General features: G+C 73.1%; 41 protein-coding genes. 25 read left to right on the forward strand and 16 right to left on the reverse strand.

The genetic code is table 11. The annotated features are described in order from the left end of the window. Window positions 1–289 precede the first annotated feature (289 nt). The 3 genes from ABZ564_RS27035 to ABZ564_RS27045 all read left to right on the forward strand — a co-directional run bounded on the left by ABZ564_RS27035 (window position 290) and on the right by ABZ564_RS27045 (window position 3,665). On the forward strand, window positions 290–754 hold the full coding sequence (locus ABZ564_RS27035) for a hypothetical protein (protein WP_360861395.1): 465 nt from the start codon (window positions 290–292) through the stop codon (window positions 752–754). 33 nt (window positions 755–787) lie between these two features. Then, on the forward strand, window positions 788–2,746 hold the full coding sequence (locus ABZ564_RS27040; RefSeq protein ID WP_360861397.1) for an acyl-CoA dehydrogenase: 1,959 nt from the start codon (window positions 788–790) through the stop codon (window positions 2,744–2,746). A gap of 256 nt (window positions 2,747–3,002) precedes the next feature. Next, complete coding sequence (locus ABZ564_RS27045) at window positions 3,003–3,665, forward strand: lysophospholipid acyltransferase family protein (protein WP_360861399.1); 663 nt, start codon at window positions 3,003–3,005, stop codon at window positions 3,663–3,665. A gap of 75 nt (window positions 3,666–3,740) precedes the next feature. Here ABZ564_RS27045 and dhbC read toward each other — a convergent pair whose 3' ends face one another. After that, window positions 3,741–4,937 carry an isochorismate synthase DhbC gene (gene dhbC, locus ABZ564_RS27050; protein ID WP_360861401.1) on the reverse strand — a complete coding sequence of 399 codons (1,197 nt, stop codon included), beginning with the start codon at window positions 4,935–4,937 and terminating at the stop codon, window positions 3,741–3,743. A gap of 588 nt (window positions 4,938–5,525) precedes the next feature. Here dhbC and ABZ564_RS27055 point away from each other — a divergent pair. The 8 genes from ABZ564_RS27055 to ABZ564_RS27090 all read left to right on the forward strand — a co-directional run bounded on the left by ABZ564_RS27055 (window position 5,526) and on the right by ABZ564_RS27090 (window position 21,901). After that, entirely contained in the window at window positions 5,526–5,765 is a 240-nt protein-coding gene (locus tag ABZ564_RS27055) for a phosphopantetheine-binding protein (protein WP_018102783.1), read from the forward strand. Then, the gene (locus ABZ564_RS27060) at window positions 5,762–6,637 is read left to right on the forward strand and encodes a siderophore-interacting protein (RefSeq protein WP_360861403.1); all 876 of its coding nucleotides are present in this window, start codon (window positions 5,762–5,764) and stop codon (window positions 6,635–6,637) included. Before ABZ564_RS27055 ends, ABZ564_RS27060 begins: the two co-directional genes overlap by 4 nt. 96 nt (window positions 6,638–6,733) lie before the next feature. Next, window positions 6,734–7,735, forward strand: a complete 1,002-nt coding sequence (locus ABZ564_RS27065) for an ABC transporter substrate-binding protein (RefSeq protein WP_360861405.1) — start codon at window positions 6,734–6,736, stop codon at window positions 7,733–7,735. Continuing rightward, window positions 7,732–8,754: an iron chelate uptake ABC transporter family permease subunit gene (locus ABZ564_RS27070; RefSeq protein WP_360861407.1), complete on the forward strand. Its 1,023-nt coding sequence runs from the start codon at window positions 7,732–7,734 to the stop codon at window positions 8,752–8,754. Before ABZ564_RS27065 ends, ABZ564_RS27070 begins: the two co-directional genes overlap by 4 nt. After that, window positions 8,751–9,746, forward strand: a complete 996-nt coding sequence (locus ABZ564_RS27075) for an iron chelate uptake ABC transporter family permease subunit (protein ID WP_360861409.1) — start codon at window positions 8,751–8,753, stop codon at window positions 9,744–9,746. Before ABZ564_RS27070 ends, ABZ564_RS27075 begins: the two co-directional genes overlap by 4 nt. Next, complete coding sequence (locus tag ABZ564_RS27080; protein WP_360861411.1) at window positions 9,743–10,528, forward strand: ABC transporter ATP-binding protein; 786 nt, start codon at window positions 9,743–9,745, stop codon at window positions 10,526–10,528. The genes ABZ564_RS27075 and ABZ564_RS27080 overlap by 4 nt, the downstream gene beginning before the upstream one ends. A 1-nt stretch (window position 10,529) precedes the next feature. Further along, window positions 10,530–20,504, forward strand: a complete 9,975-nt coding sequence (locus ABZ564_RS27085; protein ID WP_360861413.1) for an amino acid adenylation domain-containing protein — start codon at window positions 10,530–10,532, stop codon at window positions 20,502–20,504. Beyond that, entirely contained in the window at window positions 20,501–21,901 is a 1,401-nt protein-coding gene (locus ABZ564_RS27090) for a DHA2 family efflux MFS transporter permease subunit (RefSeq protein ID WP_360861415.1), read from the forward strand. The genes ABZ564_RS27085 and ABZ564_RS27090 overlap by 4 nt, the downstream gene beginning before the upstream one ends. A gap of 115 nt (window positions 21,902–22,016) precedes the next feature. Here ABZ564_RS27090 and ABZ564_RS27095 read toward each other — a convergent pair whose 3' ends face one another. Continuing rightward, on the reverse strand, window positions 22,017–22,964 hold the full coding sequence (locus tag ABZ564_RS27095; RefSeq protein ID WP_360861417.1) for a methionyl-tRNA formyltransferase: 948 nt from the start codon (window positions 22,962–22,964) through the stop codon (window positions 22,017–22,019). Between the two features lie 247 nt (window positions 22,965–23,211). On the opposite strand from ABZ564_RS27095, the gene ABZ564_RS27100 reads away from it, so the two are divergent. The 3 genes from ABZ564_RS27100 (at window position 23,212) to ABZ564_RS27110 (ending at window position 25,486) form a co-directional block, all read left to right on the forward strand. Continuing rightward, window positions 23,212–24,624 carry a lysine N(6)-hydroxylase/L-ornithine N(5)-oxygenase family protein gene (locus ABZ564_RS27100; protein WP_360861419.1) on the forward strand — a complete coding sequence of 471 codons (1,413 nt, stop codon included), beginning with the start codon at window positions 23,212–23,214 and terminating at the stop codon, window positions 24,622–24,624. Window positions 24,625–24,688: 64 nt separating this feature from the next. Continuing rightward, window positions 24,689–24,901: an MbtH family protein gene (locus ABZ564_RS27105; RefSeq protein ID WP_360861421.1), complete on the forward strand. Its 213-nt coding sequence runs from the start codon at window positions 24,689–24,691 to the stop codon at window positions 24,899–24,901. 75 nt (window positions 24,902–24,976) lie between these two features. Next, window positions 24,977–25,486 carry a GNAT family N-acetyltransferase gene (locus ABZ564_RS27110; protein ID WP_360861423.1) on the forward strand — a complete coding sequence of 170 codons (510 nt, stop codon included), beginning with the start codon at window positions 24,977–24,979 and terminating at the stop codon, window positions 25,484–25,486. A gap of 51 nt (window positions 25,487–25,537) precedes the next feature. Here ABZ564_RS27110 and argB read toward each other — a convergent pair whose 3' ends face one another. The 6 genes from argB to ABZ564_RS27140 all read right to left on the reverse strand — a co-directional run bounded on the left by argB (window position 25,538) and on the right by ABZ564_RS27140 (window position 32,950). Beyond that, window positions 25,538–26,386, reverse strand: a complete 849-nt coding sequence (gene argB / locus ABZ564_RS27115; protein WP_360861425.1) for an acetylglutamate kinase — start codon at window positions 26,384–26,386, stop codon at window positions 25,538–25,540. Between the two features lie 96 nt (window positions 26,387–26,482). Next, a complete protein-coding gene (locus tag ABZ564_RS27120; protein WP_360861427.1) occupies window positions 26,483–29,857 on the reverse strand; it encodes a pyruvate carboxylase in 3,375 nt (1,124 codons plus the stop codon). Between the two features lie 581 nt (window positions 29,858–30,438). Then, a complete protein-coding gene (locus tag ABZ564_RS27125; RefSeq protein ID WP_360861429.1) occupies window positions 30,439–30,696 on the reverse strand; it encodes a hypothetical protein in 258 nt (85 codons plus the stop codon). Between the two features lie 161 nt (window positions 30,697–30,857). After that, a complete protein-coding gene (locus ABZ564_RS27130; RefSeq protein ID WP_360861431.1) occupies window positions 30,858–31,490 on the reverse strand; it encodes a class I SAM-dependent methyltransferase in 633 nt (210 codons plus the stop codon). A 388-nt stretch (window positions 31,491–31,878) separates the two neighbouring features. Continuing rightward, window positions 31,879–32,613, reverse strand: coding sequence for an SDR family oxidoreductase (locus ABZ564_RS27135; RefSeq protein ID WP_360861432.1), 735 nt, complete (start codon window positions 32,611–32,613; stop codon window positions 31,879–31,881). A 154-nt stretch (window positions 32,614–32,767) separates the two neighbouring features. Beyond that, entirely contained in the window at window positions 32,768–32,950 is a 183-nt protein-coding gene (locus ABZ564_RS27140; protein ID WP_360861434.1) for a DUF6381 family protein, read from the reverse strand. 150 nt (window positions 32,951–33,100) lie between these two features. On the opposite strand from ABZ564_RS27140, the gene ABZ564_RS27145 reads away from it, so the two are divergent. Beyond that, window positions 33,101–33,805: a ribonuclease H gene (locus ABZ564_RS27145; protein ID WP_360861436.1), complete on the forward strand. Its 705-nt coding sequence runs from the start codon at window positions 33,101–33,103 to the stop codon at window positions 33,803–33,805. A 164-nt stretch (window positions 33,806–33,969) separates the two neighbouring features. After that, the gene (locus tag ABZ564_RS27150) at window positions 33,970–34,701 is read left to right on the forward strand and encodes a CDP-alcohol phosphatidyltransferase family protein (RefSeq protein WP_360861438.1); all 732 of its coding nucleotides are present in this window, start codon (window positions 33,970–33,972) and stop codon (window positions 34,699–34,701) included. Here the strand turns inward: ABZ564_RS27150 and ABZ564_RS27155 are convergent. Beyond that, window positions 34,670–35,116 carry an adenylyltransferase/cytidyltransferase family protein gene (locus ABZ564_RS27155; protein WP_360861440.1) on the reverse strand — a complete coding sequence of 149 codons (447 nt, stop codon included), beginning with the start codon at window positions 35,114–35,116 and terminating at the stop codon, window positions 34,670–34,672. The genes ABZ564_RS27150 and ABZ564_RS27155 overlap by 32 nt on opposite strands. A gap of 225 nt (window positions 35,117–35,341) precedes the next feature. Between ABZ564_RS27155 and ABZ564_RS27160 the strand changes: the two genes are divergently transcribed. From ABZ564_RS27160 to ABZ564_RS27170, 3 genes are read left to right on the forward strand one after another with little or no spacing between them, the layout of a single operon-like run. Next, a complete protein-coding gene (locus ABZ564_RS27160; RefSeq protein WP_360861442.1) occupies window positions 35,342–36,604 on the forward strand; it encodes a glycosyltransferase in 1,263 nt (420 codons plus the stop codon). Further along, window positions 36,601–38,334 carry a lipopolysaccharide biosynthesis protein gene (locus tag ABZ564_RS27165; RefSeq protein ID WP_360861444.1) on the forward strand — a complete coding sequence of 578 codons (1,734 nt, stop codon included), beginning with the start codon at window positions 36,601–36,603 and terminating at the stop codon, window positions 38,332–38,334. The genes ABZ564_RS27160 and ABZ564_RS27165 overlap by 4 nt, the downstream gene beginning before the upstream one ends. Continuing rightward, the gene (locus ABZ564_RS27170; protein ID WP_360861446.1) at window positions 38,331–39,569 is read left to right on the forward strand and encodes a hypothetical protein; all 1,239 of its coding nucleotides are present in this window, start codon (window positions 38,331–38,333) and stop codon (window positions 39,567–39,569) included. The genes ABZ564_RS27165 and ABZ564_RS27170 overlap by 4 nt, the downstream gene beginning before the upstream one ends. Here ABZ564_RS27170 and ABZ564_RS27175 read toward each other — a convergent pair. Then, window positions 39,544–40,956, reverse strand: coding sequence for a hypothetical protein (locus ABZ564_RS27175; protein WP_360861473.1), 1,413 nt, complete (start codon window positions 40,954–40,956; stop codon window positions 39,544–39,546). The two genes, ABZ564_RS27170 and ABZ564_RS27175, sit on opposite strands and share 26 nt — an antisense overlap. Before the next feature lie 191 nt (window positions 40,957–41,147). Between ABZ564_RS27175 and ABZ564_RS27180 the strand changes: the two genes are divergently transcribed. Then, complete coding sequence (locus tag ABZ564_RS27180) at window positions 41,148–42,338, forward strand: glycosyltransferase (RefSeq protein ID WP_360861448.1); 1,191 nt, start codon at window positions 41,148–41,150, stop codon at window positions 42,336–42,338. Here the strand turns inward: ABZ564_RS27180 and ABZ564_RS27185 are convergent. The 4 genes from ABZ564_RS27185 to gmd all read right to left on the reverse strand — a co-directional run bounded on the left by ABZ564_RS27185 (window position 42,310) and on the right by gmd (window position 47,334). After that, the gene (locus ABZ564_RS27185) at window positions 42,310–43,137 is read right to left on the reverse strand and encodes a glycosyltransferase family 2 protein (protein ID WP_360861450.1); all 828 of its coding nucleotides are present in this window, start codon (window positions 43,135–43,137) and stop codon (window positions 42,310–42,312) included. The two genes, ABZ564_RS27180 and ABZ564_RS27185, sit on opposite strands and share 29 nt — an antisense overlap. Next, a complete protein-coding gene (locus ABZ564_RS27190; RefSeq protein WP_360861453.1) occupies window positions 43,134–43,853 on the reverse strand; it encodes a hypothetical protein in 720 nt (239 codons plus the stop codon). The genes ABZ564_RS27185 and ABZ564_RS27190 overlap by 4 nt, the downstream gene beginning before the upstream one ends. Further along, entirely contained in the window at window positions 43,850–46,096 is a 2,247-nt protein-coding gene (locus tag ABZ564_RS27195; protein WP_360861455.1) for a LamG domain-containing protein, read from the reverse strand. The genes ABZ564_RS27190 and ABZ564_RS27195 overlap by 4 nt, the downstream gene beginning before the upstream one ends. Window positions 46,097–46,320: 224 nt before the next feature. Further along, window positions 46,321–47,334: a GDP-mannose 4,6-dehydratase gene (gene gmd / locus ABZ564_RS27200; RefSeq protein WP_360861457.1), complete on the reverse strand. Its 1,014-nt coding sequence runs from the start codon at window positions 47,332–47,334 to the stop codon at window positions 46,321–46,323. 111 nt (window positions 47,335–47,445) lie between these two features. On the opposite strand from gmd, the gene ABZ564_RS27205 reads away from it, so the two are divergent. Next, window positions 47,446–48,423, forward strand: coding sequence for a GDP-L-fucose synthase (locus tag ABZ564_RS27205; protein ID WP_360861459.1), 978 nt, complete (start codon window positions 47,446–47,448; stop codon window positions 48,421–48,423). Between the two features lie 90 nt (window positions 48,424–48,513). Here ABZ564_RS27205 and ABZ564_RS27210 read toward each other — a convergent pair whose 3' ends face one another. Next, window positions 48,514–50,010, reverse strand: a complete 1,497-nt coding sequence (locus tag ABZ564_RS27210) for a sugar transferase (RefSeq protein ID WP_360861461.1) — start codon at window positions 50,008–50,010, stop codon at window positions 48,514–48,516. 423 nt (window positions 50,011–50,433) lie between these two features. Between ABZ564_RS27210 and ABZ564_RS27215 the strand changes: the two genes are divergently transcribed. Together ABZ564_RS27215 and ABZ564_RS27220 are read left to right on the forward strand one after the other, a co-directional pair. Next, entirely contained in the window at window positions 50,434–51,693 is a 1,260-nt protein-coding gene (locus ABZ564_RS27215; protein ID WP_360861463.1) for an FAD-binding protein, read from the forward strand. Between the two features lie 113 nt (window positions 51,694–51,806). After that, on the forward strand, window positions 51,807–52,106 hold the full coding sequence (locus ABZ564_RS27220; protein WP_360861465.1) for a DUF1876 domain-containing protein: 300 nt from the start codon (window positions 51,807–51,809) through the stop codon (window positions 52,104–52,106). A 55-nt stretch (window positions 52,107–52,161) separates the two neighbouring features. On the opposite strand, the gene ABZ564_RS27225 is transcribed toward ABZ564_RS27220, so the two are convergent. After that, on the reverse strand, window positions 52,162–53,475 hold the full coding sequence (locus tag ABZ564_RS27225) for a pectate lyase (RefSeq protein WP_360861467.1): 1,314 nt from the start codon (window positions 53,473–53,475) through the stop codon (window positions 52,162–52,164). A gap of 226 nt (window positions 53,476–53,701) precedes the next feature. On the opposite strand from ABZ564_RS27225, the gene ABZ564_RS27230 reads away from it, so the two are divergent. Continuing rightward, window positions 53,702–54,337 (forward strand): DUF6629 family protein, encoded by a 636-nt coding sequence (locus ABZ564_RS27230; RefSeq protein WP_360861469.1) that lies wholly within the window; start codon window positions 53,702–53,704, stop codon window positions 54,335–54,337. Window positions 54,338–54,736: 399 nt separating this feature from the next. Continuing rightward, window positions 54,737–55,246: a lamin tail domain-containing protein gene (locus tag ABZ564_RS27235; protein WP_360861471.1), complete on the forward strand. Its 510-nt coding sequence runs from the start codon at window positions 54,737–54,739 to the stop codon at window positions 55,244–55,246. Window positions 55,247–55,316: the final 70 nt, after the last annotated feature.

The raw sequence follows: 55,316 nt of genomic DNA on the forward strand, positions 1-55,316 counted from the left end.
CCGCTGGAGACGCGCGAGGTCGCCGGCAGCACGCTGTACAACCTGTCCGGCACGCTGTTCGCTTACTTCGGCACCGACATCACGGTCGAGCGTGCCGGCCCTTCTGGGCTGTAAAGCTGTTGAGTCCTGCGGACGGGGGTGGGGTTGTACCCCTCCTCTTTGAGAAGCGGGCGAAGTTCCACAAGTGCGTTGCCGATGGTGCGAGGGCTCACCTTGAAGAGGGCGGCGATCGTCGGCCGCGGCCGTCGTCGGTCGGATCGCCGGGTGCGGAGGGCGGTAGCGTGCCGGCATGGCTGACATCTACGAGCTGTTCATAGCCCTGGACCTGCGCGAAGGCCTTCCGGCGGAGGAGGTCGCGGAGCTCCGGTGGCATCTCGGGTTGGGTGCCCGGCCGGAGGCCCTCCGCATCGTCGCCGAGTTCCCCGAGGTGACGGAGGACGACGACGGTGAACTGGTCGTCGAGGACCACCCCGAGCCACTGCTGGGCGGTCGCGGTGGGGCCTGGAAGACCGGCGGAGCGCTCGTATCGGTGCTGGAGCGGGGCCGGGGCGGGGCGTGGGCCCTGACCGTTCGGCAGGAGATCCATCCGGACGACTTCGATCTCACCGGTGAGCTGCTCCGGTGGCTGGCCGGCCGGGCCGATGACCGGCACCGGGGTGCCGGCGGGGCGGTGCGCCTGGGGTGGACCCGGTTCTGCGAAGCGGACCGGTACGAGCCCTTGGTGGTCCGGGAGGGGGAGGTGCTGTGGCCATAGCTTGATCGTCCCCGTCCGGGGTAGCGAAGGGGCATGGCCACTGAGAACACATCCGCCACCGGCGGTTACGTACAGCCCGAGGTCGACGTGCCGGCGCTGACCGAGGTGCTCGACGGCGGCTACGCGGGCATCCGCGACCTCGTCCGGACCAACCTGGTGGCATACGCCTCCGTCCTGGAGGAGGCCGAGGAGCTCGGCATCGACGCGTTCCGCGAACGGGTGCGGGAGATCGTGGTCGAGATGGCCGCGACCGGCCAGACCGGGATGGGGTTTCCGGAGGAATACGGCGGGGGCGGCGACGTCGGGGCGTCCATCGCCGCGTTCGAGACGCTGGCCTACGGTGATCTGTCGGTGCTGGTGAAGGTGGGTGTGCAGTTCGGGCTCTTCGGCGGCGCGATCCTGCAGCTGGGCACCGAGCGCCACCACGGGGCGTACCTGCCGGACCTGATCACCGGGCGCCTGATGGGCTGCTTCGCGATGACCGAGACCGGGCACGGCTCCGACGTGCAGTCGCTCGGGACGGTCGCGCGGTACGACCACGACACCCGCGAGTTCGTCCTCACCACCCCCGGCGACGAGGCGTGCAAGGACTACATCGGCAACGCGGCCCGCCACGCGGAGCTCGCGGTCGTCTTCGCCCAGCTGGAGGTGGCCGGGAAGGCCGAGGGCGTGCACGCGTTCGTCGTACGGATCCGGCAGGACGGCGAGGTGGTGCCCGGCGTCCGGATCGAGGACGACGGCCGCAAGATGGGCCTCAACGGCGTGGACAACGGCCGCATCCGCTTCGACGGCGTACGGGTGCCGCGCGAGGGGCTGCTCAACCGGTTCGCCGACGTCACCGCCGACGGCGTCTACGAGAGCCCCATCGGGAACCCCGGACGGCGTTTCTTCACGATGCTCGGCACGCTCGTGCAGGGCCGGGTCAGTGTCGCCGGTGCCGGTGTGGGCGCGGCCAAGGTGGCCCTGGCCATCGCCACCAAGTACGCCGTGCGGAGGCGGCAGTTCGCGGCGGCCCCGGGCACCGGAGAGCAGCTGCTCCTCGACTACGGACTGCACCGGCGCCGGCTGCTGCCGCTCGTCGCGCGCACGTACGCGCTGCACTTCGCGCAGGACGTCGTGCGCACGCAGCTGCACGACGTCTTCTCCGGCGCCGACGACGACGAACAGGCGCGGCGCCTGCTGGAGTCGCGGGCCGCCGGCACCAAGGCGCTCGCCACCTGGCACGCCACCCGGGTCGTCCAGGAGTGCCGAGAGGCGTGCGGCGGCGCCGGTTACCTCAGCGTCAACCGGTTCGCCGCGCTCAAGGCGGACAGCGACATCTTCACCACGTTCGAGGGGGACAACCACGTCCTGCTGCAACTCGTCGCCAAGGGGCTGCTCACCCATTACGCGAGCGAGTTCGAGGACCTCGACCAGCTCGGCACCGTTCGCCATGTCGCCGGGCTCGCCGTCGAGACGGTCATGGAGAAGACCTCGGTCCACAAGCTGCTGGAGCGGGTACGGGACCTGCTGCCCGGCGGCGACGAATGGGACCGCGAAGCCGGGCTGCTCGACTCGGAGTACCAGCTCGCCATGGTCCGCTTCCGCGAGGAGCACATGCTCGCCGGGGTGGCCCGCAGGCTCAAGCGCGGGATCGACGAGCACCGCGACCCGGGCGCCGTCTTCTCGTACGTGCAGGACCATGTCATCGCTCTCGCCCGCGCGCACGTCGAACGGCTGGTTCTCGAAGCGTTCGTCGAGAAGGTGCGCGCGCTGCCCGAGGGCGGTAACAAGGAGGCCCTGGGCCTGCTGTGCGACCTGTTCGCGCTGTCCACCATCGAGGCGGACCGCGCCTGGTTCATGGAGCACGGCCGGCTGACCGTACAGCGCTCCAAGGCGATCAGCCGTGAGGTGAACGACCTCTGCCGCAAGGTCCGCCCGCTGGCCGTGGGCCTCGTCGACGCCTGGGGCATCCCGGACGAGATGCTGCGCGCGCCGGGCCTGGTGGGCTGAGCCGGATCCGTACCGGGGTCAGGGGGCCTCGGCGCGTACGGCCGAGGTCGCCGGGGTGGTGCACCGCACCGGCACTTCACCGATTTCGACGCCTTCCTCGTCGAGCCGGTGGCCTCGGCGCTCGCCGACGTCGCACAGGGGCCCCGGCCGGGGGCCACCCGCCCGGATACACACGGCGGATGAGTACGACCGCTCAGCCGCACGGCCGTCCCACCCGAAACGATGGGAGTCCATCCCGAGCGAACCGGAGAACCCCATGCTCAGCCGCCTTGCCGGTCAACTGGTCCCCGCCGTCGGACGGTTGACGCTCACCACTGACGAAGGCGCCGCCCTCCCGCCGGCCGGGATCATCGCCGCCAACCACACCTCGCTCGCGGACCCCGCGATCGTCCTGGCGGCGCTGCTCCGCCTCGGCGCCCGCCCCGTCGTCATGGCGACGGCGGGCCTCTGGAGCGTGCCCCTGCTCGGCCGCGCCCTCGCGCGCGAGGGCCATATCCCTGTGTACCGCGGCGACCCCCGCGCGGCCCGGGCGCTCGGCCTCGCCCAGGAGGCGCTGGAGCGGGGCCGGCACATCCTGATCTACGCCGAGGGCGGCCTGCCCCTCCGCGAGGACGCGGCCGAAGCCGCGCCGGGCGCCTTCCACCGCGGGCTCGCCCGGCTCGCGCACCGCACCGGCGCGCCCGTGATCCCGGTGGGCCAGGCCGGAGCGCGCCGCGTCACCTCCGGTTCGGCCGTCAAGCAGCTCGCGGGCCTGGCCACGGCTCCGGTGCGCCGTCCCCGCCTCCACGTCCACGTCGGGCTGCCGCTCTGCCTCGACGGCGAGGGACCGGCGGCCACCGCGCAGGCCCGGCTCGCCGTCACCGCCGCCTGGCGGACCGCGGCCGCCCGGCTGGGCGAGCCCGCCGCCCTGGCGGCCTGAGGCACGGGCCGCCGGGGGAGGGGGCGGGGCTCTCCCGCCGCGGCGCCGACGGACCGCCGGAGGGCGGGACCGGCCTCACAGCTCGGCGCCCACCGCGCTCAGGAAGGTGCGGAACTTCGCGGCGGTTTCGGCGGTTTCGGCCTCGGGTTCGGACGCTGCGACGATGCCGGCGCCCGCGTAGAGGCGCAGCGTGCGCTCCTCCGCCTCGGCGCAGCGGATCGTGACCACCCATTCGCCGTCGCCGCCCGCGTCGCCCCAGCCGACCATGCCCGTGAAGTAGCCGCGGTCGAACGGTTCGGTCTCCGTCAGCACCTGCCGGGCCGTGACCGTCGGCGTGCCGCACACCGCCGGCGTGGGGTGCAGCGCGCAGGCCAGGGTGAGGGCCGAGGTGGCCGGGTCGGTGAGCGTGCCCGTGACCGTGGTGGACAGATGCCACATGGTGGCGGTACGGATCAGGGTCGGCCGGGGCGGGACGGTCATCCCGGAGCAGTACGGGGCGAGGGCCTGGTGCACGGCGTCCACGACGACGGCGTGCTCGTGGAGGTCCTTCGCGGACTCCAGGAGCGCGGCGGCGCGGCGGACGTCCTCGGCGAGGTCGTCGCTGCGCGGGGAGGAGCCGGCGAGGGGGTTGGCGACCACCTGGCGGCCCCGGCGGGAGACCAGGAGCTCGGGGCTGGCGCCGATCAGGGTGCGGCCGGGGCCGGTCGGGAGCGCGAAGGTGTGACCGGAGGGATCGCGGCGGGCCAGGCGCTGGAGCATGGCCGGCACGTCCAGCGGTGCGGGGGAGGTGAGTTCGAGGGTGCGGGCGAGGACGACCTTGCTGAACTCGCCGCGCCACATGCGCTCCACGGCCGAGGCGACGCCCGCCGCGTAGACGTCCGGCTCCGGCACCGGGCGGATGTGCCAGTCGGGGGAGGCCGCCCCCGGCGAGGGCAGCGCGACGAGCGGGTCGGAAGCGAGGGGCCGGGCGGTGCGCAGCGTGGCGGGCACACTCAGGGCGGCCGGTGCGGTGTGGTCGAACGGGATCGCGCCGATCACCACCGGTGCCTCCTGTCCGGCGTCGGCGGCCTCGGCCAGGGTGGCCGACACCCGCTGGTCCACCGGTTGCGCGCCGTGCGGCACTTGGCGCCCGGGGCCGTGGGCCAGCAGGGTGCGCCTGGGGGTGGCGAGGAAGCACGCCCCGGGCGCGTAGGCGTCCAGGAGGGAGGTGGCCGCCCCGGTGGCCGGGTGGGTCGCGGGTATGTGCGTGGCGACTCGGGATGCCGTCGACACGGGGACTCCGTTCTCGATGGCCCCGTCAGCGGGGCCAGGGATGAGGATGCGCGGATGAGGTGCGCCGGGCGGCGCGGCGGTACGCCTGCGGCGGGTCTTCACCCGGAGCAGCACCTACGGTAGGTTAGGTGAGGGTAACCTAAGTTCGCTTGTTCGCGCAGGAGGGGCGGGGGTGTACGCCATGGGGCCGGTGTTCGAACTGCGCGCCTCGGCCGTTCGGTTGGCGGAAGGGGTGCCCGCGCCGCACGCGGCGATGTTAGGTTAGCCTTGCCTGGTCTTGAGGGGGGCTGTGTGTGGGCGTGGGAGGTGGGGGACCCCGGTTCGCTCGACACCGCGGGGTCCGTGCCGCACCGCTCTCGGCGGAGGTCGTCGCCCGCGAGGCGCCGGCCGCGTCCGTGACGTCCCGCCCCGAGCCGCCGTGCTCGCCCGGCGGGCCGGGGCGCCCCATCGCCGCCGCCACCCTTTTCGTCCCGTGAACGGCCCTTGTCCGGGCGGCCGTTCGCGTGCGCATTCCCGTGCCCGGCTCCGTGCCCACCGCAACTCTCGCTCCGACCCGCCGTCGGCGCCCACCCCCGAAGGAGCACTCCGATGAGTCAGACCTTGTCGCCCGACCGTGTCAGGGCCGACATCGCCGAACTGCTGGGCTGTGAGCCCGGTGAGATCGCGCCCGACGAGAACCTGGTCGACCTCGGTCTCGACTCGATGCGGATCATGGTCCTGGTCGAGCGCTGGCGTGCGGCGGGGGCGACCACGCTGGAGTTCCCCGACCTGTTCGAACTGCCCGAACTCGGCCACTGGCAGGCGCTGCTGGCGGGTGAGGCCGCATGAGCCGCACCGACCACCGCGACCGTCACCTGGAGCGGATCGCCGAGGTGCGCGCCGGCCGGCACGCCGAGAAGGTCGGCTACCCGATCGGCATCCAGGAGGTCCGGGTCGTGCGCACGGCCACCGTCGGCGCGGGCCTCCTGCGGGTGACGCTGGGCGGACCCGGCGCCGAGGGATTCGAGGCCCACGCGCCCGACGAACACGTCAAGCTGATCTTCCGGGAGGCGGACGGCACCCTGCGGCTGCCCGAGCGCGACGGGGTGATGCTGCGCTGGCCGAGGCCCCTGCCCACCTCACGCGAGTACACCGTGCGCCGCTACGACCCCGTCGCCGACGAGATCGACATCGACATCGCCGTGCACGAGGGCGGACTCGCCTCGGACTGGGCCGGCAAGGCGCAGCCCGGAGACACCGTCCACGTCGCCGGACCGCCCGGCGGGCTGATCGTTCCGCACACCTATGACCGCTATCTGCTCGTCGGGGACCTCACCGCCCTGCCCGCCATCGCGCGGTGGCTGGAAGAACTGCCCAGGACCGCCAGGGGCTGGGCGTTCATCGAAGTCGCGGGCGCCGACGAGGAGATCGAACTGGCCGCGCCCGACGGCTTCGAGGTGTGCTGGCTGCACCGCGGCGGTGCGCCCGCCGGGGCCGGTGACGCACTGGTCCGCGCCGCGACCTCGGTCATCGTCCCCGAGGGGGAGCGGGCCTACGTATGGGTCGCGGGCGAGGCCGGGCAGATCAAGCCGCTGCGCCGCTGGGTCCGGGACGAACTGCGCCTGGAGAAGGCCGATTGCGACATCACCGGCTACTGGAAGCGCGGTGTCGCGGACTTCGACGAGGACGACCACGAGCACGAGCACAGTCACGACCGCTGATCCACCGGTCGGACCGGGTGGCGGGCCACTCGGGGTTGTTCTGCCAAAAGGTCATCAACTAAGGTGAGCCTTACCTAAGTAGCAAGGAGTTTTGGAATGTCCATACGCAGATCGTCCGGCCTGGTCGGCGCCCTCGCGCTGGCCCTCGTACTGGCCGGATGCGGGTCATCCTCGGACGGCGGGTCGGACTCCGCCTCGGAGAAGAGCGGGACCCGGGTGTTCACCGCGGACAACGGCAAGATCACGATCCCGGCGAACCCGAAGCGTGTGGTGGCCACCGGCTACGCGGTGCCCGCGCTGATCGAGGCCGACGCACCGCTGGTCGGCATCTCGTCGTGGAAGCGCGGCGAGCCGATGATGAGCAAGGAAGACCTCGCCACCTACAAGAAGCTCACCAAGGTGGCCGGCGAGCAGGCGGCCGAGACCAACTACGAGGCCATCGCCGAGGCCGAGCCCGACCTGATCGTCATCGGTGTGCCGGCGCCCGTGCTCGGCGACATCGACATGAAGCGGCTGAAGTCGATCGCCCCCGTCGTCGCGATCGGCCCGAGCCTGCCGTCCGCCTGGCGCGACCTCTCCCGCAAGCAGGCCGACGCCGCCGGTGCGCTGGAGCAGTTCGACGCCCAGAAGAAGGCGTACGACACCAAGGCCGGCGAGCTGGCCGCCACGTACAAGGACGTCCTGCCGAAGCTCGCGCTCGGCCACGTCGGCGCTTACGGTGACGCCGCCAAGGGCACCTTCCAGCGCGAGTTCAACGGCTCCTGGGGCACCAACGTCGCCGAGGACCTGGGCGCCACCTACTACGGCAAGGTCAAGAAGCCCGGCCCGGGCTCCCAGGCCGTCAGCGAGTACCCCTCCATCGAGGAACTGCCCGACGCCTTCCGCGAGGCCGACGCCCTGACCTACTCGGTCAACGCCGACGGCAGCGTCCCGGAGTCCGTCAAGTACGTCCTGGACTCCAAGCTCTGGAAGAACCTGCCCGCCGTCAAGGCCGGAAAGGTCTACCCGTACCGCTACACCGAGGCCGCCACCTACGGCGAGGCCCTGCTGACGCTGGACGCGATCGACGAGTCGCTCGCTCCGCTGCTGAACCGGTGACCGTCGCGGGCCGCGCGTCCGAGGCGGCGGGAACCCGGCGGGCCCTCCCGCAGACCGCCCTGCTCGCCGGCGGACTGGTGCTGCTGGCAGCTCTCGCCGTACTCAGCATGGGCGTCGGGGCCCGCCACGTCGCCCCCGGCGAAGTCGTACGCGCACTCTTCGACTACCGGGGCACCGACGACCACGTCGTCGTGCGGGACGTGCGGGCGCCGCGCGCGATGCTCGCCGTCGCCGTCGGTGCCGCGCTCGCGGTCGCCGGCGCGCTGATCCAGACGCTCGCCCGCAACCCGCTGGCCGAGCCCGGCATCCTCGGGGTCACCGCGGGCGCCGGCTTCGCCGTCACCATCGGGTCCGCGCTCGGCCTGGCCGGCGGCCAGGCCGGCCAACTCGGCTTCTCCGTCGTCGGTTCCGTGATCGCGGCGCTGCTGGTGACCGCGGTCGGCCGGCGCTCACCGCTGCGCCTGGTGCTCACGGGGGTGGCGCTGACCGCGGTGCTGAGCGGCGTCGCCCTCGGCCTGCGGCTGATGCTCCCCGACACCTTCGACGTGTACCGCTTCTGGTCGGTGGGAACGCTGGCCGGTCGTGAACAGGCATCCCTGGCATGGCCGTTGACCGCCATCGCAGTCTCCCTGGCCGGTGCGCTGCTGCTGAGCCGGGCGCTGAACGCCCTGACGCTCGGCGAGAACGTGGCGCACACCCTGGGCGCCGACGTGGGCCGGGTCCGCGTCACCACCCTCGTCCTCATCACCGTGCTCAGCGGCGCGGCGACGGCGGTGGCGGGACCCATCCTCTTCGTCGGGCTGATCGTGCCGCACCTCGCGCGCAAACCGGCGTCCGGCTCCGTCCCCTGGCTGATCCTCTACACCATGGTGCTCGGCCCGGTCCTGCTGCTGGTGGCCGACATCGCCTCACGCGTGCTGCTGCCCACCGGCGAGGTGCCGGTGGCCATCGTGACCGCGTTCCTCGGCGGTCCCATGCTGATCTGGGCGGTCCGCCGCTACGGGGCGGGGTCGCTGTGAACGTGCTCGGACTGCGGGCCGAACGCCGCACAGTGGTGCTCGTCGTGGTGCTGGCCGCCCTGATGCTGGCCCTCGGCCTCCTCGGACTGTGTTACGGGGCGTCATGGACGTCCCCCTCCCGGGTGTTCGCCGTCCTCACCGGATCGGAACACTCCGTGGTGATCCGGGACTGGCGGCTGCCGCGCGTGCTGGCCGGCCTCGTCTTCGGCGCCGCGCTCGGCGTCGCGGGCGCCCTCTTCCAGAACCTCACCCGTAATCCCATGGGCAGCCCCGACGTCATCGGGCTCGACGCAGGCGCCTACACCGGCGCCCTGGCCGCCCTCACCGTACTGTCGGGCACGTCCGCACAGCTGGCCGTCGGCTCCGTGCTCGGCGGACTGGCCGTCGCCGCCGCCATCTACCTGCTCTCGCTCGAACACGGCTTCTCCGGTCTCCGGCTGGTGGTCATCGGCATCGCCGTCAACGCGATGGTGACCGCGATCAACTCGTGGATCGTGCTGCGCGCCGAACTGGAGGTGGCCATCGCCGCCGTCGGCTGGAGCGCGGGCTCGCTCAACGGGGTGGGCTGGGAGGACCTCGGCATCCCGTTCACCGTGATCGGCGTGCTGCTGCTCCTGATGACCACCCGGACCCACGCCATGCACCAGTCGGCGCTCGGCGACCCGGTCGCCGTGACCACCGGCGTCGGACTCGGCCGGCTGCGGCTGCTGATGGTCCTGGTCGGCGTCGGCTGCACCGCCACTGTGACCGCCGTGGCCGGGCCCATCGCCTTCATCGCGCTGGCCGCGCCGCAGATCGGCCGCCGGCTCGCGGGAGCCGCCGGGATACCGCTGCTCCCGGCCGCGCTGACCGGAGCGGTGCTGCTCCAGGGCGCGGACCTGCTGGCCCAGATGCTGCTGGCGCCCGTCGCGCTGCCCGTGGGCGTCGTGAGCACCGCGATCGGCGGTTGCTATCTGATCTGGCTGCTGACCAAGGAGGTGAGGCGCGCGTGACCGCACGCCTGACGGCGCGGGAGATCACCCTGCGCTACGGAGAACGGGTCGTGTCCACGCGGCTGACCCTCGACATACCCGACGGCGCGTTCACCGCCATCGTCGGCCCCAACGCCTGCGGGAAGTCCACCCTCCTGAGCGCCCTGGTACGGCTGCTGAAGCCGCACGCCGGACAGGTCGAGTTCGACGGGCGCGAGGTCGGCGCCTTCGGCACCAAGGCGCTGGCCAGGCAGCTCGGTTTCCTGCCGCAGGACCCCATGGCGCCCGAGGACATCAAGGTCCGCCAGCTCGTGGGCCGGGGACGCTTCCCGCACCAGTCGATGCTGGCCCTGTGGTCGGACGACGACCAGGAGGCCGTCGACACGGCGATGGCCGCCGCCGGCGTCGCCGACCTGGCGGACCGGCCGGTGCAGGAACTCTCCGGCGGGCAGCGGCAACGCGTCTGGATGGCCATGGTGCTCGCCCAGCAGACGTCCTACCTGCTGCTCGACGAACCCACCTCGTTCCTCGACATCACCCACCAGTACCAACTGCTCGGCCTGCTCGCCAAGCTGCGCAACGAGGGCCGCACCGTCGTCGCGGTCCTGCACGACATCAACCAGGCGTGCCGGTTCGCCGACCACCTGGTGGCCATGAAGGCCGGTGCGGTGGTCGCCGAGGGCGACCCCGGGGACATCGTGGACGCCACGCTGATCAAGGACGTGTTCGACCTGCCCAGCGTCGTCGTCCCGGACCCCGTGACCGGCACTCCGATGGTCGTTCCCACACTGCAAGGAGAGTAAGTTGACCACCGCGAGCGCGTCCCCCGACGGCCTCCTTCTCCTGACCGGAGCCCAACTGGGCATCTGGAACGCCCAGCGCATCGAACCCGACTCGCCGTACTACGTCGTCGGCGACGTGGTCGAGATATCCGGCGAAGGACCCGTCGACACGGAGGCGCTCGCGCAGGCGGTCCGGGCCACCACCGAGGAGGCCGAGAGCCTGCGGCTCAGGGTGTACGAGACCCCCGAGGGGCCACGCCAGGCGGTCGGCGACGAACCCGTCGCGCTGCCGCCGCTCGTCGACGTGAGTGCCGAGGCCGACCCCGCGGCGGCGGCCCGAGCGCTCGTCGACGCCGAACGCGCACGCCTGGCCGAGGACTGCCGGGCCATGACGGACCGCCCGCTGTACTCGCGTACCGTCATCAAGCTCTCCGACCGCGAGGTCTGGTACACCCAGCTCGGCCACCACCTCGTCTTCGACGGCTACACCGCCGCCATGCTCGCCCGGCGCACCGCCGCCCACTACACCGCCCTGGTGCGCGGCACGGAGCCGCCCCGCTCGACGTTCGGAGCGTTCGCGACGCTCGTCGCCGAGGACACCGCCTACCGCGCGAGCGACCGGGCCGCCGAGGACCGCGCGTACTGGGTCGAACGCTTCACCCCGCTGCCCGACGTCGACGCCGAGGACGGCCCCGGCACCTCCGGCGCCCCCGACCGCACGCTCACCGCACGGGCCGAACTCGACGCCGAGGAGACCGCGGCCCTGCGCGCCTTCGCCGACGCCGAGGGCGTCGCCTGGGGTGAGGTACTGATCGCCTGCTACGCGGCCTTCCTGCACCGCATGCTGGGCCGGACCGACGTGGTCTTCGCGCTGCCGCTGATGTGCCGGACCGGCTCGGCCGCGCTGCGCACCCCGTCCATGGCGGTCAACGTGCTGCCCCTGCGGGTGACCGTGCGCGGCGAGGACCGGCTCGGCGAGCTGAGCCGGCGGGTCGCCACCGCCATGCGCGAGATGCGCGACCACCAGCGCTACCGGGGCGAGGACCTGCCCCGCGACCTCGGCGTTCCCGGCGCCGGCGCGCTGCTGCACGGACGCGGGATCAACCTCAAGGCGTTCGACCTGACGCTGGACTTCGCCGGCGCGGCCGGCATCATGCGCAACGTCGCGGGCGGACCGCCCGAGGACATGGGCCTGAGCGTCCTGCCGACCCGGGACGGAGGGCTCCTGCTCGGCTTCGAGGTCGACGCCCGCGCCAAGGACCGGGCCGCCGTCGACAGCCTGATGAGCGGGCTGCGCGCCCTGCTGTCCGGACTGATGAAGGGTCTGCCCGTCGGCCGGATCGCCCTCGCCGGCGACGTCGACGGGCTGCTCGCCCGGTGGAGCCCGCCCGCCCTGCCCGGCACACCCCTCGACGTGCCGGCCGCGTTCGACGCGATGGCCGCAGCCGGACCCGATCACACCGCCCTGGTCTGCGGCGACGAACGGCTGACCGCCGCGGAACTCGCCGACCGGGTGCACCGGGTGGCCCGCGCCCTGCGCGCCCGCGGCGTCGGTGCCGAGGACGTGGTGGCGCTCGCCCTGCCGCGCTCGGCCGACTCCGTCGTCGCCCTGCTCGCGGTGCTCCACGCGGGCGCCGCGTTCCAGCCGCTCGACGCCGCGCACCCGTCCGAGCGGCTGCGCGAACTCATCGACGACACCCGCCCCCTCCTCGTCCTCACCGACGGCACGGTCGACGGACTGCCCTGGAAGGCACTCCTCGACGAGGCCGCGGAACTGTCCGGCGAACCCCTGACCACCGCCGAACTCTCCCGGCCCCGCGACCCCGGACACCTCGCCTACGTCATCCACACCTCCGGCTCGACCGGCCGGCCCAAGGGCGTACTCGGCCGCACCGGCGGCCTCGCCTCACTGCTGCACCACCAGCGGGCCACCGTCGTCGCGGAGGCCGAACGGGCCGCCGGCCGCCGGCTGCGCGCCGCGCACACCTACTCCTTCGCCTTCGACTCCGCCTTCGAGCACCTCGTCTGGCTGCTGTGCGGGCACGAACTCCACGTGTACGACAGCGAGACCGCCCGCGACGCCGACGCCCTGCTCGCCGCGTACACCCGCGACGGCATCGACATCGTCGACACCACCCCCTCGATGGCCACCCCGCTCATCGACGCCGGCCTGCTCGACCTGCCCCCGGCGCTGCTGCTCCTGGGCGGCGAGGCGACCCCGCCCGCCCTGTGGCGCCGGGTCGCCGCCTCGGGCATCGCCGCACGCAACATGTACGGGCCCACCGAGGCCACCGTGGACGCCACCACCGCCCGCATCGACGACGGCGAACCGGTCATCGGCCACCCCCTCGCCGGCACCCGGGTCTACGTCCTGGACAACGCCCTCCAGCCCGTCCCGCCCGGCACGGCCGGCGAACTGTACCTGGCAGGACCCCACCTGGCCCGCGGCTACCTCGGCAGGCCCGGAGCGACCGCCGAACGCTTCGTCGCCGACCCGTTCGGCGCGCCCGGCGAGCGGATGTACCGCACCGGCGACCTGGCCCGCTGGGTGCCCGGCCGGGGCCTGGAGTACGGCGGCCGGGGCGACGGACAGGTCAAGATCCGCGGCCACCGGGTGGAGACCGGCGAGGTCGAGGAGGCGCTCGCCGCCCTGCCCGGCGTCACCGCCGCCGCCGCGCGGGTCCTCTCCTCCCGGCTCGTCGGCTACATCGTGTCCGCCTCCCTCACCGGCGACGAGGCACGCGCCCGGCTCGCCGAGCGGCTGCCCGAGCACATGGTGCCCGCCGCCGTCGTGGTGCTCGGCTCCCTGCCCGTCACGCCCAACGGCAAGCTCGACCGCGCCGCCCTGCCCGCGCCCGCCCTGCCCGGCGGCGGCCGGGAGCCGAGCACCGAACGTGAACGGCTGCTGTGCGGCGTCCTCGCCGACGCACTCGACGTCGAACGGGTCGGCGTGGACGACGACTTCTTCGCCCTCGGCGGTGACAGCATCACCGCGATCACCGTCAGCAGCAGGCTGCGCGCCCTCGGTCTCGGGCTGCGCCCGAAGGACCTGCTGGCCCGCCGCACCTTCGCCGCGCTCGCCGCCTCCGCCGAACTCCTGGCGGAAGCGGTCGGCCCGGCGGACGAACCGGTCGGCCCGGTACCGGCCCCGCCCATCGTGCGCGGCCTGCTCGCCCCGCACCCGGACATCGACACGGTCGCCGGATACGCCCAGTGGACGGCCCTGCACGTCGACGCACTCACCCTGGACGACCTGGCCAGGGGCGTGCAGACCCTCATCGACCACCACGACGCCCTGCGGCTGCGCGTCGCCGAAGGACCGGAGATCCTGCCCCGAGGCGCCGTCCGGGCCGCCGTGCGGGAGACGAGCGGTGAAGAAGTGGCCGCCCTGGCCCGGCGGCTGGCCGGCGAACTCGACCCCCGCACCGGCGACCTGGTGCGCGCCGCCCTGCTGCGGACGGGAGAAGAGGCACCGGACCGGCTGGTCGTCGTCGTGCACCACCTCGCCATGGACGGCGTGTCCTGGCGCATCCTGCTGCCCGACCTCCACACGGCCTGCGCGGGCGGCACTCCCGCACCCGTCGGCACGTCCTGGCGGCGGCACGCCCAGGTCCTCGCCGAACAGGGCAGGACCGGTGCCCGACGCGGCGAACTCGCCCACTGGCGCACCGCACTGGACTCCGCGTCCCGGCTCGGCGCCCGCCCGCTGGACCCCGCACGCGACACCGTCGCCACCGCCCACCGCTCGGTCACGACCGCCTCGCCCGAGGCCACCGAGGCCCTGCTGACCACGCTGCCCGCCGCCTACCGGGCCGGCGTCGACGAGGTCCTGCTCGCCGCCCTCGTCCTCGCCCTGCGCGGCTGGGGCCTGCGCGGCGACGCCGTCACCGTGTCCATGGAGGGCCACGGCCGCGAACACCTCGACCTGGCGCGCACGGTCGGCTGGTTCACCAGCGAGTACCCCGTCCGCGTGCCCGCGTCCGACGATGTGCGCGCGATGCTCCGCGCCGCCAAGGAGGCCCGCCGTGCCGTCCCCGACGGGGGCGTCGGCTACGGCGTGCTGCGCCACCTCGACCCCGAGGCGGGCACGGAACTCGCGGTGGTCCCGCCGCCGGACGTCCTGCTCAACTACCTCGGCCGGTTCGCCCCGTTGGCCGCCGACGGCTGGCGGCTGCCCGAGCACGACGCCTTCTCGGTCACCGAGCCCGGCGCCAAGGCCCTGGAACAGGTGCTGGCCCTCAACTGCTTCGTCCACGAGGGCGACGCGCCCCGGCTCGCCGTCGAGTGGACCGCCGCGGGTGAGGTCCTCGGCCCCGACGCCCTGGCCGCCCTCCAGGACTCCTGGGCCGCCGCGCTGGACGCCCTGGCCGCGCACGCCCTGCACACCACGGGCGGGCTCACCCCCTCCGACCTGCCGCTGGTCTCCCTCGACCAGGACGCCATCGACGCCCTGGAGCGCACCGGCCGCGTCGACGACGTGCTGCCCGCCACCCCGCTCCAGGTCGGGCTGTCCTTCCACACCCTGGTCCGGGACGAGACGGACGCCGACGTCTACGTCGTCCAGGCCGTGACCACCCTGTCCGGCGAGCTGAAACCGGACCGGATGGAACGCGCCGCCCGCGAACTGCTGCGCCGCCACCCCGCCCTCCGCGTCCACCTGGGCACGGTCGGGGACGACGTGGTCCAGGTGATCCCCGCCGACGTCACCCTGGAATGGCGGCAGGACGACGACTTCCCCGAAGCGGCGCGCGCCGACCTGGAGCGCCCCTTCGACCCGGCCCGGCCACCGCTCATCCGCTTCCTGCTCTCCCGCGTAGGGCCCGCCGAGCACAAGCTCGTCATCACCAACCACCACGCCCTCCTCGACGGCTGGTCGATGCCGATCGTCGGCCGCACCCTGCTCGCGATCTACGCCGAACTCGGCGGCGGCCCCGCCGCCCCCGTCTCCCCGCCGCTGTCGGAGTACTTCCGCTGGCTGGCCGGCCGGGACGAGGAGGCGTCGCTCACCGCATGGCGCGAGGCGCTCGCGGGCGTCGAGGACGCGACCCGGCTGGCACCCGCGAGCACCGGCACCGCCGTCGAACGGCCCGGCCGGGAGACCGTCGCCCTCAGCCGCGAGTTCAGCGACCGGCTGCGCGCCTTCGCCCGCGACCGGGGCATCACCCTGACCACGGTCCTCCAGACGGCGTGGGGCCTGCTGCTCGGCAGGCTCACCGGCCGCCGCGACGTCGTCTTCGGCTGCCCGGTCTCCGGCCGGCCCGCCGAGGTCGACGGCGTCGAATCGATGATCGGCCAGCTCGGCACCACGGTCCCGGTCCGCGTCCGGTACACCCAGGACCGCACGGTGACCGACCTCATGGCCCGGGTGCACGCCGAGAGCGTCGCCCTCGCCGAGCACCACCACGTCGGACTGCCCGGCATCCAGCGGGCCGTGGGCGTCGGCGAACTCTTCGACACCATGCTCGTGATGGAGAACTTCCCGCTCTCCAGCCGCACCCGCACCCCCCTCGCCCCCGGGCTCGACCTCACCGGCGTCGACATCACCGACGCCACCCACTACGCCCTCACCGTCATCGTGATCCCGGGCGACGAGATCACCATCGGCCTCGGCTACCAGCCCCGCGCCTTCGACCGGGACACCGTGCGCGACTACGGCCGCTGGCTGCACCACCTGCTGCGCGAGATCACCGACGACCCGGCCCGGCCCGCCGTCGCGCTGCCCGCCCTCGACGCCGACGAGCGCGCCCGGATGCTGCGCACCGGCACCGAGACCGTCGCCGCGAAGGAACGCGGCCACTGGCTGGAGGAGTTCGCCGGCTGGGTCCGGCGCAAGCCGGACGGCGAAGCACTGGTCTGCCGCGACCGCAGCCTGACCTACGACGAACTCGACCGGCAGGCCAACCGCCTCGCCCACGCGCTCATCGCGCACGGTGTCCGGCCCCAGGACCCCGTCGCGGTCCTCATCGGCCGGGACGTCGAGATGACCGTCGCCCTGTTCGGCGTGGCCAAGGCGGGCGCGGTGTACGTGCCGATGGACGCGGCCTACCCGCGCGAACGGCTCGCGTACATGTTCGACGACATCTCCCCGGCGGCCGTCGTGTCGACGGGCGCCGAACTGCCCGTCGACCGCGATCTCCCCGTCCTGCGCCTCGACGACCCGGCCACCCTCGCCTCCGTACCGGACACCGACCCGGCCGACGCCCGGGCCCGGCTCACCGACGACGCGCTCGCGTACGTCATCTACACCTCGGGCACCACCGGCCGTCCCAAGGGCGTCGGCGTCACCCACCGGGGCGTGCCCGACCTGATCGCGCTCCAGGAGGAGGTCGTCGGCGTCACCGAGCACGACCGCTATCTGCACTTCGCGTCGACGAGCTTCGACGTGGCGTTCTGGCAGACCATGGTGCCCCTGCTGTCCGGCGGTACGTCGGTCATCGCACCCGAGGAGGTGCGCGTACCGGGCGACGAACTCCTCGACTACCTCGTGGAACACCGCGTCACCGGCGTGAACCTGCTCCCGTCGTTCCTCGCCGCCATGCCCGACGACCGCACCGTCGACCCCGACGTGTTCTTCGTCGTCGGCGCCGAACGGCTCGACCCGGAGCTCGCCCACCGCTGGGGCCGGGGCCGCAGGGCGCTGTTCAACGCCTACGGGCCCACCGAGGTCACCATCAACTCCACCACCTGGCACTACGACCCGGACGACGCCGGACCGCTGCCGATCGGCCGCCCCGACCCGAACGTCCGCGCCTACGTGCTCGACGGCGGACTCCAGCCCGTCGGCGTCGGCGTCACCGGCGAGCTGTACCTCGGCGGCCCGAGCCTGGCCCGCGGCTACCTCGGCCGCCCCGGCCTGACCTCCGGCGCGTTCGTCGCCGACCCGTACGGCCCGCCCGGCACCCGCATGTACCGCACGGGCGACCTGGTGCGCTGGCGGCACGACGGGCAGCTGGTGTTCCTCGGCCGCGCCGACCACCAGATCAAGGTGCGCGGCTTCCGCGTCGAGCTGGGCGAGATCGAGACCGTCCTCACCGGGCACCCCGATGTCCGCGCCGGCGCCGTCGTGATGCGCGAGGGCCGGCTCGTCGGCTACGTCATCCCGACCGACGACGCCGACCTGGACACCGCCGAGGTGCGCGCGTACCTCGCGGAGCGGCTGCCCGACCACATGGTGCCGACCGCGCTCGTCCCCCTCGACCGCCTCCCGCTGAGCCCCAGCGGCAAGCTGGACGCCTCGGCCCTGCCGGCCCCCGCCACCGTCTCCGCCGTCCGGCGCGAACCCGCCACCGAGGCGGAGGAGCTGCTGCTCGCCGTGTTCCGGGACGTCCTCGGCCGCGACGACATCGGCCCCGACGACAACTTCTTCGACATCGGCGGCGACAGCATCGTCTCCCTCCAGCTGGTCTCCCGGGTCCGCCGCCAGGGGCTCGGGCTCAGCCCGAAGGACGTGTTCGACGGCGAGACCGTCGCCGGCATCGCCGCCCGGGTCCGCGCCCTGGACGGCGAGGCCGCCCCGGCCGTCGGGGACGCCCCGCTGACCCCGGTCATGCGGGACCTGCTGCACCGCGCCGGGAAGGCCGCCGACGGCTTCTGCCAGTGGGTGGAGGTCTGCGTTCCGGCCGGTGGCGACGAGGCGGGCTGGGCAGCCGTGCTCGATGCCCTGCTGGCCCGGCACGACGTGCTGCGCGCCCGCCTGGGCGACCGGCACGATGTCCTGCACATCCCGCCGGCCGGCGAGGTGACCGGCGCCGACGTCCTGGTCCGTGTCCCGGCCGGCGGCGACCCGCGGGCCGCCGCCGACGCCGCGACCGCCGCCGCCCGGGAGGCCATGGACCCCCGCACCGGACCGATGCTGCGCGCGGTCTGGGTGGACGCGGGGCCCGACCGGCCCGGCCGGCTCGTCCTGATCGCCCACCACCTGGTGGCCGACGGGGTGTCCTGGCGCATCCTCCTGGACGACCTCCGGCACGCCCACGACGGGGGAGAGCTGACCCGGCACGGGCAGTCCTTCCTCGGCTGGGCCCGCACCCTGCGCGAAGCCGACCGGCGCCCCGAACTCCCGCACTGGCGGCGGATGACGGCCACCGAGCCGCTCACCCGCCCGCTCGACCCCGCCCGGGACACCGTGCGCACCGCCGCGCACCACGAGATCCGGCTCGACGCGGACGCCACGCGAGCCCTGGTCACCACCCTGCCCGCCGCCCACCGCACCACCCCCGACGCCGTGCTGCTGACGGCGCTCGCCCAGGCGGTACGGGACTGGCGCGGCACCCCGGAACTGCTGGTCGCCCTGGAGAGCCACGGCCGGCCGCGCGAGGTCGACCTCTCGCAGACCGTCGGCTGGTTCACCGCCGTCCACCCCGTCCGGCTCGACGCCGGCGACGACGTGCGCGCGGTCCGGGAGCGGTTGCGCGCCCAGGGCGACGGCCTCGGACACGGCATCCTCACCACGGCCGGCCTGCTCGACCCGGTCCGCCCGGAGATCGCCTGGAACTACCTCGGCCAGTACCCCGGCGCCCCGGAGACGGAGACGCCCTGGCAGCCGGCCCCGGACGCCGACCCGCTCGGCTCCGACGGTTCCGGCCCGATGCCCCTGCCGTACAGCCTCATGGTCAACGCCCTGGTGCGCGACGACGTGCTCGGGGTGCGGATCACCTGGCCGGGCGCGCTGTTCGGCGGCGCGGAGATCGAGGAGCTGGCGGAGCACCTGAGGGCGGCGCTGCTGCGGGTCGCCGCCGCACCCGAGATCAGCGCGCTCGGGGACCGGCAGGTCGCCGCCGTACAGCCGCTCACCCCCCTGCAGGAGGTGATGCTGCGGCACTCGCGCACCGAGCGCCCCGACCCGTACACCGTGCAGTCGGTGTTCTCGCTCGCGGGCCCGCTCGACACCGACGCGCTGCGGGGCGCCGGCGACGACCTGCTGGCCCGGCACCCCAACCTGGGCGCGGTGTTCCCCGCCTCCCTGGCGGTCGTCCCGGACTCGCCGCGGCCGGAGTTCCGCGTCACCGACGCGCCGGCCGACGAGGTGCTGGCCGCCGACCTCGCCGAACCCTTCGACCTCTCCCGCGGCCCGCTCTACCGGATCACCGTGATCCGGTGCGGTCACGAGCGCGCCGACCTCGTCCTGACCAGCCACCACGCGCTGTCCGACGGCTGGTCCGCCCCGCGCATCCTGGGCGAGCTGTTCGCCCTGTACACCGCGCGCACCGAGAACCGCGCGCACGGACTGCCGGACCCCGTGCCGTTCGCGGACTACCTCGCCTGGTGCGCGGAGCACGAGCCGGACCTCGACGCCTGGGCGGCCGAGCTCGACGGACTGCCCGAGGGCGACTACCTGGGCGGCGGCGGGAGCGGCCCGGCCCGGCAGGAGCCCGAGGTCATCTCGTTCGACGCGGCGCTCGTGGCCGGGCTCACCCGGCTCGCCGCCCGGCGCGGACTGACCCCCAACACCCTGGTGCAGGGCGCGTGGTCGGTGCTGCTGGCCCGGCGCTCCGGTCACCGGGACGTCTGCTTCGGTGCCATGGTCTCCAGCCGTCCCCCGGAGCTGGAGGGCGTGGAGGAGATCATCGGCCTGCTGGCCAACACCGTGCCGGTACGGGCCCGGCTCACCGGCACCCTGTCCGCCGTGCTCTCCGACCTCCAGACCCGCCAGCGCAACCTGGTCGAACACCACCATGCGGCCCTGTCCGACCTGGAACGGCTCACCGGTCGAAGCAGGCTCTTCGACAGCATGGTGGTGTTCGAGAACTACCCGGTCGACCCGGACCGCCTGCGCGAGCCGGCCCCCGGCCTGACCGTCCTCGGCACGCGCTTCCGGGAGTCCACCCACCACCCCGCCACCCTCACCGTCATGCCGGACGGCGACGGCTGGACCGGCGTGCTCGCCCACCGGGCCGGCACCGACGTCGACGGGCTCGCCGGCCAACTGGTCCACCTGCTGCGGAACATGGAGCAGTACCTGGACGAGGACGTGCGCGGCCTTCTGGAGGACCGATGACCGCGCAGTCCGCACCGGCCGCCGAACGCGTGGACAAGGATCTGCTGCGGATCGCGTTCATCCTGGTCCTCGGCACGTTCATGGCCTCGCTCGACGCCACCGTCGTCAGCGTCGGACTCGACCGCCTCACCGAGGAGTTCGACGCGTCCGTCGCCGAGATCCAGTGGGTCTCCACCGCCTATCTGCTGGCGATCGTCGCCGCCGTCCCCGCCTCCGGCTGGCTGGCCGGCCGGTTCGGCGGCCGGCGGACCTGGATCGCCGCCGTGGGCGTGTTCCTGCTCGGCTCGGTGCTGTGCGCCTCGGCCTGGTCCGCGACCAGCCTCATCGTGTTCCGCGTGATCCAGGGTCTCGGCGGCGGACTGCTGCCCGCGACCGGGCAGGCGCTGCTGGCCCGGGTCGCGGGGCCGGGGCGCACCGGCCGGGTGATCAGCGTCGTCGCCGTCGTCCCGCTGCTCTCGCCGGTGTTCGGACCGCTCGCCGGGGGCTCGGTGCTCGCCGTGGCGCCGTGGCCGTGGCTGTTCCTGGTCAACCTGCCGATCGGCATCGCGGCGGTGCTGCTGGCCCGCCGTCACGTGCCGGTGGTGCCTCCGGCGTCCCGGCGGACGGCGTTCGACCTGCGCGGGGCCCTGCTGCTCTCACCCGGCCTGGCGGTGCTGGTGTACGGGCTGACCGAGGTCGCCCACGACCGCGCCCTCCCGGCCTCGGTGGGTGTGGCGGCCGGAGTCGTGATGCTGACCGCCTTCACCGTGCACGGGCTGCGGACCCGGGGCACCCCGCTCGTCGACCCCCGGCTGTTCACCCGGCCGCCCTTCGGCGCCGCAGCCCTCGCGCTCGTGGTGCTCGGGGCCTCGGTGTTCGGCACGATGTTCCTGCTGCCGCTGTACTTCCAGTCGGGGCGGGGCATGTCGGCGTGGGAGGCCGGGCTGCTGCTCGCGCCCCAGGGACTGGGCGCGGCTGCGGGTTCGGTGCTGGTCAACCGGACCATCACCAAGGCCGCGCCGAGGTCCCTGGTCGTGACCGGCATCGTGCTCATCCTCGTCGGAACGGCCCCGTTCACCCTGCTCGGGCACGGGGTCCCGGACGCGGTGATCGCCGCGGCGCTGGTGGTCCGGGGCTTCGGCATGTCGATGATCGGCGCGCCCGTGATGAACATCGTCTACAGCCGGATCGAGCCCGAACAGCTGCCCCGGGCGGCCGGCGCGCTCAACCTGCTGAACACCGTGGGCGGTTCCGTCGGCACGGCGGCCCTGGCGGTGATCCTGCAGAACCGGCTCGCCGCCCGGGGCGCGGACACCGCCGCGGCCTTCGGCGACACCTTCTGGTGGGTGCTCGGCTTCTGCCTGTTCGCCGCGGCCGCCGCGACGCGGCTGCCCCGTACCCGGCCGAAGGAGGCGTAGGACGCGGTACGCGACGGGGCGGGAGAGGCCCAAGTGGCCTCTCCCGCCCCGTCGTCGCGCCCGTCGGCATGCGTATGCCCCGGCCGGAGCCGGGGCACACGTGCGAGCCGGGGGATCAGGGACGGCTGGTCAGATAGCCGCCCATGGAGGTGAAGTACTCCGTCGCGGGCAGCTCGCGGCCGTCCTCGGTACGGACCCGGGTGATGGCCAGGCCGCGGTTGCGGCCGGCGCGGGCGTCGGCACCGGCGACGATCACCACACCCTCGCCCTCGCGGTAGAAGATCCGGCCGGGCGTCCCGCCGTAACGGCCCTCGGACACCACAGCGGCCAGGACCTCGATCCGCCTGCCGCGGTGGAAGGCGAAGGCGCTGGGGTACGGGGCCGACTGGGCGCGCACCAGGCGCTCCAGGTCCTCGGCCGGCCAGTTCCAGTCGATCCGGATGTCCTCCTCGGACCGCTTGTGGAAGAAGGTGGCCTGCGAGCGGTCCTGCGGGGTGAACTCCGTCTGCCCGTCGGCGATCAGGGCCAGCGCCTTGGTGGTGACGGGGGCGATGAGGTCGACGGTCTTGTGGAAGAGGTCGGTGGCGGTGTCCTTCGGGCCGACGGGGACGGACTCCTGCCGGACGATGTCGCCGGCGTCGAGCTCGTCGTTCATCATGTGCGCGGTGACGCCGACCTCGCTCTCGCCGTTGATGAGCGCCCAGATCAGCGGTGAGAAGCCCGCGTACTTCGGCAGCAGCGAGTCGTGGACGTTCAGGGTGCCCCGACGGGGGAGCGCGAAGATGCGCGGCGGGATCCAGGTACGCCAGTTGTTGGCCACGATGACGTCGGGCTCGGCGGCCTTGAGGCGCTCGTAGAGCTCGTCGTCGTCCGGGCGGTTGCGGATCAGGACCGGGACGCCGTGCTCCTCGGCGAGATCGGCGACGGAGTCGCTCCAGATCTTCTCGTACGCGTGCTCGCTCCTGGGGTGGGTGACGACCAGCACCACGTCGTGCTCGGAGTCCAGGAGGGCTTGCAGGGTGCGGTGCCCCCAGGTCTGGTAACCGAACATGACGACCCGCATGGGGTTCCTCCTCGACGTAGAGACAGAGCTGGGCAAGTAAAGCAAGGCTTACCTTATCTTGCAACGGGTGCGTGAAGTGCTCCAGTTGGGGCGGCCCGGCGGTGGTCCCGCCCGGGGTGCGCCTGTCGACAGCGCTGGCGAATTAGCTTAGGCTCACCTAAGTTCATCGGGTCGCTTCCTTCGGCGTGCCCGTTCTTCGCCCGTTCCCCGCATCCGACAGGCGGCTTCCCCGCACGATGGGAGTGACATGTCACAGGCTCGTCCTGGCGACGCAGCACCGATCCACGACCTCATTGGCATCGGCTTCGGGCCGTCCAACGTGGCCCTGGCGATCGCGATCAGCGAGCACAACGCGCGCTCCGGGACGCGGGAAGCGGTGAGCGCCCAGTTCTTCGAGCAGCAACCGGCCTTCGGCTGGCACCGGGGCATGCTCATCGACGACGCCACCATGCAGGTCTCGTTCCTCAAGGACCTGGTGACACTGCGCAACCCGGCCAGTGAGTTCAGCTTCCTCTGCTACCTGAAGAGCAAGGGGCGCCTGATCGACTTCATCAACCACAAGAACCTCTTCCCGCTGCGGGTCGAGTTCCACGAGTACTTCGAGTGGGCCGCGGCCCAGGTCGACGACCTGGTCTCCTACGACCACGAGGTCGTCGGCGTCACCCCCGTCCTGCGGGACGGCGTCGTCGACCACCTGGACGTGACGGTACGGTCCGGCGAGGGACTCACCGTCCACCGTGCCCGCAACCTCGTCATCGGTACGGGGCTGCGCCCGCGGCTGCCGGAAGGCGTCGAGCGCGGGGACAAGGTCTGGCACACCTCCGAACTGCTGACCCGGGTCGGCGAGTTGGACGGCACGTCGCCCGCCCGCTTCGTCGTCGTGGGCGCCGGCCAGAGCGCCGCCGAGAACGTCGCCTACCTGCACCGCCGCTTCCCGGAGGCCGAGGTCTGCGCGGTGTTCTCCCGCTACGGATACAGCCCCGCCGACGACAGCGGCTTCGCCAACAAGATCTTCGACCCGGACGCGGTCGACGAGTACTTCGCCGCGCCCGGCAACGTCAAGCGCCGGCTGATGGACTACCACGGCAACACCAACTACTCCGTGGTCGACATCGACCTGATCGACGACCTGTACCGGGAGATGTACCGCGAGAAGGTGCTCGGCACCGAGCGGCTGCGCTTCCTCAACGTGTCCCGCCTCGCCGAGGTCAAGGAGACCCCGGAGAAGGTGCGCGCCACGGTGAAGTCCCTCGTCACCGGCGAGGAGACCCTCCTGGACGCCGACGTCGTGGTGTTCGCCACCGGGTACCACCCGGTCGACCCCCTCGGCCTTCTCGGCGGGGTCGCCGACCTGTGCCTGCGCGACGACGAGGGGCGCGTCCGCGTCGAACGCGACTACCGCGTCACCACGGACGCCGCACTGCGCAGCGGCATCTACCTCCAGGGCGGTACGGAGCACACGCACGGCATCACCTCGTCGCTGCTGTCCAACACCGCGATCCGGGTCGGCGAGATACTCGCATCGGTACTCGACCGGGGCCGCCCGTCAGCGGTCGAGGTGTCCCTGCCGGCCGATGCGGCCGCTCTGCACCCCGAGGAGATCGACCGCCCCGTGCGCGCCCGGGGCGTGAACCTGTCCGGAGGAACGACGGTCGGCTGAGTCCGTCTCGGTGAGGTTAGGCTAGCCTAAGTTTTACCGGTTCTTTCTCTGGAGGCACTGCCGCATGAGCACCAACCCGTTCGACGACCCCGAAGGCCGTTTCCTGGTCCTGGTGAACGACGAGGGACAGCACTCCCTGTGGCCGTCCTTCGCCGACGTACCGGCCGGGTGGGGCGTCGCATTCGAGGAGAACACCCGGGAGGCGTGCGTGGAGTACGTCGAGACTCACTGGACCGACCTGCGCCCCCGGTCCCTCGCGGCCTCGATGGACGCCTGACCGCTACGTGCGTCGCCTCCGGCGGGACGGCCCGCCGGAGGCGCCCCGTCCCCGTGGGCCCGAGGAAGGAACGTCTTGACCACGGCCACGCCGCGCCCCGCCCCGCTGTCGCTCCCGGCGCTCCCGCGACCGCCCCGCGTCCGCATCGCCCGCGCCGAGGACGCCCCCGGGCTCGCGGAGCTGTCCCGGCCCTTCGCGTACACCGGGGCCCTCCGCGAGCGGCCGGACTCCCTCTACGCCGCACGCGCCGCCGAATTCCTCGTGGCGGCCGGCCGCGACGGCGGGCTGGAGGGATGCGTGGGCCTGCGGGTGTACGCGGAGGAGGGGGCGCCCGTGGGCGTCCTGTACAACTTCTGCGTGGCCGGGCACCGGCAGGGACGCGGGACCGGGGCCGCGCTCCTGCGGACCGCGCCGGCCCTGGCGCGCAGCCGGTCGCTCGGCGCGCTGTTCACCGCGACCACCGGGGACGGCCGGCTGTTCCGCCGGTACGGCTTCGCGCCGGTGGCGGCCCGCCGGGCGCCGCGTGCCTGGGCCGGATCCCTGGACCCCGGGCGCAACGCGCTGATCCTCGCCCGCACCGTGTGAGCCGGATGCCGGGGCGGACACGGTCCCGCGTCCGCCCCGGAGCCCCGTGCCTCAGACCGGGCTCGCGACGTGCGCCGCGCCGGCGTCGGGCACCACGGTGGTGCCCGCGGAGTTCCCGCCGAGGACGGCCCGCAGTACCGCGTGCGGCACCCGGCCGTCCAGCACGTCCGCCCGGCTCACTCCGCCTCGTACGGCCCGCAGGCAGCCCTCCATCTTCGGCAGCATTCCGCTCGCCAGGCCCGGCAGCAGCCCGTTCAGCGCGTCCGCCGTCAACCGCCCGATCACCTCGGTGCTGTGCGGCCAGTCCGCGTACAGGCCCGCCACATCCGTGAGGACCACCAGTCGCTCCGCGCCGAGAGCCACGGCCAGGGCGGAGGCGGCGAGATCCGCGTTGACGTTGTAGACCTGGCCGTCCTCGCCCCGGGCCACGGGGGAGACCACCGGTATGTGACCCTGCGTCAGGAGGGTGCGCACCAGGCCCGGGTTCACCTCCGCGATGTCCCCGACCTGGCCGATGTCCACCGCTACACCGTCCACCAGGGCGGACCGCCGTACGGCCGTCATCGTGTGCGCGTCCTCACCGGTCAGGCCGACGGCGTAGGGGCCGTGGGCGTTGATGTGGCCCACCAGTTCGCGCTGGACGCGGCCCGACAGCACCATGCGGACGACCTCCATGGTCTCCGCGGTGGTCACCCGCAGGCCCGCCACGAAGCGGCTCTCCAGGCCCAGCCGGTCCAGCATCGCACTGATCTGCGGGCCGCCGCCGTGCACGACGACCGGGCGCGTTCCCGCGCGCCACAGCTCCACGACGTCCTGGGCGAAAGCCCGTTGCAGGCTCGCGTCGGTCATGGCGTGGCCACCGAACTTGATGACGACGGCCGGTCTCGGATCCTCTTTCATTTAGCTTAGCCTAACCTTAATTGGCTCGGCGTTGTGAAGAAGGCGCCCGCCGGCGGAGGACACCCCCTCCACCGGCGGGCGGCACCCGGCGGGAGGTCAGCCGATCTCGATGAGCAGGTCGCCCGCCTCCACCTGCTGGACCCGCCCGATGGCCAGGCGGCGCACCACCCCGGCGGACTGGGCGGTGATCGACGCCTCCATCTTCATCGCCTCGATGGTGGCGACCGTCTGACCCGCCGACACCGACGCGCCCTCCTCCACCTGGAGCGTCACCACCCCGGCGAACGGGGCCGCCACATGGCCGGCGTGGGCGCGGTCCGCCTTCTCCGCCGCCTTCACCTCGGTCGCCACCGACCTGTCCCGCACCGAAACCGGCCGCAACTGGCCGTTGAGCGTGGCCAGTACGCTGCGGAAACCGCGCTCGTCCGCCTCGGAGATGGCCTCCAGCTCGATCAGCAGCGTCACCCCCGGTTCGAGCGTGACCGGGTGCTCGGTCTCCGGCTCCAGCCCGTACAGGAAGTCCGGCGTCGGCAGCACCGACGTGTCCCCGTACGCCTCCCGGTGGGCGGCGAACTCCTTGGTCGGGCCCGGGAACAGCAGCCGGTTCAGGGTCGCGCGCGGCGACTCGCGCAGCGCCTGGCGGTCCTCGTCCGACAGGTGCGGCGTCTGCGCCCTCGTGGGCCGGCCCTGCAGCGCCCGGGTGCGGAACGGCTCGGGCCAGCCGCCGGGCGGGTCGCCCAGCTCACCGCGGAGGAACCCGATCACCGAGTCCGGCACGTCGAACTTTCCGGGGTCCGACTCGAAGTCCGCGGCCTCCACGCCGGCGCCCACCAGGTGCAGCGCCAGGTCGCCGACCACCTTCGACGACGGCGTCACCTTCACCAGCCGGCCCAGCATCCGGTCGGCCGCCGCGTAGCAGTCCTCGATCAGCTCGAAGCGGTCGCCGAGACCCAGGGCGATGGCCTGCTGCCGCAGATTGGACAGCTGACCGCCCGGGATCTCGTGGTGATAGATCCGGCCGGTGGGCGAGGCCAGCCCCGACTCGAACGGGGCGTACACCTTGCGGGTCGCCTCCCAGTACGGCTCCAGGTCGCCGACCGCCTGGAGGGACAGGCCCGTCGCACGCTCGGTGTGGTCGGTGGCGGCCACCAGCGCGGACAGCGGGGGCTGGCTGGTGGTGCCGGCCATCGACGCGACGGCCGCGTCCACCGCGTCCACCCCGGCGTCGATCGCGGCGATCAGCGTGGCCAGCTGGCCGCCCGCCGTGTCATGGGTGTGCAGGTGCACCGGCAGGTCGAACCGCTCGCGCAACGCGGTGACCAGGGTGCGCGCGGCGGGCGGACGCAGCAGCCCCGCCATGTCCTTGATGGCGAGCACATGGGCGCCCGCCTCCACGATCTGCTCGGCGAGCCGCAGGTAGTAGTCCAGCGTGTACAGCGTCTCGCCCGGGTCCGACAGGTCGGCGGTGTAGCACAGTGCCACCTCCGCGAGCGAGGTGCCGGTGGCCCGCACCGCGTCGATCGCCGGACGCATCTGCGACACGTCGTTGAGGGCGTCGAAGATGCGGAAGATGTCCATCCCGGCCGAGGCCGCCTCCGAGACGAACGCCTCGGTGACCTCGGTCGGGTACGGCGTGTACCCGACCGTGTTGCGGCCGCGCAGCAGCATCTGCGTACAGATGTTGGGCACCGCCTCACGGATCTTGACCAGCCGCTCCCACGGGTCCTCCGCGAGGAACCGCAGCGCCACGTCGTAGGTGGCACCGCCCCAGCACTCCAGGCTCAGCAACTGCGGGACGGTGTGCGCGACATGCGGCGCGACCGCCAGCAGGTCCCGGGTGCGGACCCGGGTGGCGAGCAGCGACTGATGGGCGTCGCGGAACGTGGTGTCGGTGACGGCGACGGCCGGCCGGGCCCGCAGCTCGGCGGCGAACGCCTCCGGACCGAGCTCGGCCAGGCGCTGACGGGAACCGGGCGGCGGGGTGCCCGCCGGCAGGGCGGGCAGCTTGTCCGCCGGGTCGATGACCGGCGGGCGGGGACCGTAGGGGCGGTTGACCGTGGTCTCCGCCAGGTAGCTGAGCATCCGGCTGCCGCGGTCGGCCGACGGGCGGGCCCGGGTCAGCTCCGGGTGGGCGTCGATGAAACCCGTCGTGATGCGCCCCGCCCGGAAATCCGGGTGATCGAGCACCGCGCCCAGGAACGGCAGGTTGGTCGCCACCCCGCGAATACGGAACTCGGCGATCGCCCGGCGCGCCCGGCGGGCGGCGTTGGCGAAGTCGTGGCCGTGACAGGTGAGCTTGACCAGCATCGAGTCGAAGTGCGCCGACACCTCCGCACCCGTGTGGACGGTCCCGCCGTCCAGCCGGACGCCGGGACCGCCGGGGGAGCGGTACGCGGAGATGGTGCCGGTGTCCGGACGGAAGCCGTTGACCGGGTCCTCCGTCGTGATGCGGCACTGCATCGCGGTCCCGTTGAGCGTGATGTCCTCCTGGGAGAGCCGCAGTTCGGGCAGCGTCAGGCCCGCCGCGATACGCAGCTGCGCGATCACCAGATCGCGCCCGGTGACCTGCTCCGTCACCGTGTGCTCGACCTGGATGCGCGGGTTCATCTCGATGAAGACATGGTTGCCGCGCTCGTCGACGAGGAACTCGACGGTGCCCGCGTTCACGTACCCGATGTGCCGGGCGAAGGCGACCGCGTCCGCGCAGATCCGCTCCCGCAGGGCCGGGTCCAGATTCGGGGCCGGAGCGATCTCGACGACCTTCTGGTGGCGGCGCTGGAGCGAACAGTCCCGCTCGTAGAGGTGCACCACGTTTCCCTCGGCGTCGGCCAGGATCTGCACCTCGATGTGGCGGGGTTCGATCACCGCCTGCTCCAGGAAGACCGTCGCGTCACCGAACGCGGACCGCGCCTCGCGCATCGCCGCGTCGATCGCCTCGCGCAGCTCACCCGGTTCGGCCACCCGGCGCATGCCGCGCCCGCCGCCGCCGGCGACCGCCTTCACGAAGACCGGGAAGCCGATCTCCTCCGAGGCCGCCAGGAGGACGTCCACGTCCTCCGACGGCTCGGACGACTTCAGCACCGGCACACCGGCCTCCCGGGCCGCCGCCACCGCACGGGACTTGTTGCCCGTCAGGTTCAGCACCGAAGCCGGCGGCCCGACGAAGGTGATGCCCGCCGCCGTGCACGCCGCCGCCAGCTCCGGGTTCTCCGACAGGAAGCCGTAACCGGGGTAGATCGCGTCCGCCCCCGCCTTCCGGGCCGCCTTCACCACCTCGTCCACCGACAGGTACGCCCGCACCGGATGCCCCGGCTCACCGATCCGGTAGGCCTCGTCCGCCTTGGCCCGGTGCAGGGAGTTGCGGTCCTCGTGCGGATACACGGCCACGGTGGAGATGCCGAGCTCGAACGCCGCGCGGAACGCGCGGATCGCGATCTCCCCGCGGTTGGCGACCAATACCTTGTCGAACATCAAACTCCCCAGTCGTGTCACGAGCGAGTGGCGTCAAGGACGGGCGGTACGGCACGGACACGCTTTCCCGCGTCGGAGACCGTACGGCGGTGGCGAGGTGCTCCGTGACCCTCCGGGACCGGAGCGTTCGACACCGTACCGGAGACTTCCCCCGGGATCGCGAGCGCAAAAGATGGCTTGCGTCACGCCCCGAAACGTCCCCCGGGCAGTCCTCCCGCCGGACGTTTCTCCGGTCCCCGGGAGCGCGGCCATACCGGTGGCCACGGCCGGCCCCGCCCCGCCCCCCGGCCGCCGCCGTCCGGCGCGCCCTCGCCTGCCGGAGGCCGTCGGCACGCCCTTGCGCCGGGGCCGGCCGCCGGTGACCGCATCCAGGGTCCCGGCCCGCTTCGCCCTGCGCCCGTCGGGTGAACGGCACCGGCCGGTACGGCCCTGCGGACAGGACCCCGGTACAGGACCCCGCGGCGCTCCCCGTGGGCCGGGGAGCGCCGCGGCCGGCCGTCGAGAACACCACGTCGAGGACCACCGGCCGCGCGGGGGAAGGCCGGCGCCGAGCGGCCCGGTGTTCACGGAGCAGGCAGGTCTCAGCCCGGTGACTCGTCCGGCACCGGGTCCTCCGGGTGCACCCCGGCGTTGCGGGCCTCACCGCGCCCCGAACCGGACTCGTCCGGGTCGGGGCGCTCCCGGTCGTCGTCCTCGTCGCTCCCGGTGGGCGGCGGCGTCGGCACGTCCATCGGGTCCTCGCTCTCCTGCACCTGCTGGTCGGGCATGTCCGCGGGCACCGGAGGGGGGCTCGGGGACGCGCCCTCGTGGACGGGGCCCTCTGGTCTGCGGTCGGTCATGGGGATCCTCCGTCGTCGTCCCCGCGGTCGGCGGCGGGGCATCGGTTGACTCGCGGGCCGGGTACCCGCAGTGCGTCGGCCAACTCATTGTGGGCCGGTCGGCACCGCGCGGCATTTCCTCCGGCCCGGCGCGCACCCGCAGAACGGGGGCCGCAGCCGGGTCAGCGCCGCCGGGCGAGCAGGAACATCTGCGGTTCGGGCACGGCTACCGGACCGGCGGGCACGAACATCGTGCTCTCGCGTGACAGGACGGTGAACCCGGCCTCCTCCACCAGAGCCGTGAACGCGGCCTCACCAAAACTGGTCACCTCCACCGGCTGACCCATGAACGTGCCGCTGACCCCCTCCACGTCCAACGGCACCGTCGCCACGGCCAGATGACCACCCGGCCGCAGCACCCGCGCGGCCAGGCGCAGCACGTCGGCCTGCTCCGCGCGCGACATCTGGAGCAGTGCGAAGTACATGCACACCGCGTCGAAACCACGGTCTTCCAGCGGGAGCCCGCGGATGTCGGCGCAGCGGAATTCGGCCGCCGGCACCTGGCGGGAGGCGATGTCCACCATCACCGGCGAGACGTCGACCCCCAGCACGTGGTGTCCGGCGTCGACGAGGGTCCGGGCCGTGGGCCGGCCCGTGCCGCTGCCGACGTCGAGCACCCGGGCGTGCGCGGGCAGCATCACCAGGAGCTGTTCCAGCGAGGCGCGGTGCGCGGCCGAACCGGCGAACGCCTTCTCGTAGTCGGTGCCGAGAGCGTCGAACACCTCCGCCGCGGTGCGAGGCCGTCTCCCTGACATGGCAGATTCCTTCCTGCTCCGGTCCTGTTCCGGTGCTCCCCCTTCTACTGCAACGCGCGCACCTCCGCCGCGAAAACCGCCGGGCCGCCCCCCGCGATCATGGTGGTGGCGGACGCGGTGCTGCTGGTGGGGCGGGACGAGAAGGCCCTGGGGAGCCCTGCACCGTCCGCAGCCACGAGCCGGTCGGCCGGAGGCCGTCGCCGGTCGGCCCGAGCCCGGATCGATCCGGGCCGGCAGGGGATGCGTGCCCGCGCCGGGCGGCAGCGGCCCCGGCGGATACGTACGGTGGCCGCCCGCCCGCGGCCCGAACGGGAGCAGGGGGCCGTCGACGTCGAGGAACAACAGGGGGAGGGTGTCCGGGGCGGTCCCCCGGGCACCGTACGGGCGGTCAGCGCCCGCCCGCCACCCGCAGCACCGTCCCCGTCGCGTACGACGCGTCCGGCGAGAGCAGCCACGCGACGGCCCCCGCGATCTCGTCCGGCAGCCCCGGGCGGCCCAGGGGTGTGGCGGGACCGAGCTTGTCGGGGCGCTCGGGGTCCGCGTGGAACTCGGTGCGGATGACGCCGGGGGCGACCGCGTTGACGCGGATGCCGGCCGGGCCGACCTCCTTGGACAGGCCGACGGTCATCGTGTCGACGGCGCCCTTGGCGGCGGCGTAGTGCACGTACTCGCCGGGGCTTCCCAGGGTGGCGGCGGCCGAGGAGACGTTGACGATCGCCCCGCCGCCCGACCGCGTCATGTCGCGCACCGCGCGCCGCGCGCAGAGCAGGTAGCCGAGGACGTTCACCTCCAGGGCGCGCCGCATCCCCGCCGCGTCGGCGTCGGCCAGGGGGCCGACGGGGCCGCTCATGCCCGCGTTGTTGACCAGGCCGGTGACCGGGCCCAGTCCGGCGGCCGCGGTGTCGAAGAGGCGGTCGACGTCCGCCTCGTCGGCCGTGTCCACCCGGACCGTCACACAGCGCCGGCCCGTCGCACGTACCGCATCGGCGACGGTCTCCGCCGCCGCGGAGTCCGAGCGGTAGGCCAGCGCGATGTCATGTCCCTCGCTCGCCAGCCGTACGCAGACCGCCGCACCGATGCCGCGGCTGCCGCCGGTGACCACGGTGACCGGTTGACCGTTCATGGCAGGCTCCGCCTTCCGTCGTACTCGCTTGCGGGCCATCGTAGGCGGGGGTGATCCACCGCCTGTGCGACGGGGGCCCCGCCCCGCAAACGCGACGGTGGACTGTCACCCACTCATGGAAGAGTGACAGTCCACCGGTCTGTGCGCCGTGTCGTCACACGGGGAGGCCGTTGTTCCCACGGCCGTCCTGCTGCCCGCTCTGCTCCTGGAGCTTCCGGGCCTTCTCCTGGAGCCGGCGACGCTGCTCCGGGTCGCCGGTGCGCTCCGCGGCCTCGGTCAGGTGCCGGGCCTTCTCGCGCATCTGCTGGGCTCGGTTCGCCTCTCGTGCAACGCTCATCGTCACTCCTCGGGGACGGTAGGGAAGAGCGGGCCTCTTCAGAGAAGCAGCGCGCCGTCACCAACGCACGCCGAAGCATCACGCACCGTGATGGGCGCAGGTGGGGGCGGGCGGGACGAGCCGGGCCCGGGCGCTGGCATGATCGAGGGTATGAACGAGCGCATGATCGCCGCGTGTGACGGGGCGTCGAAGGGTAATCCCGGGCCCGCCGCCTGGGCCTATGTGGTGGCCGACGCCGAGGGCCGGCCCCAGCGGTGGGAGGCGGGGCCGCTCGGTACCGCCACCAACAACGTCGCCGAGCTCACCGCCCTGCGGGAGCTTCTGGAGTCGGTCGCCCCCGCCGTGGCGCTCGAAGTCCGGATGGACTCGCAGTACGCGATGAACGCGGTCACCAAGTGGCTGCCCGGCTGGAAGCGCAACGGCTGGAAGACCTCGGCCGGCAAGCCCGTCGCCAACCGCGACCTGGTGACCCGCATCGACGAACTCCTCGGCGGGCGGGCCGTGACCTTCGTCTACGTACCGGCCCACCAGGTGGACGGCGACCCGCTCAACGCGCTCGCCGACCAGGCGGCCAGCGAGGTGGCCGTCACCCAGAGCGCCGCCGGCACCTCGCGCGGCTCGGCCGCCCCCGTTCCCGCGCCCTCCCGTGCCACCGAGGGCCGCCGCACCGGCGCCGCGGTGAAGAAGACCGGGAGCACGACCCGGAAGACGGGTGGCGCCGGGCACTCCGGCGCCACCATCCGGGCCAGGTTCGCGGGCCGCTGCCACTGCGGGAAGCCGTACGCGGCCAAGGAGATGATCGCGAAGAACGATCACGGCTGGGGCCACCCGGAGTGCCGCACGGCCTCCGCCTGACCCCCCCTCCGAGGCGGCCGCCTCCGGCCGACTTCCCCCGTACGCCCCCCAGGTGGGGCGAACCACCCGCGCGGGGAAGCGGCCCGTGCCATGATGCGGCTCCGGCGGTGCACGGGGTGCGCCGCCGGGGGAGCGCCGGGGAAGGCCGACACGCTGGGGGGCGTATGGAGAGCACGTCGACGGTGCTGCGTCAGCTGCGCGGTGCGCAGAAACCGGCCAAGGGGGTCTCGCTCTACTCCCGGTACGTGAACCGCCCGGCCGGGCGGATCTTCGCCGCCGGTGCGTACCGGCTCGGCATGACGCCCAATCAGGTCACGCTGCTGAGCGCGGTGTTCACCTTCACCGCCCTCGCCGGAGTGGCGCTCGTCCGTCCCGGGCCCCGGCTCGCCGTCCTCGTCTGCCTCAGCCTCGTCGTGGGCTTCGCGCTCGACTCGGCCGACGGGCAGCTCGCCCGGCTGACCGGGCGCGGCGGGCCCGACGGTGAATGGCTGGACCACGTCGTCGACTGCGCCAAGATGATCCTCGTCCACACCGCCGTACTCGTCTCGTTCCACCGCTGGTTCGCCCTGCCGGGCGACGGCTGGCTGCTGCTGCCGCTCGGCTTCCTGTTCGTCGCGGTGCTGACGTTCTGCGCGGGGCTGCTGCGGGAGCAGCTGGGCAAGGCGGCGGCGCGCGGCCTGCCGCCGCGGCCAACGGCCCCCGCCCCGCCCTCCGCGCTGCGGGCCGTGGCACTGCTGCCCGCCGACTACGGGGTGTTCTGCCTGGTCTTCCTGCTGCTCGGCGACGAGACGGCGTTCCGGACCGGATACGCCGTGCTCGCCGCCGTGCACGCGCTGTTCCTCGCGCTGTTCCTCGGCAAGTGGTTCAGGGAGCTGAAAGCGCTCCGGGCGCACTGACCAGCGTGTCCAGTGCCCGGCGCAGCTGGGTGCTGGACGTGTGCACGGTGTACGGGAAGTAGACGACCTCCACACCCACTTCGGCGAAGTCGCGCTCCAGCCGTCTGCCCTTCTCCGTGTCCCGCCAGTCGTCCCCCTTGAAGATGACGTCGAACCTGACCTGCTGCCAGGTCTCGACCTTGTCGGGGACGGTCTCGACGAACGCGGCGTCCACGTGCCGCACGCTCCGCACGATCTCCAGCCGTTCCGGCAGCGGGATCACCGGCCGGTGTCCCTTGGCGAGCGTGGCCATCTCGTCGGAGACGACCCCCGCCACCAGGTAGTCGCACTGGCTGCGCGCATGCCGGAGGATGTTGAGGTGACCCACGTGGAACAGGTCGTAGACCCCCGGCGCGTAGCCGACCCTGTGCACCATCGGTTCTCTCCCCCCACGGTGAACGTGATGTCCGCCGGTGATGTCCGCTCCCATCGGAAGGTTTCCGGACATGGCATCCGGTCCGGTGGGATGTCGGTATCGGTGTTGATGGTCCAACGACCTTACTGTGAAGACCACTTGCTCATCTCGTGAACGGATAAGCTCGCTTTTGGGGCTGTTCCCCGGTGGAACACCGGCGGCTCCGGGGGGAAGGGCGATCGTTCCATGGCAGACGAAGAGCACCGCGGACCGTTCGAGCACCGCCGCCTGCTGGTGGTCTCCACGAACTACGCGCCGGAACTGACCGGCATCGGCCCCTACGCCGCCCAGCTCGCCGAGCACTGGGCCGCGTCCGGTGCCGACACCCATGTGCTGACGGGTATGCCGCACTACCCGGCCTGGCGGACCGACCCGGCCTACCGGGGGGTGTGGCGGACCGAGGAGCGGCGCGCGGGCGTCACCGTCCATCGCAGGCGCCACTACGTGCCGTCCCGGCAGAGCGCGATACGCAGAGCCGCCTTCGAGGCGAGCGTCCTGGCGCACGGTCTCCTCGCGCCGCCCGGGGTGCGGCCCGACGCGGTGATCTCCCAGACGCCCAGCCTCGCCGGCGGGGTCGTAGGCGCCCGGATCGCCCGCCGCCACCGGGTGCCGTACCTGCCCGTCGTCCAGGACCTGATGGGCGCCGCCGCCGCGCAGAGCGGCATCCGGGGCGGGGACAGGGCGGCGGCGCTCGCCGCGAGGGCCGAGCGGTTCGCGCTGGGCGCCGCCACCCTCGTCGGCGTCATCCACGAGAGCTTCGTCCCCCGTGTCACCGCCTACGGGGTGGACCCGGGCCGCATCCGCGTCGTCCCCAACTGGAGCCATGTGCGGCCCCCTTCGGCCGACCGCGCCGCGACCAGGGACCGGCTCGGCTGGCGCGAGGGCACGCCCGTCGTCCTGCACTCCGGGAACATGGGCCTCAAACAGGGCCTGGAGGTCCTGGTCGACGCGGCCCGGCTCGCCCCCGAGATCCGCATCGTCCTGATGGGCGACGGCAACCAGCGCGACGTCCTGCGCGCCCGCGCCGCCGGACTGCCCAACCTCGACTTCCTGCCGCCCGCCGGGGCGGAGGAGTTCACCGACGTCCTGGCCGCCGCCGACGTCCTCGCCGTCACCCAGCGGGCCTCGGTGCTCGACATGAGCGTGCCCTCCAAGCTCACCTCGTACTTCGCGTCGGGCCGCCCCGTCGTCGCCTCCGTGGCCGACGGGGGCGGCACCGCCGAGGAGGTACGGCGTTCCGGGGCCGGACTCCTCGTCGCGCCCGAGGACCCGGCCGCGGTGCTCGGCGCCGTCCGCAAGCTGGTCGAGTCACCCGCCGAGGCCGACGCACTCGGCGCCCACGGCCCGCGTTACGTGGCACGCCATCTGGGGCGGGAAGCCGCGCTCGCCCGTTTCGACGCCCTGCTCGCCGAGGTCCTGCGGGACGACCGAGGGGAACCACACCGATGACCGAACCGATCCGCGCGCTGGAGGAGCAGGACGAACCCGCCCTGCTCAGGGACCAGTTCCGCCAGCTCCTGCGCTACCGGACCCTCCTGGTCGCCGGTGTGCTCCTGGGACTCCTCGGCAGCGGCTGGCTCGCCCTGAGCGGGGAGGACACCTACGCAGCCACCGGCGAGGTGTCCGTACGCTCCGCCACCTCCGACCCCTTCGCCGCCGGCGCCTCCGCCGACAAGGGCATCAACATCGGCTCCGAACGCCAGACCGCCGTCAGCGACGCCGTGGGCACCATCGCGGCCGGCACCCTCGCCAAGCAGGGCGACACCGTGGAGGTCGGCGCACTGCTCTCCGGCCTCCAGGTCACCAACCCGCCCAACACCCTCGTGCTCAAGTTCTCCTACACCGGCCGCACCCCCGAGCAGGCCAGGGCCAGGGCCCAGGCGCTCGCCGAGGCGTACCTGGAGATACGCCGGGAGCGCACCGAGGACAGCATCGACAACATGGTCGACGGCTACCGCGCCCAGCTCAAACCGCTCACCGAGCAACGCGACCGGCTCGCCGAGCAGGAGACCGGCACCGGCGACGACGTCACCAGCGCACGGGCCAACCTCATCGTCGCCATTTCCGCGCTCAACCAGAAGATCTCCGAACTGCGCGCGCTGGACACCACACCCGGCTACCTCAACAAGAAGCCCGTCGCCCCGCAGAACCCCACCGGGGCGGGGCTGCCGCTGCTGCTCGGACTCGGTGGCCTCGTCGGACTCGCCCTCGGCCTGCTGATGTCGTGGGTGAGGCTCGTCTTCGACCCGGCCGTCCGCTCCACCAGGGAACTCGTCCGCTCCCTGGGCGCCCCGCTGCTCGGCACCCTGCCCAGGGAACGTGCCGGGGCGCGCACCCTGCTCGCGATCGGGCGCCCCGGCAGCAGGCTCGCCGAGGAGTACCGGGCGGTCGCCTTCCGGCTCGCCTACGACCCCTCCTTCGCCGAACGCCGCCGCCTCCTGGTCACCGCCCCCCGGGGCGACAACGACATGGCGCGGGCCGCCGCCGCCAACCTCGCCGCCGCCTTCGCCGAGATGGGCCGGGACGTCCTGCTGGTCGAGGCCGACCTGCGCACCCCGTCCCTGGCCGGCGACCTCGGCGCGGCCCACCCCGGCGGCCGGGGCCCCCGGTGGGCCGCCGGCCGTGAGGACCGCGGCTGGCCCTTTGACAGCCGCGCCAACGTCGACGTCCCCGGGTCGGGCGCCTTCACCCTGGTCGCGGGCCGCCGCACGGAGAACGTGCCGCGCGCGCTGACCTCCGCCCCCGTCAGCCGCATCCTCGCCGAGGGCGGCAGGCCCGGGGCGGTGGTCATCGTGCTCGCCCCGCCGGTCCTCTCGTACGCCGACGCCGTCGCCCTCGTCGACCGCGTCGAAGGCGTCGTCATCGTCTGCCAGCCGCGCGAGGTGCACCGCAGCGACCTGGAACGCATCCGCGAGATCATCGGCGCGGCGGGCGGTTCGGTCCTCGGCACCCTGCTCCACCCCGGATACGCCCGACTGGACCGGCGGGCCCGCCGGAAGGCCGCCCGGGACCGGCCGCGGGGACGGCAGCCGGCCGCGCCGGACCCCGAGGCGCGGGGCAGGTACGGCGATCCCGGGGTGACCGGCCGCACCGGTGACCCCGCCGAGACGCTCGGCCTGCGCACCCTGGACAGCGGCACCGGACGCGGTGGCCGCAGCAGCGCCGCCGGACCCGGATGAGGGCCCGCACCGCGATCGTCTGCTCGGTCGCGGACCAGGGGGTGGCGGCCCTCACCAACATCCTGGTCCTGGTGGCCGCCGCCCGGCTCTCCACCGTCGCCGGCTTCGCCCGCTTCTCCGCCGTCTACCTCGTCTTCACCGTGCTGCTCGGCCTCTCCGGTGCCCACACCGGCCAGCCGCTCGTCCTGCGCCGGGGCGTGGGCGAGGACATCCGAGGCGCCTGCCGGTCCGCCGCGTCCTTCACCCTGCTCGCCGCCACCGCCCTCGGCGGGCTGCTCGCCGCCGTCTGCGCGCTGCTGCCGGGCTCCACGGCCCGGGCCCTGATGACCCTGGGACTGGTGCTGCCGGTGGTGCTCGGGCAGGACATCGCCCGTTACGCCTTCGCCACGCTGCACGCCCAGCACCTGGCCCTGGCCGCCGACACCCTCCGGCTGGTATGCGTCATGGCCGCGCTGGCCGTCCAGCCGCACGGGGCGCCGGCCGCCCGGCTGGTCGCCGTCTGGGGGCTCTCCGCCCTTCCCGCGCTCCTGCTGTCGGCGGCCGCCCTGCACCGCAGGACCGCCGGCGGAGCCGTGGCGCTGAAGCCGATGTTCTCCAAGGGGCACCTCGGCCGACGGTTCGTCGTCGAGTTCGGCGTGGGCAACGCCACCTCCCAGCTCTCCGTGCTCGGCCTCGGAACCGTGGGCAACCCCCTCGTCGTCGGCGCCCTGCGCGGCGCCACCACCCTCTTCGGCCCGCTCAACGTGCTGTTCACCTCTGCCACCGGCTTCGGCCCCCCGCTCCTGGGCCGACTCGCCACCGACCGGCTCCGGGTGCGCGCCGCCGCCGCGCTGGCCGCAGTCCTGGCCCTGACCGCCGCCTCCTGGGCCACCGTCCTCGCCCTGCTGCCCGGCTCCGCGGGCCGGCACCTGCTCGGCGCCACCTGGCCCACGGCGGCGGCGCTGCTCCCGGCCACCGGCAGCCAGTACGCGGCGATGGCCGTCGGCACCTGCGGGCTGCTGGCCCTCCGGCTCCTCGACCCGCGCACCACGCTCTCCATCCAGGTGGTGTTCTCGCTCGCCGCGGTCGCCTTCCTCACCGGCGGCTACGTACTCGGCGGGGTGACGGGCGCGGCCTGGGGCCAGTGCCTGGGGTCCGTCTGCAAGGCGGTCGCCACCTGGGTCCGGGTGGCCCGGCTGACCCGGAACGGCGCCCCGGCCGGGGCACCCGTCAGCGCGGACGCCGCCCGGACCTGAAACTGGTCACCAGTGCCAGGCACAGGGCCGCGATCGCCAGCTTCCCGGCGGCCTGCAGCAACGGGCCGCGCAACAGGATGAAGGTGTACCCGGCGATCAGCGGCACCGCGATCGCCGGCACACTGCCAGGACCCGGCCCGTCCCGCGAGACCGCCCGTTCGTAACGGCGGTCGGTGCGTGCGGCCCCGTACCCCGTCAGCGCCAGGCCGCCGGCGACGCCCACCGCCCCGAAGTCCACCCAGAGCTCGGCCCACAGCGGCGCGGAGAGGTTGGTCATGTTCATCCCCATCCACTGCCCGACGCGCACTCCGGTGTCCTCCGGCTTCCCGCTCCACGCCGCCCGGGGCACGAAGAAGAAGGCGGATCCTGCCAGTTGCCGCCCGTAGGTGTGCCCACGGGTGCCGACCCACGAGATGGTGTTGGCGAACATGACCGTCTGGTCGTAGTCCTTCGTGGCCAGCGGCTCGAACACCGACGACGACTGGACGGGCCGGTACCCCTCGTCGTCGTAGCGGAACCGGTCCGCGTACGGGAACAGGACCAGCGCCCCGACCACCCCCAGCGCCAGCACCGAACGGTACATGGCCGCACTGCGCGGGAAAGCCGTGAACAGCAGCGAGACCAGCACCGTCAGGAACCAGTAACGGGCGTTGGAGACGGGGTTGTTCACCACGGCGTTGACGGCCGCCAGCGCGCACCAGACCAGGACGGTGGAGGGCGAACGCCTGGCCCGGCGCGAGGTCACCAGCCTGCGCGTGCAGAACAGCAGCGCCAGCAGCGCCGGTACCGTCCCGAAGCCCTTGAGGAACGCCGAGCCCACCTGGGACCCGCCCGACGCCACCCCGCTCTCGGCCACCGACGCGCTGATCTCCTGCCTGCTGGAGAAGAAGACCGCCGGCCCGCCCACCTTCAGCACGTAGTACCCGCTCGCCGCGAACGCCACCAGCACCAGCAGCCGCAGCCGCACCGGGTGAGCGGTGGCACCACGGCCGTCGCCGCGCACCGCAGGGCGACGGCGCAGCGGCCGCCGCGACGCCAGCAGCGCCCCCAGATCGAAAGCGGCACAGCCCACCAGTACGAGCGCCACCGCAGTCACCAGGTCGGCGCGCGGCCCGACCACCGGCGTCGGCGTCTGGCCGATGACCGCCTGGGCGAACGGCGCCACCCCCATCGCGATGTACACGAACATCCAGAAGACGCCCTGGAGCAGCCGCCGCCGCGTGGAGAGGACCATCGTCGCGAGCCGGGCCCCCGAGTAACAGGTCAGGACGAGCTGCAACCAGTACGCGGTGTCCCGGACCCCGGTGCCGGGCTGGGCGGCGATCAGGGCGGGCAGGAAGCACACCAGGCCGAGGATGAGCGGTACGGCCAGCGCCCGCGACAGCATCGCCCAGGACAGCGGCGCGGCGGGGGCCCCGGCCGCCCGCACGGACACGGCCGGCACCTCATCCCGCACGGACGCCATCGACTCCCCGTCCCCGAACCTCGGTTGTCTGCCAACACCTTAACGAATCACCACACTTGAGGAGATGTGACGACTAGTCTGTGCGGAGCCGGACGAGGGCGAGGGGGACCCTGGTGAAGATCCTGCACATCGTCACGCTGCACACCCCGGACCACGCCTTCGGCGGTCCGACCCGGGTGGCCCTGAACCTCTCCAAGGTCCAGCGCGCCGGAGGTGACGACGCCAGGATCATGGCGCTCGGCGACGGCTTCGACGGCCCGCTGCCGCGCGAGGTGGAGGGCGTGCCCGTCCACCTCTTCCAGGCCCGCCACGTGCTGCCGGTGTTCGAGGTCAGCGGGATCACCTCCGGCGCCCTGCTGAGGGCCGCGCACCGCATGATGCGCGGCGCCGACCTCGTCCACGTCCACCTGATGCGCGACCTGGTCACCCTGCCCGCCGCCCTGCTCGCCCTGGCCTCCGGCACACCCCTGGTCGTGCAGACCCACGGCATGGTCGACCCGACCCGGAACCGGGTCGCGCAGCTGACCGACCTGCTGGGCGTACGCAGGGTGCTGCGCGGCGCCGACGCGGTGCTCCACCTCACCGAGGCCGAACGCGTCGACATCAACGCCGTCGCCGCCCCCGTGGCGCTCACCCGGACCGTGCGCCTGGTCAACGGGGTGCGGCCGCAGGAGTTCAAGCCCGCCCGCGAGCCGGGCCGCCCGCCCACCGTGCTGTTCCTCGCCCGCATCCAGGAGCGCAAGCGCCCGCAGGACTTCGTCGCCGCGATGCCCGCCGTCCTGGCCGAGCACCCCGACGCCCGCTTCGTGCTCGCCGGCCCCGACACCGGCGCCCTGCCCGGCACCCTCGAACTGGCCCGCGCCCTCGGCGTCACGGACTCGCTCGACCACGTCGGGCCACTGGGCCACGAGGAGGTGCTGGCGGCGGGACGGGAGGCCGATGTGTACGTCCTGCCGTCGATCGAGGAACCCCTGGGCGTCTCGGTCCTCGAAGCGATGTCCGTCGGCACCCCGGCCGTGATCACCCGCACCTGCGGCCTCGGGCCCGACGTGGCACGGGCCGGGGCCGGCCGGGTCATCGACAGCCGGGTCGGCGAGGACGCGGCCAACGCGGACAAGGTCGCGCGGGCGATCCTGGAACTGCTGGAGCCGGCCGCCAACTCCCAGGCGGGCAAGGCGGCCTGGGAGCTGGTCAACGAGCACTTCACCATCGAGGTCGTCACCGGTACCCTCCGGCGGACCTACGAGGACGTGGTCCGCCGGAGGAACGGAAGCGTCAAGAAGAGGGCCTCTCCCGCGACTTGAGGGCGATCTGCCACCGGTAGAAGCTCATCGCCAGGGCGAAGTCGAACCCGGCGCGCCCGTCGAGGAAGCCCCGTCGGTAGACGTACATGTAGACGAAGGACACCAGCGGCTTGAACGGCGCCCGGTGGAACAGCTGCCCCTGCCGCGACTTGGCCCGGCGCACCTGCTCCTTGACCTCCGGGTGGTGGTTCAGCCACGCCTCCCAGTCCGCGTACCGGTTGTGCCGCTCGAACCAGGCGGACACCGGGTCCAGGTCCTGGTGCTCGATCGGGTGGCGCAGCGCCGCCGTGCTCTGCGCGACCGGCTGGTAGTGCCCCTCCACCTCGCCGATGCCGGGAGCGTCCAGATCACCCACCTCCGGGTAGTGGCAGCGGGTGCGGTCGGTCAGGGAGCGTTTGCGGATGGTGTAGCCGTGCCGCAGCCGCTTCCCGGAGAACCAGTAGCCGAGCGGGATGTCGTACGCCGCGGGCTTCGGCGCGTCCGGATCGGCGAAGACATCCCGCAGCTCGGCCAGCAGCCCCGGGCTCAGCCGCTCGTCCCCGTCGAGCAGCAGGATCCAGTCCAGATCCGTGCGGACGTGGTCCAGGCACCACTGCTTCTTGCGGGGGTGCCCGCCGTCCCAGGTGTACGGGACGACGTCGGCGCCGCACTCCGCGGCGATCTTCGCCGTGTCGTCGGAGCTGTGCGAGTCGACGACGACGACCGCCTCGAAGTGGTCGATGACCGACCGTACGGCCTCCGCGATGTTGAGTCCCTCGTTCTTCGTGGGGATCGCCACGGCTATCGGCAGCTTCTTCATCCCTTGTCCCCTTCGGGCAGCCAGGCGTAGCAGCCTGTGGAGGTGAAGGCGAGGGCCGCCTCCGGAATCGTGAGGGTGGTCTGCTTCCCGTCACCCGAGGAGCCCGACACCAGGACCTTGCCGCCGGGGCCGGTGACCTCCCAGGCGCAGTTCCGGGTGGGGGAGACCTCCCGGTAGCGGCCGGGCCGCAACTCCTCGCCCCGGTGCACGCCGTCGGCGTACCCGTGCGAGGCCCGTTCCACCACGTCCTCGTGCTGGGTGCACAGATGGGCTACGGCGGGTCCGGCGTCGGCGATCTCACCGCTCACGACGGCACCGGCCGCCATGTCCCGGTCGACCTTGACCAGGTAGCTCAGCCGGTCGCAGGTCTCCTGCCCGGTCTGCAGCACCGCCGCCGGGTCCGTGCCCACGGGCACCCGGTCGGTCAGGTACTCCTTCTGCTTCCTGGTGAACGTGCCGGTGGCGGGCGTCAGCCGGTCGGTGGGAGTCCTGGGCGGCTCGCTGCCGCGGGCGGCCCGCGGCCCGGTGGACGCGGAACCCGGCGGGTTGGTCCCCACCCCCGCCACGGGCCCCGGCGAGGCGGCCGGGGCCGCGCCCGCCGCCCTGTCGCCGCCGTGCTCGCCGCCGCCGTGCTCGCCGCCGGAGGACGAGCCGCAGGCGGCCAGCGCCGCCGTCGCGAGGACGACGGCGGCACCGGCCAGGAACGGATACCTCATCCACCCGTCCTCAGCGCGTAGTGGGCACTGACCTGGGCAGCGGTCAGCGCGGCCGGGTACACGGCGGTCTCGTCGATCTGCCCGGCGAAGAAGTTGCTCGTCGGACGGTTCGGCCAGGTCGCGAGGTTGTCACCGCCCACCCGCCAGTAGCCGGTGTAGCTCGCGTTCTTGGTGTACCGCGAGTTCGAGGCGCGGAGCTGCCCGTCCACGTACAGGGCCATGCCGCCGGAACCCTGGGTGGCGACGACGTGGTGCCAGGCACCGTCGTTGTAGGCCCCGGTCGTGCTCACGGTCTGGCCGCCGCCGTTGGAGGTGCCGAAGGTCAGACGCCCGTTGTTGAGCATGTACACATGCTTGTCGTACTTGCCGCTCAGTTCCAGGGTGTTGCTGCCGAAGCCGATGATCTTCCCTCCCCGGGTCGTCGTCGTTCTGATCCAGGTCTCCACGGAGTACTTGGCGGTGTCGGACCGGCTCCGGTTGCTGTACGCGTACTGCGTGGTGCCGTTGAACCCGATGGCGGTCGAGGGTCCGGACACCGCCGCGGGAGTCTGCCGGTAGGAGGGCGAGTTGCGCAGGAAGCCGTTGTCGAGCCCCGCCCCCGTGTCGGCGGCGAAGGTGGACGTGCCCTCGTCGTAGCGCCAGTACAGGGTCGCGCCGTCGGAGAGCACCCTGGCCGGATAGCTCTCCGCCTCGGCCGTCACGGTCGCGCTCACGGCGGGCGACTTGGCGCTGGTGTTGGTGCCGTCGCTCGCGGTGATCCGGTAGGTGTGCGTCTCACCCGGCGCCACATCGGTGTCCGTCCACCGCAGCTGCGGCCGGTCCCAGAACACGGAGTAGCCCGTCGTGGTGTGGACGGGGGTGCTCGCCCCGTCCTTGTAGACGCGGTACGTGAGCGTCCCGTCGTCCGTGTCGAAGCTCGTCTGCCAGTTCACGTCCACCTTGCCCGGCGCGACCGTGGAGACGCTGACGTTCGGCACCCAGGGCGCCCCGGTGTCCGGACCGTCGGCGAACCGGGTGAGCCCCTGCTGCGCCTTGCTGTTGACCGTGGTGAACTCACCGCCCACCCAGAGGTAGTGGCGGCCGCCCTTGCCGGTCTGCGCCATCACGCGCGGGCCGACCGGCTCGCCGATCCCGTCGTTGGTGTCGGGGAACCACGGCAGCAGCTTCGGATCGTCCACCGACTGGGCCAGCAGGTGCTTGCGCGGCTGGTCGGGGAACGCGCCCATGGAGGCGCAGTCGTGCGCGTGACTGCCGCTGTAGAGCACCCCCTCGTGCACGAGTACGGCCTGGGTGGCGCCCAGGCAGGTGTCGCGCCAGACCTGGTCGAAGGTGGTGAGGTCGAGGGCGATCCGGCCGTCGAACACCCCGCCGCCGGTGCCTTCGTTGGCGGTGTAGAACTGCTTGGCGTCGCTGGTGAGGTCCTGCACCGTGGAGGTGTTCGGGATGAAGCCCGGGTAGCTCCTGTCCAGGGCGCCGGTGGTCGCGTTCACCACCGCGAGCGCGTGGGTGGAAGTGCTGTTCACGGTGAAGAAGTCCCCGCCGAGCACCACGTGCCGCCCGTCCGGTGTGACCTCCACCGCCCGGCCCACCTCGTCCGCGTTCGCCGTCCACGGCTTCAGCGCGGCGCCGGTGGTGACGGCGGCGAAGTAGTTGCGGGGCTGCCCCGCCACGGTATTGAAGTCGCCCCCGAGGTACACCGTGTCGTCGGTGACCGCGAGCGCCCGCACGGTGGCGGAGACGGAGACCTTGAAGTCCTGGCGCGGGGTGCAGGTGGCGGTGTCGATGGCCGCGATGTTGCTGACGCCCACGCCGTTCACCGCCCCGAACCGGCCGCCCGCGTACAGGGTTTCACCGTCCGGGGACAGGGCCAGCGAGCGTACGGTCGCGGTCCCCGAGGAGAGCGTGAACGACAGGGAGCAGTCGGTGGGCGCCCCGGTCGCGGCGTCGAACGCGGCGAAGTTCACCGCGGGCTGCTCGGAGGTGCCGGAGGCGGCGCCCGGCGGCCGCAGGGTGGAGAAGGTGCCGCCCGCGTAGACCACACCCTCCGCCGACGCGGCCATCGACCAGACGATGCCGTTGGTCTGCCAGGTGGACAGGTCGTCCGCGGTGATCGAGACGGGCGGGGTGAGGGCGGCGGCCGGGGGACCGGCCGCCGCGGCGGCGCTCAGGGCGCCGGCGAGCAGGCCGAGCGCCGCGGCCGTGGCCCGCGTCCGGCCGCGTCGGCGCCCTGTGGTTGCTTTCATCATTCAGCTCCGAAGGTGAGAACGAGCTGCGGCCGGTGGGCCGCGGCTGCTGCCCCGCCCGGCCGCACGGACCGGCCGTCCGGCTGTCGGTGGGGGCGGATGAGGGGGCGGAGCCCGGGGGCCCGCCCGTACCGGCGCGTTCTGCCCCCACCACGGCACCGGTGGGGGTGGGGGTCGCGCGGGGGTCCTTGGGGCGTGTCCGGCCCTGATCCGCCGGACACGCCCTACCGGTCGACTCGCACAGCGGTCCCGGCGAGTTCGTCGGCGAGTCTGCGCACATCGGCGTCGACCATGATCCGGGCCAGCTCCCGCGCCCGTACGGCCGGCTTCCAGTCCAGCAGCTCACCGGCCTTCGAGGCGTCCCCGATCAGCGCGTCCACCTCGCTGGGCCGCTCGTACTTCGCGTCGTAGCGGACGTGCTCGCGCCAGTCGAGGCCCGCGTGCTCGAAGGCGTACTCCAGGAACTGCCGCACGCTGACGCCCTCACCGGTGGCCACCACGTAGTCGTCCGGGGTGTCGCACTGGAGCATCCGCCACATCGCGTCCACGTACTCGGGGGCGTAACCCCAGTCGCGCACCGCGTCCAGGTTGCCCAGGTGCAGCAGGGTCTGCATCCCCGCCTTGATCCGGGCCACACCCCGGGTGATCTTCCGGGTCACGAAGGTCTCCCCGCGCCGCGGCGACTCGTGGTTGAACAGAATCCCGTTCACCGCGAACATCCCGTACGCCTCACGGTAGTTGACCGTCGCCCAGTACGAGTAGACCTTGGCGACGCTGTACGGGCTGCGCGGGTGGAACGGGGTCAGCTCGTTCTGCGGGGGCGGGCTGGCGCCGAACATCTCCGACGAGGAAGCCTGGTAGATCCGGGTGTCGACGCCACTGGCCCGTACCGCTTCGAGCAGCCGGATCGTGCCGAGACCCGTGACGTCGCCCGTGTACAGCGGCGCGTCGAAGGAGACCCGCACATGCGACTGGGCGCCCAGGTTGTACACCTCGTCGGGGCGGATGTCCCGCAGCAGGTTCACCAGCGCGACCCCGTCGGCGAGATCGGCGTGGTGCAGCACGAAGGACCGGTCCTCCTGCTCCGGGCCCTGGTAGATGTGGTCGATCCGCTCGGTGTTGAAACTCGACGAACGGCGGATCAGACCATGGACCGTGTATCCCTTCCGGAGCAGCAGCTCGGACAGGTACGAACCGTCCTGTCCGGTCACCCCGGTGATGAGCGCGGTCTTCGCCACGTTTCCCCCTTCTGCGGTTGCCCGTAAGGCAGTTGGTCGTGGAATCTCAAGGAATGAGCGATCCGGGTAAAACGTCACGGTTTCACCCGGCTGCTGGCACAATCCGGCAGCATGACGACTGATCTCCCCGGCCCTCCCCGGGAACGAGCCCCGTCCCTGTTGCGCCCCGGCGCCCGCGTGTTCGTCGCCGGCCACCGGGGCCTGGTGGGATCGGCGGTGGCGCGCCGCCTCACCGCCGACGGCCATGAAGTGGTCACGCGCGGCCGTGACCGCCTCGATCTGCGGGATGCCGGGCGGACCGGCGCCTTTCTGCGTGACATACGCCCGGACGCCGTGGTCCTGGCCGCCGCCAGGGTCGGCGGGATCATGGCCAACAGCACGTATCCCGTGCAGTTCATCGAGGACAACCTGCGCATCCAGCTGAGCGTGATCGCGGGCGCGCACGCGGCGGGCACCGAGCGGCTGCTCTTCCTCGGTTCGTCGTGCATCTATCCGAAGCGCGCTCCGCAGCCGATCCCCGAGAGCGCCCTGCTCACCGGCGTTCTGGAGCCCACCAACGAGGCGTACGCGCTGGCGAAGATCGCCGGCATCGTGCAGACGCAGTCCTACCGACGCCAGTACGGCGCCTCCTACATCAGCGCCATGCCGACCAATCTCTACGGCCCCGGCGACAGCTTCGACCTGGAGACCTCGCACGTCCTGCCCGCCCTGATCCGCCGGTTCCACGAGGCCCGAGAGGCTGGCGCGCCGGCCGTCACGCTCTGGGGGTCCGGGAACCCCCGGCGCGAGTTCCTGCACGTCGACGACCTCGCTGCCGCCTGCGTCCTCCTGCTGGAGCGCTACGACGACGACGCACCCGTCAATGTCGGCTGTGGACAGGACCTCACCATCCGCGAACTCGCCTCTCTGGTAGCCGATGTGACGTCGTATCAGGGAGAGACCGTCTGGGACACCGGCAAGCCCGACGGCACCCCGCGCAAGCTCCTGGACGTCTCCCGGCTGACCTCCCTCGGCTTCGCACCGCGCATCCCGCTGCGGGAGGGCATCGCGGAGACGTACTCCTGGTGGCTCCGGCAGCAGGCCGCGTAGCCGCCGCCCGGCCGGGTGGCCCGCTCCCGTCCACGACGGGCGGGTCACCCGGCGCCGGCCGCTGTCCCCGGCGCGCATCCGCCCCCGCTCTCAGTACGCCCCGCGGCCGTCGGTGACGGCGCGCAGCGTACGGGCCATGAGCCCCATGTCCGTGGCCACCGACCAGTTGTCGACGTACCAGAGGTCGAGCGAGACCGTCTCCTGCCAGGAGAGGTCGGACCGGCCGCTGACCTGCCACAGGCCCGTCAGGCCGGGTTTCACCGCGAGTCGGCGCAGCTCGCGGTCGTCGTAGCGGGACACCTCGTCCGGCAGCGGCGGACGAGGGCCGACCAGGGACATGTCACCCTTCAGTACGTTGATGAGCTGGGGGAGCTCGTCCAGCGACGAGCGGCGCAGCAGACGGCCCAGCCGGGTGACCCGCGGATCCCGGCGCATCTTGAACATCGGGCCGTCGTTCTCGTTCACCGCCTCGAGCCGCGCCTTGTGCCGTTCGGCGTCCACCACCATCGTGCGGAACTTCCACATCACGAACGGATGGTTGTGCCGGCCCTGGCGGATCTGCCGGTGGAAGACCGGTCCCTTCGAGGTGAGCCGGACCGCCGCCGCGATCAGCAGCAGCAGCGGGCCCAGCACGATCAGTCCGCATGCGGCACCCGCCCGGTCCACCGCCGCCTTCATGGCCGGCTGGAGCCCCCGGCGCAGCGGCGGCACGATGTGCAGCAGGGTCAGCCCGGCCGCCGACGAGGGACGGATCCGGTCCGCCGCGGTCTCCGAGAGGTGCGAGAGCACGGACAGTTCGAGACCGCCGTCGTGCAGCCCCCAGGACAGCCGCCGTAATCGCTCCTCGGTGAACCCCGGCCCCGGCACCACCAGCGCCAGGTCCGCCTCGTGGGCGAAGGCCGCCCCCAGCACCGTCGACGCGTCGTCGCCCGCCGGTGCCGGAGCCAGCCGTCCCGGCACCGGGACCTCGCAGGTCAGCGCCGCCGGACCGACCGGCAGGGCCGCCACGACGAGATAGCCGTGGTCCTCCCGCGAGGTCAGCAGCCGCACCGCCCGGTCCACCCCCGCGGCCTCACCGACCACCAGCACCCGGCGTACCGTCCTGCGCCGCCCGGACCAGGACAGCCGGCGTACCCATGAGGCGCCCGCCCCCGTCAGGAGGCCGGGGATCAGCGCCACCACGGCCGCCGCCGGGTCGATGGACGGGGCGGCGACGGTCCACAGCACCGCCAGCACGCCTATGAGCAGCAGCCAGTCCGCGGGCGTGGCCAGCGCCCCCAGCGGGCGGCCCGGCAGGCGGGGCGCGTACCGCCCTCGCGAGGCCCGGACCCCGCACCACACCAGGGTGGCCGCGAGCGCCCCGGCCAGTGCCTCCGGCTGCCCGTCGGCGCGGAGCACGAGCCAGGCGGGCAACCCCAGGCCGGCGGATTCGGCGCACACGACCAGCGGCAGCGGGCCGATGCCGCTGCCCGGTGCGCCGGCACCGCGTTCGCGCCGAACGGTCGGGGCCTGCCGCGGGTGGCCGAAGCCCTGATCGCGCGGAAGGCCGGACGAGGTCCGCGGCCGTGGCGCCCCCGCCAGTCCCACGTGCCTCGGTGTATCGGATTCGGGTAGCTCGACATGCCCCATGAACCCCCCAGTCACAGTCGCATCTCCACAAACGGGGCGCATCCGCCGATCCTGTGGACTGACGGATGCGCCCTCGCTCGTGCACGATATCCACACACGTGGCATTTCGCTGGAGTTCCGGTGAAGTTCAGACAGGCACGGTGATCCGGCACTCGTCCCGATCCGTACCGGATCTCAGGTTCTGTGCGTACCTGTCGGTATGTGGGACATGCCCCAATCAGTTGGTGTGCGGATATGTACCCCGGTTCACCAACTACCGTACGTGCTCGCCCGGTTGCGCGGGTGGTATTCGGGCCGCTCGCCGCCGGGGCCCGCCGGGCCGTCTGGGAGAATGCGGCGTCGGGAGCAGGTGCCCGGCCACGAGTGGAAGAGGGACGTACGGTGACCCCCGCGGAGAAGAACTGGGCCGGCAACATCACCTTCGGTGCGAGGCGGCTGTGCGTACCGAGATCGGTCCGCGAACTGCGTGAGACGGTGGCCGCCTCCGACGTGGTACGCCCGCTGGGCACGCGGCACTCCTTCAACGCCATCGCGGACACCCCCGGCGACCACGTCTCGCTCGCGGGACTCCCGCGCGTCGTCGACATCGACTCCCCGGAGCGGACCGTCACCCTCACCGCGGGGCTCCGTTTCGGCGAGTTCGCGGCCGAACTGCACGAGCGTGGTTTCGCCCTGGCCAACCTGGGTTCGCTCCCGCACATCTCGGCCGCAGGCGCCGTCGCGACCGGCACGCACGGCTCGGGCGTCGGCAACCGCTCCCTGGCGGGCTCCGTCCGCGGCCTCACCCTGGTGACGGCCGACGGCGGAACGCGGACCCTGCGACGCACCGACGAGGACTTCGCCGGTGCGGTGGTGTCCCTCGGCGCGCTCGGCGTGGTGACCGCACTCGAACTGGACCTCGTGCCCGCCTTCGACGTACAGCAGTGGGTCTACGAGGGCCTGCCCGAGGCCACGCTGACCGCGCGCTTCGACGAGGTGATGTCCGCCGCCTACAGCGTCAGTGTCTTCACCGACTGGAGCCCCGGACCTGTCGGCCAGGTATGGCTGAAGCAGCGGGTGGGGAGCGAGGGGCCCGGGGGGATGCCCGCCGGGTGGCTGGGCGCCCGGCTCGCCGACGGCCCCCGGCACCCGATCCCCGGGGTGCCGGCGGTGAACTGCACCCGGCAGCAGGGTGTGCCCGGCCCCTGGTACCGGCGGCTGCCGCACTTCCGGATGGAGTTCACCCCGAGCAGCGGTGACGAGCTCCAGTCGGAGTACTTCGTGGCCCGCGCGGACGCCGTGGCGGCGTACGAGGCCCTGGCCGGGCTGCGGGAACGGATCGCCCCGGTGCTCCAGATCTCCGAGATCCGCACCGTCGCGTCCGACGATCTGTGGCTGAGCCCCGCCCACGGCCGGGACTCGGTGGCGTTCCACTTCACCTGGGTGCCCGACGCGGCGGCCGTCGCGCCGGTGGTCGCGGGGATCGAGGAGGCCCTGGCCCCGTTCGGCGCCCGCCCGCACTGGGGCAAGGTCTTCTCCACGGCTCCCGAGGTCCTGCGCGCGCTGTACCCGCGGTACGCGGACTTCGAGGCGCTGATGACCGGCTACGACCCGGACGGCGCCTTCCGCAACCCGTTCCTGGACCGGTACTTCCGGCGCTGAGCCGCCCGCCCGGCCCGGCGCCGGACGGGCAGGGACGGCCGGTCGGGTGGATGCTGGAAGTCGACCCGTGCGGCGGCCCGCGCCCGCCGGCCGGCGCGGGCGGGAGGTATGCGATGAACCGCACGCTGGAATGGACGGTGCGCGTCGAACTGTCGGAGGACGACGGGACGACCAAGGCGGAGGCGGTGCTGGACACGGGCACCGCGAAACTCACCGGTCAGGGAATCGCCCGGTGCAGCCCCCAGGACCCCGAGGTGCCCACGATCGGCGACGAGGTCGCGGCGAGCCGTGCGATGCACGATGTCGCCGGACAGCTGATGAGCGTGGCCGACCGTGCCATCGACGAGTCCGGGGCGGGCCGGCCGGACGGCCCGGCGCAGCCGCCCTACGGCTGGTCGGACGCCACGGCATGAGAACGGGCCCGGCCCGCCCCACGAGGGGACGGGCCGGGCGGTGGAGCGGTTGCGATCAGTCGGCGTACGTGATGTCCGAACTGCTGTAGATGCAGTTGGTGCCGTCCGCGCCGGTGCCGATCTGGGAGGGCTCGCCGTCCGTCACCCCCCTGTACTTCGTGCAGATGTCGATGTCCCGGCCCCCGTCGCCGTAGATCTTCACGCCGGAGAAGCGCGCCGTGTCCCCGTAGTTGGTGTTGATGCCCACCAGGGAGTCGGCCGGGGCGGTGACCCACACGTTCTGCACCTGGACGTGCCGGCCGTACTGGGTCGAGCAGTTGCCGCACGAGCGGTAGAGCTTGCCGAAGTCCTCGACCTGGAAGTTCTTGATGACCAGCGTGCCGCCGCCGTTGTGCTGGAAGACCTTGTCGTCGGCGAGGCGCGCCCCGCCGCCGTCGATCGTGCGCACCAGCGACGACGAGCCGCCGCGGAAGGTCGCGGCGTCCTCGCCCACGTCCTCCCACCACACGTTCTTCAGGGTGCAGGCGCCGGCGCAGTGCACGCCGTCGGCGGCGGGAGAGCCCAGGATGACGTTCTGCAGGGTGGCGCCGTCGGCCAGTTCGATCAGGGCGGGCTGGTCCTCGTCCTGGCCGCCGCTGCCCAGGTCACCGCTTCCGTAGAAGCGCTTCATGCCGCCGTCGAAGCTGCCGGACACCTTCATCGTCGAGGACAGGGCCTGGCTGCCGTTGGCCGACGGCCACGCGGGCCGCGAGCCGGGGTCGGTCGGCGGATCGGTCGGCGGGTCCGTGGGGTCGGTCGGCGGATCGGTCGGTGTCGAACCCGCCGCGGTGAACGTCCAGCGCTTGCTGGTCACCGAGTCGCAGGAGTTCTGCTGGACCAGGGCACCGGCCGCGGTGGAGCTGTCCTTGACGTTGAGGCACTTGCCCCCGTTGGCGTTGACGACGCGGTAGGTGCTGCCGCTCACCTGCTCGAGCGTCCACACCTGGCCGGCTCCGCCGGTGCAGTTCTGCTGCTCGACGGCCTTGCCCGCGCTGGTGGAGGCGTCCCGCACCCCGGCGCACTTGGCGCTGTGGGCCGCGGTCAGCGTGTAGCCGCTGCCGGAGGTCTTGAGCTGCCACGTCTGGTTGCCGGCGCCCGTACAGCCACGCTGGGCGAGCTGGACCCCGGCCGACGTCCCCGAGCCGGGGACCTCCAGACACAGTCCGCTTCCGGCGTTCGACAGGCTGTACGAGCCGGCCGCGGGTGCGGCGGTCGCGGAACCGGTTGCGAACAGCGCCGTGGCGCCCGCGAGGATCAGTGAGGAGAGGGCGACGAACGAGGCGGCTGTCCGGCCGCCCCGCCGTCTGGCATGCTGATTTCTGGTGCGCACTGGGTGTTCCTTTCACCGCCCGCGGCGTCCTCCGCGGGCACCAATGAGTGGTTCGGTGCGGTGGTAAGGCGATCCCTCGACCAACGGAACGGTGTCGCCATCGTCCCGCATCGTGAACCGAGTTCTTGTATGCGAACAGCCGTGACCGTACGGCACCGTCATGCACCGGTCAATAAGCGGGTGTGTCCTTCTTCGTGCCCGCCCCGGCGGCCCGTAGCGTGGCCCCATGTGCTGGAGCGCGACCGCCGATCTCGTCGCGGGCTGCGCGGTGGCGGCGATCGGTGCCGCCTGTGTGGTCCGTGTGCGACGGGTCCGCGACCTGCCGCTCGCGACGCTGCCCCTGCTCCTCGGCGCCCACCAGATCATCGAGGCCGCGGTCTGGCGGGCCGGCGGCGGCAGCGGCCCCGCCACACTCGCCTGGGCGGTCATCGCCCTGCCGCTGCTGCCCCTGTGGATCCCGCCGGCCGTGCTGTGCGCCGCACCGGAACACGCGCGGCGCCGCCTCGCCGTCCCCCTGGCCGCCGGGGCCGTGGCCGGTGCCGTTCTCGCGTACTGCCTGGCGACCCGGCCGGTGACCGCGCAGGTGCGCGGCCACACCCTCGGCTACGTGGTGGACCTGCCGCACTCCCTGCTGCTGGTGGCGGGCTACCTGGTGGCCACCGTCGGCTCGCTGCTCCTGTCCGGCGACCGCCGGCTGGCCCGGCTCGGGGTGCTCGTCGCGGGCGGGGCGGCGGTCTGCGCGGCGCTGTGGCGGCTGGAGTTCATCTCCACCTGGTGCGCGTTCGCCGCCGTGTGCTCGGTGGTCCTGCTCGGCTGGTCCGGGCGGCCCGACGCGTCCGCCGCGCGAGAGCCGGCACGGTAGGAGCGAACCGCTCGCCCGGTGTTCAGGGGAACATCCGTGCGTCCGTCGCGGTGGCGGGGGAACTGGCGTTCAGGGGCGGCCGCGGTGCGTCTGTTACGAATCCGCCGGCCCCCCTCGCCGGGTCCGCGTACGGGGTACGGGGCGGCGCCGCCCGTGCGGCGGGCCCGTCGGCCCGGCTCCGTACGGCTGGTTGCAGTGGGCCGGGATTGACAGGTACCCGCAGGTTTCCCTCCATGTCGCCTACAACCGTGTGTGACGGAAATGTCCGTACTTCGTAACGCGCCCCGATGCGGTGCCCACGCGGCCGCCGCCGGGGCCAAGGTGTGGCTCCCGGCATGACGCCGGGAACGAACAACCGCCCGGACCCGGCCGGTCCGGGCCTGCACCTGAGGGGTCTTCATGTCCCGTACCGCACGGCGGATCACCGCCGCCGTCCTCGCTTCCGGCGCACTGGTCGCCGCCGCCGCTCTCCCGGCGGTCGCCGACGGCCAAGACCGTGGCCATGACCGTGGCCATGGCCGCGGCCACCACGCGCCGCGCACGACCGTCGTCCTGGGCGAGATCCAGTACGACAGCCCCGGTCGCGACAACGGCTCGAACCGGAGTCTGAACCGTGAATGGGTCACCGTCACCAACACCGGCCGGCACGCGGTGAACCTGCGCAACTGGACGCTCAGCGACGAGAGCCACCGCACCTACACGTTCGACCTGCGCCTGCCCGCCCGCTCCTCGGTGCGGGTCCACACCGGCGTCGGCCGCGACACCCGCCACGACGTCTACCAGGACCGGCGCAACTACGTCTGGGACAACAGCGACACGGCCACCCTGCGCGACGCGCGCGGCCACAAGGTCGACTCCGAGTCCTGGGGCCGTCACCACCACGGCCACCACCACGGCCCCCGCCGCTGACCCGCCGGCGGCGGCCCACTGAACCCGGGACCGCCGCCCGTGGCCTCTCCCGCGGCGCACCCCGGCCCAC

The organism is Streptomyces sp. NPDC019224, from assembly GCF_040632605.1.
GTDB lineage: Bacteria > Actinomycetota > Actinomycetes > Streptomycetales > Streptomycetaceae > Streptomyces.

Bases quoted from the DNA above. Each gene is read 5' to 3' on its own strand.
- ABZ564_RS27035 (WP_360861395.1), top strand. From the start codon at position 290: ATGGCTGACATCTACGAGCTGTTCATAGCCCTGGACCTGCGCGAAGGC.
- ABZ564_RS27040 (WP_360861397.1), top strand. From the start codon at position 788: ATGGCCACTGAGAACACATCCGCCACCGGCGGTTACGTACAGCCCGAG.
- ABZ564_RS27045 (WP_360861399.1), top strand. From the start codon at position 3,003: ATGCTCAGCCGCCTTGCCGGTCAACTGGTCCCCGCCGTCGGACGGTTG.
- ABZ564_RS27055 (WP_018102783.1), top strand. From the start codon at position 5,526: ATGAGTCAGACCTTGTCGCCCGACCGTGTCAGGGCCGACATCGCCGAA.
- ABZ564_RS27060 (WP_360861403.1), top strand. From the start codon at position 5,762: ATGAGCCGCACCGACCACCGCGACCGTCACCTGGAGCGGATCGCCGAG.
- ABZ564_RS27065 (WP_360861405.1), top strand. From the start codon at position 6,734: ATGTCCATACGCAGATCGTCCGGCCTGGTCGGCGCCCTCGCGCTGGCC.
- ABZ564_RS27090 (WP_360861415.1), top strand. From the start codon at position 20,501: ATGACCGCGCAGTCCGCACCGGCCGCCGAACGCGTGGACAAGGATCTG.
- ABZ564_RS27095 (WP_360861417.1), bottom strand. From the start codon at position 22,964: ATGCGGGTCGTCATGTTCGGTTACCAGACCTGGGGGCACCGCACCCTG.
- ABZ564_RS27100 (WP_360861419.1), top strand. From the start codon at position 23,212: ATGTCACAGGCTCGTCCTGGCGACGCAGCACCGATCCACGACCTCATT.
- ABZ564_RS27105 (WP_360861421.1), top strand. From the start codon at position 24,689: ATGAGCACCAACCCGTTCGACGACCCCGAAGGCCGTTTCCTGGTCCTG.
- argB (WP_360861425.1), bottom strand. From the start codon at position 26,386: ATGAAAGAGGATCCGAGACCGGCCGTCGTCATCAAGTTCGGTGGCCAC.
- ABZ564_RS27120 (WP_360861427.1), bottom strand. From the start codon at position 29,857: ATGTTCGACAAGGTATTGGTCGCCAACCGCGGGGAGATCGCGATCCGC.
- ABZ564_RS27125 (WP_360861429.1), bottom strand. From the start codon at position 30,696: ATGACCGACCGCAGACCAGAGGGCCCCGTCCACGAGGGCGCGTCCCCG.
- ABZ564_RS27130 (WP_360861431.1), bottom strand. From the start codon at position 31,490: ATGTCAGGGAGACGGCCTCGCACCGCGGCGGAGGTGTTCGACGCTCTC.
- ABZ564_RS27135 (WP_360861432.1), bottom strand. From the start codon at position 32,613: ATGAACGGTCAACCGGTCACCGTGGTCACCGGCGGCAGCCGCGGCATC.
- ABZ564_RS27140 (WP_360861434.1), bottom strand. From the start codon at position 32,950: ATGAGCGTTGCACGAGAGGCGAACCGAGCCCAGCAGATGCGCGAGAAG.
- ABZ564_RS27145 (WP_360861436.1), top strand. From the start codon at position 33,101: ATGAACGAGCGCATGATCGCCGCGTGTGACGGGGCGTCGAAGGGTAAT.
- ABZ564_RS27150 (WP_360861438.1), top strand. From the start codon at position 33,970: ATGGAGAGCACGTCGACGGTGCTGCGTCAGCTGCGCGGTGCGCAGAAA.
- ABZ564_RS27155 (WP_360861440.1), bottom strand. From the start codon at position 35,116: ATGGTGCACAGGGTCGGCTACGCGCCGGGGGTCTACGACCTGTTCCAC.
- ABZ564_RS27160 (WP_360861442.1), top strand. From the start codon at position 35,342: ATGGCAGACGAAGAGCACCGCGGACCGTTCGAGCACCGCCGCCTGCTG.
- ABZ564_RS27165 (WP_360861444.1), top strand. From the start codon at position 36,601: ATGACCGAACCGATCCGCGCGCTGGAGGAGCAGGACGAACCCGCCCTG.
- ABZ564_RS27170 (WP_360861446.1), top strand. From the start codon at position 38,331: ATGAGGGCCCGCACCGCGATCGTCTGCTCGGTCGCGGACCAGGGGGTG.
- ABZ564_RS27175 (WP_360861473.1), bottom strand. From the start codon at position 40,956: ATGCTGTCGCGGGCGCTGGCCGTACCGCTCATCCTCGGCCTGGTGTGC.
- ABZ564_RS27185 (WP_360861450.1), bottom strand. From the start codon at position 43,137: ATGAAGAAGCTGCCGATAGCCGTGGCGATCCCCACGAAGAACGAGGGA.
- ABZ564_RS27190 (WP_360861453.1), bottom strand. From the start codon at position 43,853: ATGAGGTATCCGTTCCTGGCCGGTGCCGCCGTCGTCCTCGCGACGGCG.
- ABZ564_RS27195 (WP_360861455.1), bottom strand. From the start codon at position 46,096: ATGAAAGCAACCACAGGGCGCCGACGCGGCCGGACGCGGGCCACGGCC.
- ABZ564_RS27205 (WP_360861459.1), top strand. From the start codon at position 47,446: ATGACGACTGATCTCCCCGGCCCTCCCCGGGAACGAGCCCCGTCCCTG.
- ABZ564_RS27220 (WP_360861465.1), top strand. From the start codon at position 51,807: ATGAACCGCACGCTGGAATGGACGGTGCGCGTCGAACTGTCGGAGGAC.
- ABZ564_RS27230 (WP_360861469.1), top strand. From the start codon at position 53,702: ATGTGCTGGAGCGCGACCGCCGATCTCGTCGCGGGCTGCGCGGTGGCG.
- ABZ564_RS27235 (WP_360861471.1), top strand. From the start codon at position 54,737: ATGTCCCGTACCGCACGGCGGATCACCGCCGCCGTCCTCGCTTCCGGC.